The 57671-nt window shown below is 73.8% G+C and carries 47 protein-coding genes (2 of these 47 running past the window's edge); 27 read left to right on the top strand and 20 right to left on the bottom strand.

Going from position 1 to position 57671, the window contains the following annotated elements:
* Window positions 1-560: the 5' end (the start) of a xylose isomerase gene (gene xylA / locus ABFX46_RS21630; RefSeq protein WP_346044605.1), read on the bottom strand. The gene continues 601 nt to the left of window position 1, outside the view; 560 of the gene's 1161 nt are visible here — the first part of the coding sequence; the start codon lies at window positions 558-560; its stop codon lies beyond the left edge, outside the window.
* Window positions 561-571: 11 nt separating this feature from the next.
* The gene (gene xylB, locus ABFX46_RS21625; protein WP_346044603.1) at window positions 572-1954 is read right to left on the bottom strand and encodes a xylulokinase; all 1383 of its coding nucleotides are present in this window, start codon (window positions 1952-1954) and stop codon (window positions 572-574) included.
* 89 nt (window positions 1955-2043) lie between these two features.
* Here xylB and ABFX46_RS21620 point away from each other — a divergent pair, with 89 nt between their 5' ends.
* Window positions 2044-3249 (top strand): ROK family protein, encoded by a 1206-nt coding sequence (locus tag ABFX46_RS21620; protein WP_346044602.1) that lies wholly within the window; start codon window positions 2044-2046, stop codon window positions 3247-3249.
* A gap of 63 nt (window positions 3250-3312) precedes the next feature.
* On the opposite strand, the gene ABFX46_RS21615 is transcribed toward ABFX46_RS21620, so the two are convergent.
* The 3 genes from ABFX46_RS21615 to ABFX46_RS21605 are packed head-to-tail and all read right to left on the bottom strand — an operon-like array spanning window position 3313 to window position 8221.
* On the bottom strand, window positions 3313-4863 hold the full coding sequence (locus ABFX46_RS21615) for a glycoside hydrolase family 43 protein (RefSeq protein ID WP_346044600.1): 1551 nt from the start codon (window positions 4861-4863) through the stop codon (window positions 3313-3315).
* Window positions 4860-7193, bottom strand: coding sequence for a beta-glucosidase family protein (locus ABFX46_RS21610; protein WP_346044599.1), 2334 nt, complete (start codon window positions 7191-7193; stop codon window positions 4860-4862). The genes ABFX46_RS21615 and ABFX46_RS21610 overlap by 4 nt, the downstream gene beginning before the upstream one ends.
* The gene (locus ABFX46_RS21605) at window positions 7190-8221 is read right to left on the bottom strand and encodes a LacI family DNA-binding transcriptional regulator (RefSeq protein WP_067637490.1); all 1032 of its coding nucleotides are present in this window, start codon (window positions 8219-8221) and stop codon (window positions 7190-7192) included. The genes ABFX46_RS21610 and ABFX46_RS21605 overlap by 4 nt, the downstream gene beginning before the upstream one ends.
* A gap of 272 nt (window positions 8222-8493) precedes the next feature.
* Between ABFX46_RS21605 and ABFX46_RS21600 the strand changes: the two genes are divergently transcribed.
* The 4 genes from ABFX46_RS21600 (at window position 8494) to ABFX46_RS21585 (ending at window position 12869) form a co-directional block, all read left to right on the top strand.
* The gene (locus ABFX46_RS21600; RefSeq protein WP_346044597.1) at window positions 8494-9786 is read left to right on the top strand and encodes an extracellular solute-binding protein; all 1293 of its coding nucleotides are present in this window, start codon (window positions 8494-8496) and stop codon (window positions 9784-9786) included.
* Window positions 9783-10775: a carbohydrate ABC transporter permease gene (locus tag ABFX46_RS21595; RefSeq protein ID WP_346044595.1), complete on the top strand. Its 993-nt coding sequence runs from the start codon at window positions 9783-9785 to the stop codon at window positions 10773-10775. Before ABFX46_RS21600 ends, ABFX46_RS21595 begins: the two co-directional genes overlap by 4 nt.
* Window positions 10772-11599 carry a carbohydrate ABC transporter permease gene (locus ABFX46_RS21590; protein WP_346044593.1) on the top strand — a complete coding sequence of 276 codons (828 nt, stop codon included), beginning with the start codon at window positions 10772-10774 and terminating at the stop codon, window positions 11597-11599. Before ABFX46_RS21595 ends, ABFX46_RS21590 begins: the two co-directional genes overlap by 4 nt.
* Window positions 11600-11777: 178 nt before the next feature.
* Window positions 11778-12869: a lytic polysaccharide monooxygenase auxiliary activity family 9 protein gene (locus ABFX46_RS21585; protein ID WP_346044592.1), complete on the top strand. Its 1092-nt coding sequence runs from the start codon at window positions 11778-11780 to the stop codon at window positions 12867-12869.
* 201 nt (window positions 12870-13070) lie between these two features.
* On the opposite strand, the gene ABFX46_RS21580 is transcribed toward ABFX46_RS21585, so the two are convergent.
* Both ABFX46_RS21580 and ABFX46_RS21575 read right to left on the bottom strand, forming a co-directional pair.
* On the bottom strand, window positions 13071-14810 hold the full coding sequence (locus ABFX46_RS21580; RefSeq protein ID WP_346044590.1) for a glycoside hydrolase family 6 protein: 1740 nt from the start codon (window positions 14808-14810) through the stop codon (window positions 13071-13073).
* A gap of 96 nt (window positions 14811-14906) precedes the next feature.
* Window positions 14907-16436: a cellulase family glycosylhydrolase gene (locus ABFX46_RS21575; protein WP_346044588.1), complete on the bottom strand. Its 1530-nt coding sequence runs from the start codon at window positions 16434-16436 to the stop codon at window positions 14907-14909.
* Window positions 16437-16723: 287 nt separating this feature from the next.
* Between ABFX46_RS21575 and ABFX46_RS21570 the strand changes: the two genes are divergently transcribed.
* The 4 genes from ABFX46_RS21570 (at window position 16724) to ABFX46_RS21555 (ending at window position 22983) form a co-directional block, all read left to right on the top strand.
* Window positions 16724-17758, top strand: a complete 1035-nt coding sequence (locus tag ABFX46_RS21570; RefSeq protein ID WP_346044586.1) for a LacI family DNA-binding transcriptional regulator — start codon at window positions 16724-16726, stop codon at window positions 17756-17758.
* Window positions 17759-17882: 124 nt separating this feature from the next.
* Window positions 17883-20807 (top strand): glycoside hydrolase family 48 protein, encoded by a 2925-nt coding sequence (locus ABFX46_RS21565; RefSeq protein ID WP_346044584.1) that lies wholly within the window; start codon window positions 17883-17885, stop codon window positions 20805-20807.
* Window positions 20808-20902: 95 nt separating this feature from the next.
* On the top strand, window positions 20903-22078 hold the full coding sequence (dinB, locus tag ABFX46_RS21560) for a DNA polymerase IV (protein ID WP_346044582.1): 1176 nt from the start codon (window positions 20903-20905) through the stop codon (window positions 22076-22078).
* Between the two features lie 104 nt (window positions 22079-22182).
* A complete protein-coding gene (locus ABFX46_RS21555; RefSeq protein ID WP_346044580.1) occupies window positions 22183-22983 on the top strand; it encodes an SAM-dependent methyltransferase in 801 nt (266 codons plus the stop codon).
* Here the strand turns inward: ABFX46_RS21555 and ABFX46_RS21550 are convergent.
* Window positions 22952-23761, bottom strand: coding sequence for a hypothetical protein (locus ABFX46_RS21550; protein ID WP_346044578.1), 810 nt, complete (start codon window positions 23759-23761; stop codon window positions 22952-22954). The two genes, ABFX46_RS21555 and ABFX46_RS21550, sit on opposite strands and share 32 nt — an antisense overlap.
* 453 nt (window positions 23762-24214) lie before the next feature.
* Between ABFX46_RS21550 and ABFX46_RS21545 the strand changes: the two genes are divergently transcribed.
* The 3 genes from ABFX46_RS21545 (at window position 24215) to ABFX46_RS21535 (ending at window position 28726) form a co-directional block, all read left to right on the top strand.
* Window positions 24215-26005, top strand: a complete 1791-nt coding sequence (locus tag ABFX46_RS21545; protein WP_346044576.1) for a sensor histidine kinase — start codon at window positions 24215-24217, stop codon at window positions 26003-26005.
* Window positions 25996-26670, top strand: coding sequence for a response regulator transcription factor (locus ABFX46_RS21540; RefSeq protein WP_346044574.1), 675 nt, complete (start codon window positions 25996-25998; stop codon window positions 26668-26670). The genes ABFX46_RS21545 and ABFX46_RS21540 overlap by 10 nt, the downstream gene beginning before the upstream one ends.
* A gap of 277 nt (window positions 26671-26947) precedes the next feature.
* A complete protein-coding gene (locus ABFX46_RS21535) occupies window positions 26948-28726 on the top strand; it encodes an ATP-binding protein (RefSeq protein ID WP_346044572.1) in 1779 nt (592 codons plus the stop codon).
* Between the two features lie 16 nt (window positions 28727-28742).
* On the opposite strand, the gene ABFX46_RS21530 is transcribed toward ABFX46_RS21535, so the two are convergent.
* Window positions 28743-29345 (bottom strand): Maf family protein, encoded by a 603-nt coding sequence (locus tag ABFX46_RS21530; protein ID WP_346044570.1) that lies wholly within the window; start codon window positions 29343-29345, stop codon window positions 28743-28745.
* Window positions 29346-29412: 67 nt separating this feature from the next.
* Here ABFX46_RS21530 and ABFX46_RS21525 point away from each other — a divergent pair, with 67 nt between their 5' ends.
* On the top strand, window positions 29413-30240 hold the full coding sequence (locus ABFX46_RS21525; RefSeq protein WP_346044568.1) for an inositol monophosphatase family protein: 828 nt from the start codon (window positions 29413-29415) through the stop codon (window positions 30238-30240).
* On the opposite strand, the gene ABFX46_RS21520 is transcribed toward ABFX46_RS21525, so the two are convergent.
* From ABFX46_RS21520 to ABFX46_RS21505, 4 genes are all read right to left on the bottom strand, one after another.
* A complete protein-coding gene (locus ABFX46_RS21520) occupies window positions 30194-32446 on the bottom strand; it encodes an NACHT domain-containing protein (protein WP_346044566.1) in 2253 nt (750 codons plus the stop codon). The two genes, ABFX46_RS21525 and ABFX46_RS21520, sit on opposite strands and share 47 nt — an antisense overlap.
* A gap of 138 nt (window positions 32447-32584) precedes the next feature.
* Window positions 32585-33214, bottom strand: coding sequence for a TetR/AcrR family transcriptional regulator (locus ABFX46_RS21515; protein ID WP_346044564.1), 630 nt, complete (start codon window positions 33212-33214; stop codon window positions 32585-32587).
* Window positions 33215-33273: 59 nt separating this feature from the next.
* Window positions 33274-33666 carry an STAS domain-containing protein gene (locus ABFX46_RS21510; RefSeq protein ID WP_346044562.1) on the bottom strand — a complete coding sequence of 131 codons (393 nt, stop codon included), beginning with the start codon at window positions 33664-33666 and terminating at the stop codon, window positions 33274-33276.
* A gap of 76 nt (window positions 33667-33742) precedes the next feature.
* A complete protein-coding gene (locus ABFX46_RS21505) occupies window positions 33743-34594 on the bottom strand; it encodes a PaaX family transcriptional regulator C-terminal domain-containing protein (RefSeq protein WP_203597594.1) in 852 nt (283 codons plus the stop codon).
* A gap of 141 nt (window positions 34595-34735) precedes the next feature.
* On the opposite strand from ABFX46_RS21505, the gene ABFX46_RS21500 reads away from it, so the two are divergent.
* The 8 genes from ABFX46_RS21500 to ABFX46_RS21465 all read left to right on the top strand — a co-directional run bounded on the left by ABFX46_RS21500 (window position 34736) and on the right by ABFX46_RS21465 (window position 42794).
* Window positions 34736-35920, top strand: a complete 1185-nt coding sequence (locus ABFX46_RS21500; RefSeq protein ID WP_346044559.1) for an ABC transporter substrate-binding protein — start codon at window positions 34736-34738, stop codon at window positions 35918-35920.
* A complete protein-coding gene (locus tag ABFX46_RS21495; protein ID WP_346044557.1) occupies window positions 35917-36684 on the top strand; it encodes an ABC transporter ATP-binding protein in 768 nt (255 codons plus the stop codon). The genes ABFX46_RS21500 and ABFX46_RS21495 overlap by 4 nt, the downstream gene beginning before the upstream one ends.
* Window positions 36685-36773: 89 nt before the next feature.
* Window positions 36774-37472 (top strand): ABC transporter ATP-binding protein, encoded by a 699-nt coding sequence (locus ABFX46_RS21490; RefSeq protein WP_346044555.1) that lies wholly within the window; start codon window positions 36774-36776, stop codon window positions 37470-37472.
* Window positions 37469-38332, top strand: a complete 864-nt coding sequence (locus ABFX46_RS21485) for a branched-chain amino acid ABC transporter permease (protein WP_346044553.1) — start codon at window positions 37469-37471, stop codon at window positions 38330-38332. The genes ABFX46_RS21490 and ABFX46_RS21485 overlap by 4 nt, the downstream gene beginning before the upstream one ends.
* Entirely contained in the window at window positions 38329-39363 is a 1035-nt protein-coding gene (locus ABFX46_RS21480) for a branched-chain amino acid ABC transporter permease (RefSeq protein ID WP_346044551.1), read from the top strand. The genes ABFX46_RS21485 and ABFX46_RS21480 overlap by 4 nt, the downstream gene beginning before the upstream one ends.
* 5 nt (window positions 39364-39368) lie before the next feature.
* On the top strand, window positions 39369-40871 hold the full coding sequence (locus ABFX46_RS21475) for an acyl-CoA synthetase (protein ID WP_346044549.1): 1503 nt from the start codon (window positions 39369-39371) through the stop codon (window positions 40869-40871).
* Window positions 40868-41680 carry an IclR family transcriptional regulator gene (locus ABFX46_RS21470; RefSeq protein WP_346044547.1) on the top strand — a complete coding sequence of 271 codons (813 nt, stop codon included), beginning with the start codon at window positions 40868-40870 and terminating at the stop codon, window positions 41678-41680. Before ABFX46_RS21475 ends, ABFX46_RS21470 begins: the two co-directional genes overlap by 4 nt.
* Window positions 41681-41774: 94 nt before the next feature.
* Window positions 41775-42794 carry a Rieske 2Fe-2S domain-containing protein gene (locus ABFX46_RS21465; RefSeq protein ID WP_346044545.1) on the top strand — a complete coding sequence of 340 codons (1020 nt, stop codon included), beginning with the start codon at window positions 41775-41777 and terminating at the stop codon, window positions 42792-42794.
* Window positions 42795-42939: 145 nt separating this feature from the next.
* Here the strand turns inward: ABFX46_RS21465 and ABFX46_RS21460 are convergent, their stop codons facing one another.
* From ABFX46_RS21460 to ABFX46_RS21450, 3 genes are read right to left on the bottom strand one after another with little or no spacing between them, the layout of a single operon-like run.
* Entirely contained in the window at window positions 42940-44577 is a 1638-nt protein-coding gene (locus tag ABFX46_RS21460; protein ID WP_346044543.1) for an ABC transporter permease, read from the bottom strand.
* A complete protein-coding gene (locus ABFX46_RS21455; RefSeq protein ID WP_346044541.1) occupies window positions 44574-45476 on the bottom strand; it encodes an ABC transporter ATP-binding protein in 903 nt (300 codons plus the stop codon). Before ABFX46_RS21455 ends, ABFX46_RS21460 begins: the two co-directional genes overlap by 4 nt.
* Window positions 45469-46131 carry a TetR/AcrR family transcriptional regulator gene (locus ABFX46_RS21450; protein WP_346044539.1) on the bottom strand — a complete coding sequence of 221 codons (663 nt, stop codon included), beginning with the start codon at window positions 46129-46131 and terminating at the stop codon, window positions 45469-45471. The genes ABFX46_RS21455 and ABFX46_RS21450 overlap by 8 nt, the downstream gene beginning before the upstream one ends.
* Window positions 46132-46290: 159 nt before the next feature.
* Between ABFX46_RS21450 and ABFX46_RS21445 the strand changes: the two genes are divergently transcribed.
* Genes ABFX46_RS21445 through ABFX46_RS21430 form a run of 4 tightly spaced genes read left to right on the top strand, consistent with a single transcriptional unit; the run spans window position 46291 to window position 52500 of the window.
* Window positions 46291-47295: a FecCD family ABC transporter permease gene (locus ABFX46_RS21445; protein WP_346044538.1), complete on the top strand. Its 1005-nt coding sequence runs from the start codon at window positions 46291-46293 to the stop codon at window positions 47293-47295.
* The gene (locus ABFX46_RS21440) at window positions 47292-48317 is read left to right on the top strand and encodes a FecCD family ABC transporter permease (RefSeq protein WP_346044537.1); all 1026 of its coding nucleotides are present in this window, start codon (window positions 47292-47294) and stop codon (window positions 48315-48317) included. Before ABFX46_RS21445 ends, ABFX46_RS21440 begins: the two co-directional genes overlap by 4 nt.
* Window positions 48314-49120 carry an ABC transporter ATP-binding protein gene (locus ABFX46_RS21435; RefSeq protein ID WP_346044536.1) on the top strand — a complete coding sequence of 269 codons (807 nt, stop codon included), beginning with the start codon at window positions 48314-48316 and terminating at the stop codon, window positions 49118-49120. The genes ABFX46_RS21440 and ABFX46_RS21435 overlap by 4 nt, the downstream gene beginning before the upstream one ends.
* Window positions 49121-49155: 35 nt before the next feature.
* Window positions 49156-52500, top strand: coding sequence for an amino acid adenylation domain-containing protein (locus ABFX46_RS21430; RefSeq protein WP_346044535.1), 3345 nt, complete (start codon window positions 49156-49158; stop codon window positions 52498-52500).
* Here ABFX46_RS21430 and entS read toward each other — a convergent pair whose 3' ends face one another.
* Complete coding sequence (entS, locus tag ABFX46_RS21425; protein WP_346044534.1) at window positions 52501-53745, bottom strand: enterobactin transporter EntS; 1245 nt, start codon at window positions 53743-53745, stop codon at window positions 52501-52503.
* Between the two features lie 77 nt (window positions 53746-53822).
* Here entS and panD point away from each other — a divergent pair, with 77 nt between their 5' ends.
* A complete protein-coding gene (gene panD, locus ABFX46_RS21420; RefSeq protein WP_346044533.1) occupies window positions 53823-54224 on the top strand; it encodes an aspartate 1-decarboxylase in 402 nt (133 codons plus the stop codon).
* A complete protein-coding gene (locus ABFX46_RS21415; protein WP_346044532.1) occupies window positions 54221-55807 on the top strand; it encodes a (2,3-dihydroxybenzoyl)adenylate synthase in 1587 nt (528 codons plus the stop codon). The genes panD and ABFX46_RS21415 overlap by 4 nt, the downstream gene beginning before the upstream one ends.
* A 9-nt stretch (window positions 55808-55816) precedes the next feature.
* On the opposite strand, the gene ABFX46_RS21410 is transcribed toward ABFX46_RS21415, so the two are convergent.
* The 3 genes from ABFX46_RS21410 to mgtE form a co-directional block, all read right to left on the bottom strand.
* Window positions 55817-56377 carry a hypothetical protein gene (locus ABFX46_RS21410; RefSeq protein ID WP_346044531.1) on the bottom strand — a complete coding sequence of 187 codons (561 nt, stop codon included), beginning with the start codon at window positions 56375-56377 and terminating at the stop codon, window positions 55817-55819.
* A gap of 298 nt (window positions 56378-56675) precedes the next feature.
* A complete protein-coding gene (locus ABFX46_RS21405) occupies window positions 56676-57245 on the bottom strand; it encodes a YihY/virulence factor BrkB family protein (protein WP_346044530.1) in 570 nt (189 codons plus the stop codon).
* A gap of 140 nt (window positions 57246-57385) precedes the next feature.
* Window positions 57386-57671 carry the 3' end of a magnesium transporter gene (gene mgtE / locus ABFX46_RS21400; protein ID WP_346044529.1) on the bottom strand. 1070 nt of this gene lie beyond the right edge of the window, so the window shows 286 of its 1356 coding nt (coding positions 1071-1356); the start codon falls outside the window, past its right edge; the stop codon is at window positions 57386-57388.

Raw genomic sequence — 57671 nt, 5'->3', positions numbered from 1 at the left:
TCGTTCGGCTTCGGCTCGATCGCGAAGCGCAGGTCGTAGCCCTGGTCGGCGACGTAGGCGCCGAGGACGTCGAACGCCTCCTTGTAGCGGTCCAGCGCCGCCCGGACGTCCTTCGCGGCGCCCGACTCGGCGCCCTCCCGGCCGCCCCAGCACACGTAGGTCTTCGCGCCGAGTTCGGCGGCGAGGTCGAGGTTGTCCATGACCTTGCGGAGCGCGAACCGGCGGACGCCGCGGTCGTTGGCGGTGAACGCGCCGTCCTTGAAGACCGGGTGGCCGAACAGGTTCGTGGTGGCGGTGGTGACGACGAGGCCGGTCTCGTCGAGGGCCTTGCGGAACGCGTTGATCTTCTCCTGCCGCTCGCCGGGCGAGGCGTCGAAGTCGAACACGTCGTTGTCGTGGAAGTTCACGCCGTAGGCGCCGATCTCGGCGAGCTTGCGGACGGCGCGGTCGGCGGGCATCGGCGGGCGGGTGCCGGGGCCGAACACGTCGACGCCCTGCCAGCCGACGGTCCAGATGCCGAACGAGAACCGGTCCTCGGGCGTCGGTGCGTAGTCGGTCATGGGAATCCTCCTCAGATCTCCGGGGTGGCGTCGCGCAGCGCGGCGTAGCGCGCCCGGACGTCCGCCGCGGTGCGGTCGCTGGTGTGTTCGGTGGCCGGCGGCGCGGGCCACGCGGGCGGTTCCGGCGTTCTGGCGAGCGCCCAGGCCGCCTGGCGGGCCGCGCCGAGCGCGACGTACTCGGCGGGCGCGGGCACGGTCACCGGCGTCCCGAGGATCGCGGGGGCCAGGGCGCGGACGGCCTCGGAGCGGGCGCCGCCGCCGATCAGCAGGGTGCGGCGGGGCCGGACGCCCTGCGCCGCGAGGTGGTCGACCGCGTCGGCGAGCGAGCACAGCAGCGCCTCCACCGCCGCCCGCGCCACGTTCTCGCGCGTCGCGTTCGCGGTGGTCAGGCCCGCGAGGACGCCGGTCGCGTCCGGGCGGTCGGGGGTGCGCTCGCCGTCCAGGTAGGGCAGCAGGGTCAGGCCGCCGGCGCCGGGCTCGGCGGCCAGGGCCAGCGCGGACAGCTCCGCCAGCGTGGCGCCGGTCAGCGCGGCGGCGGCGGACAGGATCCGCGCGGCGTTCAGCGTGGCGACGAGCGGCAGGAACCGGCCGGTCGCGTCGGCGAACCCGGCGACCAGGCCGGAGGCGTCGGCGGCCGGAACGTCCGCGACCGCGAACGCCGTCCCCGACGTGCCGATCGACACCACCACGTCGCCGGGCCGCAGCCCGAGGCCGAGCGCGGCGCCCATGTTGTCGCCCGTCCCGGCGCCGAGCGCCGCGCCCCAGGCGGTCTCGCCGACCTTCTCGCCGGGCGCGGCGACGCGCGGCACGGCGGCGTCGCGGCCGAGCGCGGCGCGCAGTACGTCGGGCAGGTAGGCGCCGGCCGCGGGGGACCAGTAGCCGGTGCCGGACGCGTCGCCCCGGTCGGTGACCGGCTCGGAGGCGCCTAGCCGCAGCGTCAGCCAGTCGTGCGGGAGCATCACCCGCTCGGTGCGGCGCGCGTTGGCGGGCTCGTTCTCGGCCATCCACCGCAGCTTGGTCACGGTGAACGAGGCGACCGGGACGCTGCCGGTCCGCTCCGCCCACGCCTTCGCGCCGCCGAGCTCCTCGACGAGCGCGCGGGCCTGCGGGGCCGACCGCGTGTCGTTCCACAGCAGCGCGGGCCGGACGACCCCGCCCGCGCCGTCGAGCGCGACCATGCCGTGCTGCTGGGCGGCGACGGCGACCGCGTCGGCCCGCTCCAGCAGCTCCCGGACCTGCGAGAGCGCCGTCCACCAGTGGTCGGGGTGGCATTCGGTGCCGTCCGGATGCGGCGCGGACGCCTCCGCGACCACGGTGCCGTCCGCCGCGCGGCACAGGACGACCTTCGTCGACTGCGTCGAGGAGTCGACGCCCGCGACCAGGCTCTCGGCCATCCCGCCCCCTTTCGTAAAGAGCTTGGACTAATTAACGTAGCAGAGGGCCGCCACCCTGCCTATAGTCGCGTTTCATTTAGGGTTGATCCATGACGAAGTCCGCGAACGCCCCCGTCCGGCACACGACGATGCGCGAGCGGAACCTCGCCGTCGTCCTGGAGCACGTGGCCCTCCACCAGCCCGTGACCAGGGCGCGGCTCGCGGAGCTGACCGGCTTCACCAAGACCACCGTGTCCAACCTCGTCGCCCTGCTGGAGGGCGCCGGGCTGGTCCGGGACGGCGCGCCCGTCCACGAGGGGGAGCGCGGGCGCCCCGGCGTCGGCGTGTCCCTGCACGGGGACGGCGCCGCCGGGCTCGGCCTGGAGGTGAACGTGGACTACCTGGCCGCCTGCGTCCTCGACCTCGCCAAGCAGGTCCGCTACCGGCACGTGATCAGCTCCGGCAACCGCGGCCGCGAGCCCGGCGCCGTCCTCGCCGCGCTGTCCGCGCTCGCCGCCGAGGCGGTCGCGGCCGCCGCCGCGCAGGGCCTCACCGTCGCCGGCGCGGCGGTCGCGCTGCCCGGCCTGCTCGACCGCGAGAACGGGGTGGTGCGGCATGCCCCGAACCTCGGCTGGACCGACGTCCCCGTCACCGGCGCGCCCGGCCTCGCGACCGCGCTGCCGGCCGAGTACGACAACGAGGCCAACCTCGCCGCGCTCGGCGAGCTGTGGTTCGGCGGCGGCGCCCGCTTCGGCGACTTCGTGCACGTGTCCGGCGAGATCGGGATCGGCGCCGGCATCGTCGTGGACGGGCGGGTGTTCCGCGGCGCGCACGGCTTCGCCGGCGAGCTCGGGCATCTCGTCGCCGACCCGGCCGGGCCGCCCTGCTCGTGCGGCGGGCGCGGCTGCCTGGAGCAGATCGCCGGGCAGGAGGCGGTCCTGCGCGCGGCCGGGCTGCCCGCGACACGGCCGGCCGGCGGGCCGGAGGGCTCGGTCGGCCGGCTCGTGGAGCGGCTCACCGCCGGCGACGCGGCCGCATTGGACGCGGTGACCCGCGCCGGCCGGGCGCTCGGCGGCGCGCTCGCCTCGGTCGTCAACCTGATCGACCCCGACACCATCGTGCTCGGCGGCGTCTTCTCCCCGCTCGCCGCCTGGATCCGCCCGCCGCTGGAGGCCGTCCTCGCGAACGGCTCCGGCGCGCTGCGGCGCGGCGTTCCGCCGGTCGAGGTCTCCGGCCTCGCCGAGGGCGCCGCCGTCCTCGGCGCCGCCGGCCTGGTGGTCGAGCGGGTGATAGCCGACCCCGCCCTCCTCCTGTGAACGACCGTTCACCTGCGGCGTGTTGTTGTTATGAGGCGCCTCATAACAACAACACGCCGCAGGTCAACGGAGCGGGGTGTACTCGAACCAGGCGAAGTCGGCGTGGTTCGTGCTCGCCCGGCCGCCGGACGTCGCGTAGAGGCCGACATACGTGCCGGTGAAGCCGCCCGCGACCTGGCTGGTGAGGATGTCGCCGTCCACGGGACCGCCGAGCGGCGTCCAGGTGCCGGGCTCCACGCTGAAGGTCGCCTGGTACCAGCGGCCGTGCGCCTCGAAACCGAGCCCGACCCGCCCGGGAACGGCTGGCCCCCGCGCCAGGACCGTTTCGATGCCCTGCTCGCGCTTGATGAGGCGCAGCCCCATGCTCGTCGACACCAGCAGGACGTGGAAGTCGCCGTTCTGGACGAGCGCGAGCCCCGCCGACTCGTCGTCGGCGGGAGAGAAGTCCAGCGCGGTGAAGGCGGCGAAGTCGTGGTGCTGCTGGCGCCGCCCGACGAACGACGGGTTGGCGGGGTCGGCGAGGCTCTCCGGGCGGACGCGCAGCCGCAGGTGGCCAGGGCGCTCGGCCAGGCTCCACCACCGTTCCCGCGGCGTCCGCAGCATGTTCCAGGCCGGGTCCAGCTCGGGCCCGTCGAACTGGTCGCAGACCGGGGCCGCCGGCCACGGGTGCGGCGGGAGCGCGGGCACCGGGTGGCTCGCCTCGAGCCGGCCGCCGGTGACCGGCCACCCGTCCTCCCAGCCGACCGGCGCCAGGAACGTCTCCCGGCCGAGGGCGCACCGGTCGCCGTGGTGCGGGCGCATCGCGAGCAGGACCGTCCACCATTCGCCGCCCGGCGTCTCCACCAGGTCGGCGTGCCCGGCGCCCACGATGGGATGGCCCGCGCCCAGGTTGCGGTTGGTCAGGATCGGGTTGCGGGGGTTCCCCTCGTACGGGCCGGTCACCGCGTCGGCGCGCGCGACCATCACGGCGTGGTCGAGGGCGGTGCCGCCCTCGGCGGTGAGCAGGTAGTACCGCCCGCCGGCCTTGTAGAGGTGGGAGCCCTCCGACCAGATCGCGCCCTTGAGGGCGCCGTCCCAGATCACGTGCTCCTCGCCGGTCAGCGCGAGCGCCGCCGGGTCGAACTCGCGCAGCCAGATCTCGGTGTGCCCCTCGTACCGGCCGGTCGGCCGGGTGCCGGTGCACCAGGCGCGGCCGTCGTCGTCGAAGAACAGGGACGGGTCGATGCCCTCGCCGTCCAGCCGGTGCGCGTCCGACCACGGGCCGGCCGGATCGGACGCGGTCATCACGAAGTGGCCGGACCACTCGGCCCCGTCCACGAGCGTGCAGACGAGGTAGAAGGTGCCGCCGTGGTGGCGCAGCGTCGGGGCGTACAGGCCGCCGGACGCCGGGACGCCGTCCAGCGGGAGCTGCTCCGGCCGGTCGAGCGCGTGCCCGATCCGCCGCCAGTGCACCAGGTCGCGGCTGTGGAACACCGGCAGGCCGGGGAACCACTCGAACGTCGACGTCATCAGGTAGTAGTCGTCGCCGGCGCGGCAGATCGACGGATCGGGGTGGAAGCCCGGCAGGACGGGGTTGCCGAACACGCCGGACGGGGGGTCGCCGGGCAGGGTCAAAGCGGCGTCACCTCCACCGGCACGGTGAGGACGCGGTCGGTGCCGAGCTCCCGGACCGGGCCCTCCAGCGTGAAGGACCCCGCCAGCGGCAGGTCGGCGCTCGACCGCCCGACCGCGACCTCCACCACGCCGGGCTCGACGATGCGGCGCAGGTCCGGCCCGGTGAAGGAGGTCCGGTCGGCGTGCACCTCGAACGCGACGCGGGCCGCCGCGCCCGGCTCCAGCCGGACCCGGGCCCACCCGGCGAGCCAGCGCGCCGGACGCACCACGGACGCGACCGGGTCCGACAGGTACAGCTGCGCGACCTCGGTGCCCGCCCGGTCGCCGGTGTTGCGGACGACCGCGCTGACCGTGACCGTCCCGTCGGTGGCGGCGCGCTCGCCGACCTCCAGGTCCCCGTACTCGAACGTCGTCCAGGTCAGGCCGTGGCCGAACGGGTAGAGGGGGACGGGGTCGACCGTGCTCCAGTCGTGCCCGCCGTCCATCGGCGCCCGCAGGTAGGTGACCGGCGGGCCGGACGCGCGGCGCGGCACACTGATCGGCATCCGCCCGGACGGGTCGACCCGCCCGGCGAGGACGCCCGCGACCGCGCGCCCGCCCTCCTCCCCGGGGAAGAACGCCTGCACCACGGCGGCGGCCCGGTCGGCGATGCCCTCGATCGCGTACGGCCGTCCGGTGAGCATCACGATGACCGTCGGCGTGCCGGTGTCCAGGACGGCGTGGGCCAGCTCCGCCTGCCGTCCGGGCAGCGCGAGCGTCTCGACGTCGCAGCCCTCGCCGGAGGTGCCGCGGCCGAACAGCCCGGCCCGGTCGCCGAGCACGAGCACGCACACCTGCGCGTCCCGGGCCGCGGCGACGGCGGCCTCGATGTCGGCGTCGTCGGCGACGAGCACGTCCTTGGAGCCCGCCACCCGGACGCCGGGCAGCTCGTCGCGCAGCGCGTCCGCGACGGCGGGGATGTCGACGCCGAGCGGCAGCTCGGGATGCTGGCGGCCGACGTGGCTCGGGAACGTGTAGCAGCCCATCATCCCGAACGGGTCCTCCGCGAGCGGCCCCGTCACCACGACCCCGTCTCCGGAGCGCAGCGGCAGCACGCCGTCGTTGGACAGCAGCACGACCGACTCCTCGGCCAGCCGCCGCGCGAGCGCCCGGTGCGCGGGCGGGTCGAAGTCCAGCGCCGCGCCGTCCCCGTCCGCGTCCTCCCGCCGGGGCGGGCCGTCCAGGAGGCCGAGCTCGGCCTTCATCGCCAGCACCCGGCCGGCGGCCCGGTCCAGCAGCTCCTCCGGGACCGCGCCCGAGCGGACCAGCTCCAGCAGCGGCTCGCCGTAGCAGCGGACGGTCGGCAGCTCCACGTCGATCCCGGCGCGCAGCGCGAGGGCGCCGGCCTCGCCCCGCGACCCGGCCACCCGGTGCCGGGTCTCCAGGAACGAGATGCCGAAGTAGTCGGCGACGACGAGCCCGGTGAACCCCAGCTCGTCGCGCAGCAGCCCGGTCAGCAGCCGCTCGTCGGCGGCGGCGGGCATGCCGTCCACGTCGGTGTAGGAGTGCATGACCGAGCGGGCGCCGCCGTCGCGCAGCGCCATGACGAACGGTTCGAGGACGATGTCGGCGAACTCGCGCGGCCCCATCGGGGCCGGCGCCATGTTCCGGCCCGCGCGGGAGGCGGAGTAGCCGGCGAAGTGCTTCAGCGTCGTGACGATGCCGGACCGCTCCATGGCCTTCACGTAGGCCGTGCCGAGGACGCCGACGAGGTACGGGTCCTCGCCGATGCACTCCTCCGTCCGGCCCCAGCGGGCGTCGCGGACGACGTCCAGCACCGGCGCGAGGCCCTGGTGGACGCCGGCCGCCCGCATGCTGGACCCGATCGCGGCGGCCATCTCGCCGACGAGGCCGGCGTCGAACGACGCGCCCCACGCGGGCGGGCTGGGGAACACGGTGGCGCCCCACGTCATGAAGCCGTTGAGGCACTCCTCGTGCGCGATCGCCGGGATGCCGAACCGGTTGCCGGCGGCGACCAGGCGCTGCAGCTCGCGCAGCCGGGCGGCGCCCTCGGCGGCCGGGACGGGCGAGGTCCCGAACACGCGGGTGAGCTGGCCGAGGCCGCGGTCGACGACCTCGTCCAGGGACGGCGCGGTCTCGTTCGAGTCGTCCTCCATCGGGGCCACCGGCTCGCCCGGCTCGGCGGGCATCGCCCAGAAGCCGGCGAGCTGCCCCGCCTTCTCCTCCGGCGTCATCCGGGCCAGCAGGTCGGCGACCCGCTCGGCGACCGGCGACCCGGGGTCCTGCCAGGGCTCGCGGGTCGCGCTCGCGGCCGGGACGGCTTCGGTCATCGTTCCTCCGAGGGGGGCGGCGGGGCGGTGGAGGCGCGGACACGCAGGTCGGTGGCCAGCTCCACGCGCGGGGTCAGCGGGGGGCGGCCGTCCAGCAGCTGCAGCAGGGTGCGGGCCGCGACGCGGCCCATCTCCTCCAGCGGCTGCCGGACGGTCGTCAGCGGTGGCGAGAGCCACTCGCAGGTGGGCAGGTCGTCGAAGCCGACGACGCTGAGGTCCTCGGGGATGCGCAGGCCGGCGAGCCGGGCCGCCTGGTAGGCGCCCATGGCCTGCTCGTCGCTGCCCGCGAAGATCGCGGTCGGCGGCTCGGGGAGCTCCAGCAGCTCGCGGGTGCGGGCGAAGCCGCCGCGGTGGTGGAAGTCGCCGTAGCGGACGAGGTCCTTGTCGACCTCGATCCCGGCGCGCTCCAGCGCCGTCCGGTAGCCGTCCACGCGGGCCTGGGTGCAGAGCATGTCGGCCGGGCCGCCGACCATCGCGATGCGGCGGTGGCCGAGCTCGATCAGGTGCTCGGTGGCGGCGAGGCCGCCGGCCCAGTTGGTGGCGCCGACGCTGGCGATCTCGGTGTCCGGCAGGTTCACCGGGTCGACCAGCACGAGCGCGACGCCCGCCCGCTCCAGCTGCTCGCGCTGGCGGCGGGTCATCCGGGACGTGACCAGGATGACCCCGTCGCTGTGGTGCAGCGCGGGCAGGTTCTGCCAGCTCGGCGGCCGGGCGTCGTCCTCGCGGACCAGCGAGACGACGACGCCGGTGCCGTGCTCGGCGCACTCGCCCTCCACGCCGCGCATGATCTCGACCGCCCAGGGGCTGTCGAGGCCGGCGAGGACGAGGTCGATCAGGCCCGACCTGCGGGCCCGGCGGGAGCCGCCCGGACCCGGGTAGTTGTGGGTGCGCAGCAGCGCCTCCACCCGCTCGCGGGTCGCGGCGGCGACGTCGGTCCGGCCGTTCAGGACCTTGGAGACCGTGGCGGGGGAGACCCCCGCCTTCGAGGCGATCAGCGCCAGAGTGGGCCGGGACGGCGGGTCCGGCATCTCGTCGGTGGTGCGCACGGGCACGCTTCACTCCTCCCCGAGGAAACGATTGCGAACAGTATCGCAATGTTTCGCTCGCTCCTAGCCCCCGTGTCGGACTTCTCAACATTTCATTTAGGTCAACAGGGCCCGAGGTCTTGACCGTGGGGTGGCCCTTTCTTAGAGTTCCACGGCAACGGCAAGCTCGAAGACTTTCGAAAAGATTTCGAAGCGGGGCGCTTCCCGCCCCGTCCCTCCCAGGCCAAGCCCACCCCCCGATCCAGGAGGCCATCATGGGCATTCCGCACCTGTCGCGCCGTTCGTTCCTGACCGCAGTCTCCGCAGGCGCCGTGGTGGTCACCGCCGCACCCCTCCTCGCCGCGTGCGGCGACGGCGACTCCGGGGGCGGCAAGGTCACCATCGAGTGGATGGACATCGCGACCACCGAGCCGTCCAAGACGCTCTACCCGCAGATCGCCAAGGCGTACGAGGCCGCGCACCCCGACGTCAAGATCAAGCTCACCAACCTGGAGAACGAGGCGTTCAAGTCGAAGATGACGGCGCTCACCGCCTCCGGCAAGCTGCCGGACATCTTCGTGACCTGGGGCGGGGGCGTGCTCAAGCAGCAGATCGACGCCGGCCTGGTCAAGGACGTCACCTCCGACGGCTCCGCCATCCTGAACACGATGACGCCGGTGTCGCAGAAGCCGTACCAGTTCGACGGGAAGACCTACGCGATCCCCTACGACATGGGCGGCGTGGGCTTCTGGTACAACAAGGCGCTCTTCAAGAAGGCCGGCGTCAAGGACACCCCGAAGACCTGGACGGAGTACCTGGACGCCGTCCGCAAGCTGAAGACCGCGGGGATCACCCCCATCGCGATCGCGGGCAAGGACAAGTGGCCCGAGATGTACTACTGGGCCTACCTCGCGATGCGCATCGGCGGGCTGTCCGCGCTGCAGCAGGCCCAGCAGAACAACGACTTCAGCGGCACCGCCTTCGTCTCCGCCGGCCAGAAGCTCAAGGAGCTCGTCGACCTGCAGCCCTTCCAGAAGGGCTTCCAGAACGCCGGCTACGACGCGCCCGGCGGGCAGGCCGCGACCATGGGCGGCGGCAAGGCCGCCATGGAGCTGATGGGGCAGTGGGCGCCCGCGGTCGAGAAGGACGCCTCCGGCAAGGACCTCGGCGACGACCTCGGCTGGTTCCCCTTCCCGACCGTGGAGGGCGGCCAGGGCGCGGCGACCGAGGTGTTCGGCGGCGGCAACGGGCACGCGCTCAGCAAGGACGCCCCCAAGGAGGCCATCGACTTCCTGGCCTTCCTCATGAACAACGAGAACGAGCGCAAGCTCGTCTCCTCCGGCGCGTTCATGCCGGTCGTCAAGGGCGCCGAGAGCGAGCTCGACAAGAACCGCAGGCTGGTCGCCGACGCGCTGAACAGCTCCACCGGGTTCCAGCTCTACCTCGACCAGGCGTTCCCGCCGGCCGTCGGGCAGGAGGTCAATGACAGCGTCGCGGCGCTGATCGGCGGCAAGAAGACGCCCCAGCAGGTCACCGAGTCGGTCACCAAGGCGGCCAAGAGCCAATGACACTGTCCGCCACGACCGAGAATCGGCCGCGGCACGCCTCCCGGGCCCCGCGCAAGCGGGGCCCCAAGGCGTCGTTGGGGGCGCGGGTGCGCGGCTGGGCGTCCACCACCTGGTTCCTGCTGCCGGCCCTGCTGCTGTTCTTCTTCTTCGTCCTGATCCCGATCTTCGTCGCGTTCTACACGAGCTTCTTCCAGTGGGGCGGCTTCGGCCCGCCCGACGACTTCGCCGGCCTCGGCAACTACCGCAAGCTCGCCGACGACCCGGTCTTCCGCGGCGACCTGTGGCGCGGCCTGCTGCTGGTCGTGTTCTCGATCGCCGTGCAGCTGCCGATCGCGCTCGGCACCGCCGTGCTGCTGAACCAGAAGATGCGCGGCCGGGCGGTGTACCGGGCGATCTTCTTCGCGCCCTACATCCTGTCCGAGGTCATCGCCGGCGTCCTGTTCGGCATCATCTTCCTGCCGGGCGACGGCCTCGCCGACAAGCTCGTCGGCGACCTGCCCCTGCTCGGCGACCTCGCCGGCAGGTGGTTCGCCGACCCCGACACGGCGCTGCCCACCCTGTTCGCCGTCATGACCTGGAAGTACTTCGGCTTCCACATGATGATCTACCTCGCCGGGCTGCAGGGCATCCCGTCGGAGGTGCTGGAGGCCGCCTCGATCGACGGGGCGGGCCCGTGGCGGCGGTTCCGCAGCGTCACGCTGCCGCTGCTCGCCCCGACCCTGCGGATCAGCGTGTTCCTGTCCGTCATCGGCTCGATCCAGCTCTTCGACCTCGTGTGGGTCACCACGACGGGCGGGCCGACGCACTCCACCGAGACGATGGCCGTCACCATGTTCCAGTTCGGCTTCAAGCGCTACCAGATGGGCTACGCGAGCGCGATCAGCGTGGCCATGTTCGTGATCAGCATGATCTTCTCCCTGATCTACCAGCGCTACGCGCTCCGCCGCGACCTGCAGGGCGCGGTCACCTCCGCGGGAGGACGCCGATGAGAACGACCCTCGCGCGGAGCATGTCCCGGCACGCCCTGGTCTGGCTGCTCGGCTCCTTCATCGTCGTCCCGCTGGTGTACGCGGTGGTCTCCGGGTTCAAGACCACCGGTGACCTGACCGACAACCCCTTCGGGCTGCCGGACCCCTGGAAGGTCTCGAACTACACCGGCATCCTGTCGTCCGGCGAGTTCTGGCGGCAGATCGGCAACAGCGTGCTCATCGCGGTCGCCACCACCCTGATCACCGTCGCGGTGGCGGCGCTGGCGGCGTTCGCGTTCGCCCGGTACGCGTTCCGGGGGCGGGAGTTCTTCTTCACGCTGTTCGCGATGGGGCTGATGTTCCCGCCGGCGGTGGCGGTGCTGCCGCTGTTCGTCCTGCTGCGCTCGTTCGGGCTGCTGGACAACCCGCTCGGCATCGTGCTGCCGCAGGCCGCGTTCGCGCTGCCCGTCACGATCATCATCCTGCGGTCGTTCTTCCGGACGATCCCCGCGGAGCTGGAGGAGGCCGCCATCATGGACGGCTGCAGCCGGTTCGGGTTCTTCTGGCGCATCCTGCTGCCGATGGCGCGGCCCGCCCTCGGCACCGTGTCGGTCCTCGCCATCGTGACGAGCTGGAACAACTTCTTCCTGCCGCTGCTGGTGCTCGCCGACCCGAAGTGGCAGACGATCCCCGTCGGCATCCAGCAGTTCCAGGGGCAGTACTCGACGAACTACGCGCTCGTCATCGCCTACATCGTGCTGGCGATGGTCCCGGCGCTGGCGTTCTACGCCGTCGCCGAGCGCCAGCTGATCGGAGGGCTCACCGCCGGCGCCACGAAGGGCTGAACGAAGGCCCGAGCAGGGCCCGAGCAGGGCCCGAGCGCCCGCCGCGGGACGGCCCGGACGACGACGTCCGGGCCGTATGGTCCTGTCCTCCCCGGCCTTGGATGAAAGGCTGAAAGGACCGTTCCGGGGTCCGGTGATCCGGAGCTAGCTTCCGGTTGGACAGGACTCTCCTCACCCCGTGGACGGGAGGACGATGGGCAAGCGAAGACGAAGGGCGCTCGCGGCGGGGGCGGTACTCGGCCCCGCCATGCTGGCCGGCGCCCTGCTGACGGCGGCGCCGGCGTCCGCGCACGGCGCGATGATGGTGCCGGGCAGCCGCACCTACCTGTGCTGGGAGGACGCGCTGACCGCGAGCGGGCAGCTCGTCCCGCACAACCCGGCCTGCGCGGCGGCCATCGCGAAGAGCGGCACCACGTCGCTCTACAACTGGTTCGCCGTGCTCCGCTCCGACGGCGCCGGCCGCACCCGCGGCTTCATCCCCGACGGGCAGCTGTGCAGCGGCGGCGCGGTCGTGTACGACTTCAGCGGCTACGACCTGGCCCGCGACGACTGGCCGGTCACGCACCTGACGTCCGGCGCGAACATCGAGTTCAGGTACAACAAGTGGGCGGCGCATCCGGGAACGTTTCGCACCTACATCACCAAGGACACCTGGAGCCCCACCCGCCCGCTCAGCTGGGACGACCTGGAGAGCGAACCGTTCTACAGCGTCACCGACCCGCCCAGCGTCGGGTCGCCCGGCAACGAGGACGCCTACTACCACTGGAACGCCACGCTGCCGTCCGGCAAGAGCGGCCGCCACCTCATCTACACCGTGTGGCAGCGCTCGGACAGCAACGAGACGTTCTACGGCTGCTCCGACGTCGTGTTCGACGGCGGCAACGGCGAGGTGACGGGCGTGGGCGAGGGCGACGGGGACCCGACCGACCCGCCCACCGATCCGACCGACCCGCCCGGCACGCCGGGCATGGTCTGCACCGCCGAGTACCACTCCGTCAACAGCTGGGGCGGCGGCTACCAGGGCGAGGTCAAGGTCACCAACACCGGCACGCTGCCGCTCAACGGCTGGATGGCCCACTTCACCTTCGCCAACGGCGAGACGGTCGGCAGCCTGTGGAACGGCACCTACACGCAGTCCGGCCCGGATGTCACGGTGAAGAACGCGGCCTGGAACGGCTCGCTCGCCGTCGGCGCCTCGGCCACGTTCGGGTTCACCGCGAACGCTCCGAGTTCACCGACGACCCTGGAACCGCACTGCATGACCTCCTGACAGCACCGGCTCCCAACAGAACACGGCCCGCGGCGTCCGACAGGGAACGCCGCGGGCCGCCCCCTTCCCCGTTGATCTGCGGCGTGTTGTTGTTATCCGGTGGCTCATAACAACAACACGCCGCAGATCAACGAAGAAGGCGGGGCGTGGAGAGGCCCCGTGACCGGGAGCGGGTCACGGGGCCTGTTTCCTGTTGGGCTTCTACTGGACGGGCGGGTAGGCGTTCTTCAGCAGCTCCTGGAACTGCGCGGAGAACCAGTGCCCGGACAGCGGCGCGTCCGGCAGGGCGCCGCTCATGTGGTTGTTGTTGCGCGGGTTGCCGGTGTACGTGGGGTCGCACATCCGGTCGAAGCCCTTGCCCTCGTCGTTCGGGATCTCGGAGCTGGCCCCGTCCGACTCGCCCGGAGGCTTGATCCAGACGTAGGCGTCGATGCCCGCGGCGGGCGCCGCCTTCGGCCGCTCACCGAGGCCCGCGCCGGCCTGGTTGCACCAGTTGCCGAGGTGGATGCGCCGGTCGATCCGGCTGCCGTCCACGTAGGCGTTGACGTCGGTCTGCGGGCCGGGCCCGGTCGGGCGCGCGGTGCCGCCCCAGCCGTTGCGGCTGGTGTCGATCAGCATGCCGATGCCCGAGTCGAAGCCCTCTCCGATGAGCTCCTGGCGGAACGCCTGGGCGTAGGACTGCTCGTCCACGTACCGGTTCCAGTCCACCCAGGTCGACTGGCGGACGGACGTGCCGTTCACCGAGTCGTTGATGGTGAAGTAGGGCTCCTTCGTCGCCCCGTAGTTGGCGGTGTTGGTGATGAAGCCGGCCACGTTGCTCTTGGAGCCGGACATGTCGGCGGTGTCGGCGAGCAGCTGCGCGGTCGGGCCGAAGTTGTCGTCCCAGCCGATCCAGCCGTGGTGGCCGATGTCGATGTAGTTGTAGACGTTCGACAGGGCGCCGAGCTTCTGCAGGGCGTAGGCGACGCCCTTCTCGTAGTTGCCGTTCGCCTTCATGACGTCGCAGTTCTCGGTGGCGGTCGGCCGGTCGCCGGCGTTGGTGATGAGGTTCGGCAGCGAGTCGATCTCCACGACCGTGACGATCCGCAGGTCGGCGTACTTGGCGTCGCCGAGGATCTGCGCGATCGGGTCGATGAAGTCGGTCTTGTACCGGTCGAGCTCCGTCGGGCCGAGCTCTCCGTTGGACGCCAGCGCGGAGCAGTCGCGGCCAGGCAGGTCGTACACGACGAGCTGGATCACGCCGGCGCCCTGGCTGAGCGCCTCGTCGAGGTGGTCGCGCAGGCCCATCCCGCCGTTCACGCCGTTGATCGCGGCGATCCGGTCCAGCCACACGCCGGTCGGCTGGTTCGCGACCGCGCTGCCGCCGGGCTCGGCGGCGGCGTTCGCGGACCACTCGGGGTTCACGTACACCTTCGCGCCGGCGTAGGGGTTGTCGACGCGGTCGCCGTCCGGCGGCGGGGTCACCGGCGGCGTGGTGGGCGGCTCGCTGCCGTCGCCGCCGCCCGTCGAGCCGTCGCACACCGTCCCGTTCAGCTTGAACTGGGTCGGCTTGGCGTTCGTGCCGGAGTAGGTGCCCTGGAATCCGGGAGTGGCCGAGGCGTTGGTGCCGAGCGACCCGCCCCAGCTCGGGTTCTTCACGGTGACGTGCTTGCCGGACTGGGTGAACGTCCCGTTCCAGCCGTTCGTCACCTGCTGGTTGCCGGCGAAGTCCCACTCCAGCGTCCAGCTGCTGAGGGCGTCACCGAGGTTGGTGACCTTCACGTTGGCGGTGAAGCCCGTGCCCCAGTCATTGGTGGTGTAGTCGACCGTGCAGCCGGCGGCCGCGCTGGCCTGGGCCTGGGCCAGCGCGACCGTGCCTGAGGCGAGCAGGACGGCCGCCGCGGCGGCCGATACGCCGCGGCGCCGGGCGCCGGGCCTCCTGCGCGCAGGGGGGTGCTTCATGCGGGTTCCTCCATCTGGTTGAGCGGATCTCTACCGGGGGCAGGGGGACGTGCCGGAAGGGGCGGTCGGTGGGCGGGGGGACGGGCGCCGGGGCGGTCAGGAGCCGGCCAGCAGGTGGGCGCGGAGCCCGGCGCCGTAGGAGGTCGGGGTGCCGTCGTAGGAGCTGATCAGGGAGGGGCCGGAGGAGCAGTCCCACGTGTTCCACGTCCAGCCGAGGTAGGACGCGGCGTGCGCGTCGAGCCAGGCCATCAGCGTGTCGACGTAGGAGTGGCCGCAGGTGTTCTCGCCGATCTCGCCGGCGACGAGCGGGACCTGCGCGGCGACGGGCGCGAGCTGCTGGTCCCAGCAGGACGCGTCCTTGCAGTAGTTGAAGTTGTAGGAGTGCCAGGCGGCCGCGAGGTTCCCGGTGGGGTCGGACGGCCTCTGCGCGAGCCACTGGGACAGGTCGTTGGAGTAGCTGCTGCCGGCGACCATCACGACGTTCTCGGCGCCCGTGGAGCGGACGGCGTCGAGGAGGTCCTGCATCCCGGCGGCCTCGTAGGTGAGGCCGGTGCAGTCGGCGCCGCCGTCGCGCCAGCACTTCCACGACTGGGCGTAGTCCATGACCTGGAGATTGTTCGGGTACGGCTCGTTGAAGAGGTCGAATACGACGGCCATGTCGTTCTTGTACGCCGAGGCGAGCTGCCGCCAGAACTCGGGCGCGTATTCGGCGTCCGGCATCGGCTTCTGGCATTCGGCGTTCGCCGTCGCGCAATGGTTGTCATTCCCGGTCCACAGCCCGTGGCTCCAATGCAGCTCCAGAATGGGCGTGATGCCGTTCTCTTCGAGAAGGGCGACGTAGTCCTTCACCGCGTTCTGGTACGCGGCGCCGCGATAGGCCGGGTCGACGTTGCCGAGTCCCAGCCAGCAGTCGGAGTTGAGCGGCACCCGGACGGCGTTGGCGTGCCAGCTCCCGATCGCCGCGACCGAGGCGGCGTCCATCGGGCCGTCCCAGAAGCCGTTGCCCTGGACGCAGGCGAACTCGCCGCCGGACCGGTTCACCCCGCGCAGCCGCACGGCGTTCCCGGAGGCGTCCACGAAGGCGTTCCCGGAGACCTTCAGCTCCGGCGCGGCCCCGTCGGACGGGGGAGTGGTCGGCGGCGTCGTGGGCGGCGTTGTCGGCGGTTCGGTCGGCTCGGTGCCGCCGTTGCAGGGCGTCCCGTTCAGGGCGAAGTCGGTGGGGGCGGTGTTGGCGCCGCTGTAGCCGAACTGGGCTCCGGCCTGGACGGCCGCGCCGGTCGCGAGGGAGCCGTTCCAGCTCTCGTTGGCGACGGTGACGGTCCGGCCGGACTGCGTCCACCGGCCGTTCCAGCCGTTGGCCAGGTGCTGGTCGCCGCTGTAGGAGTAGGTCAGCGTCCAACCGGTGACCGCCGGGCCCCGGTTGGTGATCGTGACGGCGGCCGTGAAGCCCGTGCCCCAGTCGTTGGTGCTGTAGTCGACCTGGCAGGCGACGGCGGCGTGGGCCGCCGGCGCGCCGAGCAGGGCCCCGGTTCCGGCGACGGCCGCCGCGACGGCCAGCGAGCCCGCCGCGCACAGCGCGCCGGTCGCAGCGGCCGCCGCGGCGGTGCGCGGGGAAGGCGATCTCATGGGATCTTCGCTTTCACGTCGGTTCTTTCCGCTTGGGAGCGCTCCCACTCCTGGACTGCGGTGAACGTAGAACGGGCCGGACGCGACATGGAAGCCTTGTTCCATTCCTTTCACGAAATTTCACGGCGCCTCGCGCGCACGAGTGAGGCGCCGGAGGATTTCCAGAATCCGTCCGGCCTGTGACACTTGACACAAACGGCCTCCGAACCGATTCTTGGGAGCGCTCCCACTACTCCCGACCCGGTCACCCCGCCGACGACCGGGAACCCCCGAAGGGAGTGCTCAGCGTGACCCTCACCCACCCCGAAGACCCAGCCCTTCCCGACCGGCCCCCGACCCTGGCCCACGTCGCCGAGCTCGCCGGCGTGTCGCCCGCGACCGCGTCCCGCGTGCTCAACGGCTCGGCCCGGGTCAGCCGGTCGGCCCGCCTCCAGGTCGAGGCGGCCGTCGAGCGGCTCGGCTACGTCCGCCGCCGGGCCGGCTCCCCCGACCGGGAGTCGTCCGGCACGGTCGCGGCCGTCGTCTGCGAGGACGCCTGCCGCGTCCTCGGCGACCCCTACTTCGCCCGCCTGCTGTGGGGCGTGCGCCGCGAGCTCGACGGCCGGGCGCCGCTCGTCGTCCTCATGGCCGGCCGGCCGGACGAGTGGCGCGCCACCACCGGCTACCTGCGCGGCGGCCGGGCCGAGGGCGTGCTGCTCGTCGGCGCCCGCCGCGACCAGGTCGCCCCGCTCGTGCAGGCCGCGGCCGGCGCCCCCGTGGTGCTGGCCGGGCGCCCCCTCGACGAGGTGGCGCTGCCCTACGTCGACGTCGACAACCGCGGCGGCGCGCACGCCGCCGTCCGGCACCTGCTCACCACCGGCCGCCGCCGCATCGGCACCATCGCCGGGCCCGCCGACATGGGCGCGGCCGTCGACCGGCTGGCCGGCTACCGGCTCGCCGCCCGGGAGGCCGGGATGGGCGTCAACGGGCTGGTCTGCCAGGGCGACTTCGGCCGGCTGTCCGGCGAGCGGGCGATGCGCCGGCTGCTGGAGCGCCGCCCCGACGTCGACGCCGTGCTCGCCGCGTCCGACCAGATGGCGGTCGGCGCGCTCAGCGCGCTGCGCCGGGCGGGCCGCCGCGTCCCCGACGACGTCGCCGTCGTCGGGTTCGACGACGCCCCGGTCGCCCGGCAGGTGCGGCCCCGGCTGACCACCGTCCGGCAGCCCGCCGAGGACCTCGGCGCCCGGCTCGCCCGCGAGCTGCGCGCCTGCACCGGCGGCCGGCCGAACACCGAGCGCGGCGTGGTGCTGCGCACCAAGTTGATCATCCGGGAGTCCGGCTGACGGCCCCGGTCTGACGCGCGCCCCGTCCCCGGGCGCGCCCCCTGAAGGGACCCCACCGCCGGACTCCGCCGGCGGTGGAGCCCGGCATGCCCGTACGCCGGGCGACCCACGGAAGGAACCGGAAGTGAGAAGAAGGCAACGATGGCGCGCGTTCACCGCCGTGAGCGCGACGCTGACCCTGCTGTGCGGCGGCCTCGGCGTCCTGGCGCCCACGGCAGAGGCGGCGGCCGCGTGCAAGGTCGTCTACAAGAAGAACGACTGGGGCAGCGGCTTCACCACGAGCATCGACATCACCAACCAGGGTGACGCGCTGAACGGCTGGACGCTGAAGTACTCCTACTCGGGGAACCAGAAGCTGACCAGCGGATGGTCGGGCAAGTGGTCGCAGTCGGGGCAGGCCGTCACCGTCCAGAACGAGAGCTGGAACGGGTCGCTCGCCAGCGGCGCGACCGTGAACGTCGGCGCGCAGTTCACCTACAGCGGGACGAACACCGATCCGACGTCGTTCACCCTGAACGGCACGGCCTGCAACGGCAGCACGTCCGCCCCGAAGGTGGCGCTGACCAGCCCGGCGGCCGGGGCGACGTACTCGGTGGGCGCCTCGGTGCCGCTCGCGGCGACCGCGACGGCCGGGACCGGCGCGACGGTGTCCAAGGTCGAGTTCTTCGACCAGGACGGCTCGCTCGGCGCCGCCGACACCAGTGCCCCCTACGGCCTGAACTGGACGCCGTCGGCGGCGGGCGACTACTCGCTCTACGCCAAGGTGACCGACAGCGCGGGCGGGACGGCCGAGTCGGCGCCCGTCGGGATCACGGTCGCGGCCGAGGCGAGCGTCGTGGCCAACCCGGCGACGCTGACCATCGCGCAGGGCTCCACGGCCACGTACGCGGTGAAGCTGTCCGAGGCGCCGTCCTCGAACGTCACCGTCACGACGGCGCGGACCGCGGGCAACAGCGGGCTGTCGGTGACCGGCGGAGGGACGCTGACCTTCACGCCGCAGAACTGGTCCACCGCGCAGAACGTGACGATCACCGCGGACGACTCCGGGACGGGCCGGGCGACCTTCACCTCGTCCGCGGCCGGGTACGCGGCGGCGGAGGTCACCGCGACCGAGGTGGCCACCGGCGGTGACACCTACACCCAGCGGTTCCTCGACCAGTACAACAAGATCAAGGACCCGGCGAACGGGTACTTCAGCCCCGAGGGCATCCCGTACCACTCGGTGGAGACGTTCATGGTCGAGGCTCCCGACCAGGGGCACGAGACGACGTCCGAGGCCTACAGCTACCTCATCTGGCTGGAGGCCATGTACGGCAAGGTCACGCAGAACTGGGACCCCTTCAACGCCGCCTGGGCGCTGATGGAGAAGTACATGATCCCGACGCACGCGGACCAGCCGACGAACTCCTTCTACGACCCGTCCAAGCCCGCCACCTACGCCGCCGAGCACCCGCTGCCGAGCGACTACCCGTCGGCGATCGACGGCAGCGTCCCGGTCGGCCAGGACCCGATCGCGGGCGAGCTGAAGTCCGCCTACGGGACCGACGACATCTACGGTATGCACTGGCTGCAGGACGTCGACAACGTGTACGGCTACGGCAACACGCCGGGCGGCGGCTGCGAGGAGGGCCCCAGCGCCACCGGCCCGTCCTACATCAACACCTACCAGCGCGGCTCGCAGGAGTCGGTGTTCGAGACCGTCCCGCAGCCGACGTGCGACAAGTTCGCCTACGGCGGCACCAACGGCTACCTGGACCTGTTCATCAAGGACTCGTCCTACGCCAAGCAGTGGAAGTTCACCGACGCCCCCGACGCCGACGCGCGCGCCATCCAGGCCGCGTACTGGGCGAACATCTGGGCCGACGGCCAGGGCAAGGCCGGGGACGTCTCGGCGACCGTGGCGAAGGCCGGCAAGATGGGCGACTACCTGCGGTACTCCTTCTTCGACAAGTACTTCAAGAAGATCGGCGACTGCGACTCGCCCACGTCCTGCCCCGCCGGGTCGGGCAAGAGCAGCGAGCACTACCTGCTGTCCTGGTACTACGCGTGGGGCGGCGCCACCGACACCAGCGCCGGCTGGGCGTGGCGGATCGGCGACGGAGCCTCGCACTTCGGCTACCAGAACCCCCTCGCCGCCTACGCGCTGGTGAACGACCCCGCGCTCGCCCCCAAGGGCGCGACGGCCAAGTCCGACTGGAAGACGAGCCTCACCCGGCAGCTGCAGCTCTACAAGTGGCTGCAGTCCGCCGAGGGCGGCATCGCCGGCGGCGTCACCAACAGCTGGGAGGGCAGCTACAGCACCCCGCCCACCGGCCTCACCGAGTTCTACGGCATGGCCTACGACTGGCAGCCCGTCTACCACGACCCGCCGAGCAACCAGTGGTTCGGCTTCCAGGCGTGGTCGATGGAGCGCGTCGCCGAGTACTACCAGGTCACCGGTGACGCGGACGCCAAGGCCATCCTCGACAAGTGGGTCGCCTGGGCGCTGTCGAACACGACGGTCGACCCGTCCACGGGCAGTATCCAGATCCCGTCCACGCTCAAGTGGACCGGGCAGCCGGACGCCGACTGGTCCTCCGCCAGCGGCATGCCGCCCGCCAACTCCGACCTGCACGTCTCCGTGCAGGACTACACCAACGACATCGGCGTGGCCGCCGCGTACGCCAAGACCCTGACGTACTACGCGGCGAAGTCCGGCGACGCCGACGCCAAGCAGGCCGCCAAGGACCTGCTGGACGCCATCTGGAAGCACACCGACGCCAAGGGCGTCTCGGTGCAGGAGACCCGGGCCGACTACAACCGCCTCACCGACCCGGTCTACATCCCGTCCGGCTGGACGGGCACCATGCCGAACGGCGACCCGATCAACTCCAGCTCGACCTTCATGTCCATCCGTTCCTTCTACAAGAGCGACCCCGACTACCAGCGCGTCATGGCCTACGCCAACGGCGACACCTCGACCGCACCGGTGTTCACCTACCACCGGTTCTGGGCGCAGGCCGACGTGGCCCTCGCCATGGCCGACTACGGCCGCCTCTTCAACGAGTGACCGACCCCCAAGGGGCCCGCGGCACCGCCGCGGGCCCCTGCCCGTCGCCGCGGCCCGTTGTTGAGGCGGGCGGGGTGGCATGCGAACATGTGTTCGTGTCCGGTGGTGCCTCGATCCTGCATGCGGACCTGGACGCGTTCTACGCGTCGGTCGAGCAGCGGGACGATCCCGCGCTGCGGGGGCGGCCGGTGATCGTCGGCGGCGGGGTCGTGCTGGCGGCCAGCTACGAGGCCAAGGCGCACGGGGTCCGGACGGCGATGAGCGGCGGTCAGGCGCGGCGGCTGTGCCCGCGGGCGGTCGTCGTCCCGCCTCGGATGAGCGCCTACAGCGCGGCGAGCCGGGCCGTGTTCGCCGTCTTCCGGGCGACCACGCCGCTCGTGGAGGGGCTGTCGATCGACGAGGCGTTCCTCGACCTGGACGGGTCGCGCCGCGACCCCGTGGACGCCGCCGTCCGGCTGCGGCGGGTGATCGCCGAGGAGGTCGGCCTGCCGATCACCGTCGGGGTCGCGCGCACCAAGTTCCTCGCCAAGGTGGCGAGCGGCGTCGCCAAGCCGGACGGGCTGCTGGTGGTGCCGCCCGACCGGGAGGCCGAGTTCCTGCGCCCGCTGCCGGTGCGGCGGCTGTGGGGCGTGGGGCCGGCGACCGCCGCCAAGCTGGCGCGGTTCGGCGCGACGACCGTCGGGGACGTGGCGGACATGCCCGAGGCCGCGCTGGTCGCGCTGCTCGGGCCGGGGGCCGGCCGCCACCTGCACGCGCTGGCGCGCAACCGCGACCCGCGCCCGGTCCGCACCGGCGTGCGGCGCCGGTCCATGGGAGCGCAGCGGGCGCTCGGGCGCCGGCCGCGCCCGGCCGCGGAGCTGGACGCCCTGCTCGTCGGCCTGGCCGACCGGCTCGGCGGCCGGCTGCGCGCGGCGCGGCGGCTCTGCCGGACGGTCACCCTCCGGCTGCGGTTCGGGGACTACACCCGCGCCACCCGCTCGCGCACGCTGGCCCAGGCGACCGCCGAGACACCGGTGGTCCTGGCGGCGGCGCGCGGGCTGTTGGCCGCGGCCGTGCCGCTGATCGAGGAGCGGGGGCTCACGCTGATCGGGGTGTCGCTCGGGGACCTGCACGACGACCGGGCCGTCCAGCTCGCGCTGCCGTTCGACCGGGGGATGGCCGTGGACGGCGCGGTGGACGGCGTCCGGGACAGGTTCGGCCCGTCCGCGATCACCCGGGCCGTGCTGCTCGGGCGCGACCGGGGCACGTCCGTCCCGATGCTCCCGGACTGAGCCGGCGCCCGCGTCCGCCGGCCCCCGGACACGGTCGGTTCCGGTGCGAGCACTCCCCGTTCCATGAGACGATCATTTGACCGGGGATGAGCGGAGTTTTGCGAATGGCCGATGAGAGGTGGACTCCCGCCGACGTGGATCTGGTGCGGCCCAACACGGCCCGGATCTACGACTACCTGCTCGGCGGCAAGGACAACTACGCGGCGGACCGGGAGGTCGCCGAGCGCTTGCTCGCGGTCATCCCGGAGGCGCGGACGGCGGCGCGCGAGAACCACGCCTTCATCGGCCGCGCCGTCCGGTTCCTCGCCCGCCGGGGCGTGCGGCAGTTCATCGACATCGGCACCAAGCTGCCGGCGCGCGGGAACGTCCACGAGGTCGCCGCCGAGGTCGCGCCCGACGCGACCGTCGTGTTCGCCGACGGCGACCCGGTCGTGCTCGTGCACGCCCGCGCGCTCCTCGCCCGGACGCGGCGGGCGGCCTTCGTCCGGTGCGACCCGAAGTGCCCCGAGGCCGTCGCCGACGACCCGGAGGTCCGCGCGCTCATCGACTTCGGGCAGCCGGTGGGGGTCGTCCTCGACCGCGTCCTGCACTTCATCGAGGACGCCGCCGAGGCCGCCGCCGCGCTGCGCCGCCTGCACGACGCGCTCGCCCCCGGCAGCCACCTCGTGTTCACGCACATCACCCAGGAGCCCGAGCCGGAGTCCGGCGGCGAGGTCGGCCGGGTCTTCAAGACGGCCGGCGACCACTTCTGGGGCCGCAGCCGCGCCGAGATCCTCGACATCGTCGCGTCCTTCGACCTGGTGGAGCCGGGCCTCGCCTACACCTCCGAGTGGCGGCCCGACGGGCCCGGGGCCGCGCACCCGGAGCGCACCTTCACCCTGGCGGGCGTGGGCCGCCGCCGCTGACCGCGAGGGCGCGCAGGCGGCGGCGCCACGCGGGCACACCGGCGCCGCGGCCGCCGGGCGCGCGGGCGGCGCCGGCGTCGTGCAGCCAGCCCTGGTGGCTGCGGCCGGTCACCTCCAACCGGACGAGCGGGACGTAGGAGTCGGCGCGGATCCCCTCGTACCCGTGCCGGACGATCGAGTGGTAGATGTCCTCCGACACGACCAGCGCCAGCGGCGCGCGGGTGCGCCGCAGCGCGCTCTTCGCCTCCGCCGAGTCCAGCAGCCGGAAGGCGACGTCGAGCGCCTCGCCGAAATTGCCGTGGCCGTCGCTCTGCACCTCTCCGGCGTGCACGACGACGCGGACGCGAATTCGCCGGTCGCCGCCCGCGGAGATCGCCTCCGCGGCATTGTATTCGCCGAGCGCCGCATTGTATTCGGTGAGCAGCGCGGACAGGATCGGCATGACCGGGTGCAGCAGCAGCGTTTTCGGCACTTCGTCGAATGGGTGCACCAGCACGAGCGCCCCGTCGCCCCGGTCGACGTACTCCTCCCGGTACCGGCGCCCGATTCCGGCCCGGTTGAACGCCTCCTCGAGCAGCCGGTACAGCGTGCGGCGGAGCTCCGCCTTGACCGGGTCGGTGCGGGTGGTGGAGGACTCGATGTCCACCGCCAGGATCGCCCGGTACCGGGGCCGGACCAGGGGCCGGACGACGACCGGCCGCATCGGCCCGGACGCGTCGACGAGCACGGGCCGCCCGGCCCCCGGCCCGCCGCCGCGCACGGCCATCTCATGGTTCATTTCCTGCGCGCCCCCCCATGCCTCTCGGTCTGTCCCCCCATTGTCGGCGGTAAACGATCCTGGCATTGTGCGCCACGACCGGCAACCCAGGCGACCCCGGACAGGCGGCCGGGTTTACCCGGTGAATGTGAATCCCTTTCATCACGTGTTGAAAGGAGCACTGACCAGGGTCGCGTCGGGGGGCCGTCCCGCGTCAAGGGGTGCGCGTCCCGAATGGTCCCGGGAGGGCGGGACCCGGGTCCGGCAAGATCGGGACGGAAAGGCCGGAACGGCGTGCGCATCGATCGGATAACGCCGCTGGGAGGACGCCGGGGGAGTCGGGGACAATTCCGGTGCGCCCCGCCGCCGGACGGCCCGCCCGGCGCCGCGTCCGGGAAAGCACGGACCGGCGCACCGTGGGTTTCCGGTAGGCAGGACGTCCCCCGGGGTCCGAGCATGGAGAGGGTGGTCGTGGTGATTTCCCCACCGCGGCGGCGCAGGTCGCCCCCGTGGTTCGGCGCGGAGACGAGGCGCGCCCTCGCCGCCGGGGCGGCGGTCGCGGGGCTGGCGCTGCTCGCCGGCCGGCCGTACTGGCGGGACCATCCGGCCGCGGCCGCGATCACGCTGGCCGGCTGCGCCGCCATCGCCGCGGCCGGCGTGCTGCTCGCGACCGGGGCGCGGACTCGCCGCACCGGGCTGCTGTTCACGGCCGCGTCGCTGTGCTGGGCGGTCACCTGGACCGCGAGCTGGGACGCGTCGGTCGGGCCGATCGTCTCCCAGTACGCCCAGGCCACCTTCTACCTCGCCCTCGCCGTGGGCGTCCTGATGTACCCGGCCGGGCGGCTGGAGTACCGGGCCGACCGGATCTGGACGGTCGCGGCGTGCGCGGTCCTGTGGGGCTGCCCGACCGCGATCTGGTTCACCTCCGAGCCGGAGTGGGCGGCGTTCCGGGGCGAGTCGGTGTGGTGGCCGGCGCCGTTCAAGGACCTGGAGGCCTTCCGGATCGTCCTGCCCCTCTCGGCCGGGCTGTACGTCGCCCTCGCCCTGTCGCTCGCCCTCGTGCTGACGATGCGGCTGCCGCGGATGGGCCGGATGCGGCGGCTGCTCGCCCTCCCGGTGACCCTCGCCATCGGGTTCGTCGGCATCTCCGCCGCGTTCACCCAGAAGTCGGTCATGGCGGAGGCGGTCCCGCTGGACGACCTCCTGCGGGTCTACGCGATCCAGGGCGCGGTCGTCGTGCTCGTCCCGCTGACCCTGCTGGCGTCGGGCCTGCGCGTCCGCATCGGCGAGCTGACCGTCGCCGGCCGGATGCTCCGCCTCACCGCTCCGGTGTCGGTCGAGCGGGTCCGGGACGCGCTGCGCGACGTCCTGCACGACCCGAGCCTGGAGCTGTGGTTCTGGGCGCCGATGGAGCAGACCTACGTCGACACCGCCGGGCACCCCGTCGACCTCGACCCGGACGGCGACCCGTCCGAGGGGCCGGAGGGGCCGGAGGGGCGGTGGCGGCGCCGGGTGCGCAGCGCCGCCGGCGACCCGCTCGCCGTCGTCGAACTCGGCGGCGCGCTGCGCGACCACGAATCGCTGGTCGAGGCCGCGCTCGCGGCGGGCGGCCGGGCGCTGGAGACCGCCCGGCTCCAGGCCAGCGTGCACGCGGGACTGGAGCAGGTCCGCGCCGCCTACCGCCGCCTCCTGCGCGCCGAGACCGCCGAGCGCGAACGCCTCGCCCGCGACCTGCACGACGGCGCGCAGCAGCGGCTGCTCGCGCTCGGCGCGATGCTCGGGACGCTGGAGGCGGTGACCGACGACCCGGCGGTGAAGGAGCACGCCAGGACCTGCCGCGCCGAGCTGATGGAGGCCCTCGCCGAGCTGCGCGCGCTCGCCCGCGAGGTGCAGCCGGCGCTGCTCGTCCAGGACGGCCTCGGACCGGCGCTGGAGGTCCTCGCCGAGCGGGTCGGCGTCCGCGTCGTGCTCGACGTCACGCCGCGCCGGTTCTCCCGCGAGATCGAGTCCACGCTTTACTCGGTGCTGTGCGAGAGTCTGTCGTACGCTGTCGACCGCGCGCACGCGACCCGGGTGCACGTCCGCGTCGGCCATGAGGACGGCCGGCTGGCCGCGGAGCTGACCTGTGACGGCACCGGTCCCCGCGATCCCGCCGCCGACCTCGCCGGGCTGTCCGGACGGGTCAGGGCGCTGCGCGGCGAGGTGGACGTCGCCGGCGGGCCCGGCGAGGGGACGACGGTGAGGATGGGCCTTCCATGCGAGTAGCCGTGGCGGAGGACAGCGGGATCTTCCGGCAGGCGCTGGTCACCCTGCTCACCACGGTCGGCATCGAGGTCGTGGCGTCCGCGGGCTCCGGGGAGGAGCTGGTCGCGCGCGTCGCCGGCGACCCGCCCGACGTGGCGATCGTCGACCTGCACATGCCGCCGACCTACAGCAACGAGGGGGTCGTCGCGGCCCGCCGGCTGCTGGAGCTCCATCCGGGGCTCGGCGTCCTCGTCCTGTCGGCCTTCAACGAGACCCCGCAGGCGATGGAGCTGTTCCGCGACCAGCCGCGCGGCGTCGGGTACCTGCTGAAGGACCACGTCACGGACGTGGACAACCTGCGCTCGGCGCTGGAGCGGGTGATGCGCGGCGAGGTCGTCATCGACCCGGACGTGGTGAGCAGGCTCGTCGAGGCCCGGCACCGCGAGCAGGAGCTGTCCCGGCTGTCCGGCCGCGAGCGGGAGGTCCTGGCGCTGATGGCCGAGGGCCACTCGAACGCCGGGATCGGCAAGCGGCTGCACCTGTCCGCCCGGACGGTCGAGGACCACGTGCGGGCCATCTTCACCAAGCTGAAGATCGCCTCGGCGGGCGGCCCGCCGGGGCCGCAGGACACCAACAAGCGGGTGCTGGCCGTCCTCACCTGGCTGCGGGCGGCCGAGTCCCGCTGACACCGCCGGCGGCGGGGGCGGGGCGCCCGCATCAATCGGGTAACGGGCCCTCCCGCTTTCCGGCCCGGGTGCGGAAAACTGACCGCGGGAGTCGGGTGAAGTGGCTCCGGTGGTGGCCCCCGCACGCCACCGGCACGCGCCGCGAGCCCGTGCCGGGGCCCCGTGCCAGGGCGCCTCGTCCGGCACGCTCCCATGCTCCCGGTACCGCGTGCCCCGCACATCCGGGAAAACCCCACTCCCGGGCGGTGGTTTCCCGGGACGACACGGAAGGAGCGCGGTGAGGGCCGTCCCCCGCTGGCCGCTCTGGCTCGGCGCGCGGGTCCGCCGCGCCCTCGGCGCGGGCACGGCGGTCGCCGCGGCCGCGCTGGCGTGCGGCTGGCCGTACTGGCGCGGGCACCCGGCCGAGGCCGCGGTCACCCTGGCGTGCTGCGGCGGGTTCGCGGCCGCGGGCGGCCTGCTCGCCGCCGGCCGGCTCGGGCGGCGCACGGGCGCGGCGTTCCTCTTCGCCGCCGCGGCCTGGGCGGTCACCTGGACGGGGGCCTGGAACGCCGGCGCGGCGCCGCTCGTGTCGGTGTTCGCCCAGTCGGTGTTCTTCGTCGCGATCGGCGTCGGCGTCGTCATGTACCCGGGCGGTCGCCTGGCGGGCGCCGCCGCCCGGCTGTGGACGGCCGCCGCCGTCGTGATCATGGTGGGCGGGCAGGCGCTGCTGTGCGCGGTGTCGCGGCCCGGCTGGAACGGGTTCCACGCCTCGGCGGCCTGGCCGTCCGTCCGGCCCGACCAGGAGGTCTTCCGCTGCGCGCAGCGCGGCGTGACGGCCGCGATGGTCGCCCTCGCGGGCGCGCTGGTGGTCCTGCTGCTGGCGCGGCTGCCCCGGACGGGGCGGCTGGACCGCGCCTTCACCGTCCCCGTCGCGGCCGCCGTGACGATCGGCGTCAGCGCCGCGCTGGCCGTCCAGGGCAGGCTCCTCGGCACGGCGGTCACCCTCGACGACGTCCTGCGGGTGTACTTCATCCAGGGTTTCTGCGCCACGACGCTGCCGGTCGTCTTCCTCCTCACCGCGCTGCGCGCCCGCCTGTCCGAGCTGACCGTGGTCGAGCGGATGAACCGCCTCACCGCCCCCGTGTCCGTGGAGAAGGTCCGCGACGCCCTGCGCAGCGTCCTCGGCGACGCCGCCCTCGACCTGTGGCTGTGGGCGGACGGCGGCTACGTCGGCGCGGACGGCCGCACGGCGGCCTCGCCGGAGGCGCCGCCGGGCCGCTGGCGGCGCGAGGTCCGCACGTCCGGCGGCGAGCCCCTCGCCACCGTCGACGTCGCCGCCGCGCTGCGCGACCACGAGCCGCTCGTCGAGGCGGCGCTGACCGCGGGGGGCCGGGCGCTGGAGACCGTCCGCCTGCAGGCCGCCGCGCAGGCCGCCCTCGAACGGGCCCGCGACGCCCGGGAGCGCCTCGTGCGCGTCCAGGCCGCCGAGCGCGAGCGGCTCGCCGCGGACCTGCAGCGCAGCGCCCGGGCCCGCCTCCGCGCGCTGGAGCGGACGCTCGCCCGGCTGGAGGACGCCGCCGCCGACCCCGCGGCCCGCGAGCAGGCCCGGATCTGCCGCCGCGAGCTGGCCGAGGCCGTCGCCGAGCTGGACGACCTGGCCCGCGGCGTGCACCCGGCGATCCTCGCGGACGCCGGCCTGGCGCCCGCCCTGGAGCTGGTCGCGGCCCGCGCCGCCGTGCCCGTCAGGCTCGACGTCCCCGCCGGCCGCTTCCCGCGGGAGATCGAGTCGACCCTCTACTTCGCGCTCTGCGAGGCCCTCGCCAACGCCGTCAAGCACGCGGGGGCGGGCGTGGTCGAGCTGGCCGTCCGCCCCGGCCCGGACGAGATCGTGGCGGAGGCCCGCGACGACGGTGCGGGCGGCGCGGTCCCGTCCCCGCGCGGCGGCCTCGCCGGCCTGACCGACCGCGTGCGGGCCCTCCGCGGCCGCGTGGCCATCGAGAGCCCGCCAGGCGAGGGCACCACCCTCACCATCACCCTCCCGGCCCGCACGGAAGCCGGAGGCGGTTCCGCCGGCTGAGCCCGCAGGGCGCGCGTCAGCCGGCCGCGGACGCGGGCCAGACCTCCGTGAGCGGCACGCCGACCGACCCGAGCAGCCGGTGCAGGACGGGCAGGGACAGTCCCATCACGTTCCCGGCGTCCCCGTCGATCCCCTCGACGAACCAGGCCCCGAGGCCTTCGAGCGTGAACGCGCCCGCGACCTGCAAGGGCTCGCCCGTCCCGATGTAGGCGGCGATCTCGTCGTCGGTGGGGGAGCCGAAGCGCACGTCCGTGCTCGCCGTCGCGGTGACGGCCGCGCCCGTGGCCGCGTCGACCACGCAGTGGCCGGTGTGCAGCGTGCCCGTCCTGCCGCGCCTGGCCCGCCACCAGGCGGCGGCCTCCTCGGCCGAGCGCGGCTTGCCGAACGGCCGTCCGCCGAGCTCCAGCAGCGAGTCGCAGCCGACGACCAGGGCTCGGTCCACGGTGGCCGCGACCGCGGTCGCCTTGGCACGGGCCAGTTCCACGACGAGCGAGGCGACCGAGTCGGCCGTGACGGCGTCCTCGTCCACGCCGCTGACCACGACCTCCGGGTCCAGACCGGCCCGGCGCAGGATCTGCAGCCGGGCGGGGGAGGCGGACGCCAGCACGATGTTCGGCACCGGCACAGCCTAAAGTGTGGCGCCCGTGATCAGCGCGCGCCCGGGGTCCGGGGCTTACTCTGGGCAGATGCGCGATGATCCCGGCGTCCACGCGGACCTCCACGCCGACCTCTACGCGGACGTGGCCCGGCGGGCGGTGGCGGCGGCGCTCGAGGTGGCCCGCGCGAACTTCGGCCGGACGCTGGACATCGAGGTCAAGGGGCCGCGCGGCGACGTCGTCACGGAGGTCGACCGGGAGGCCGAGCGCATCATCGTCGCCACCCTGCACGAGCGGTTCCCCGGCCACACGATCGAGGCCGAGGAGTCCGGCACGCTCTTCGCCGGATCCGACCACGTGTGGCTCGTCGACCCGCTGGACGGCACCAACAACTACGCCTACGGCCTGCCCGTCTACGGCGCGGCCGTGACCCTGTGCCACCGGGGCGAGCCGGTCGTCGCCGCCATCGGGGAGGCGCACACCGGCGACATCGCCTGCGCCGTGCGGGGACGGGGCGTGACCGTGAACGGCCGGCCCTTCCAGCGGGCGGCGCCGCCGCGCGCGGCCCTGCCCGCGACCGCCCTCTGGGTCGGGTACCAGACCCAGGGCGACGGCCATCTCGGCGTGCTCACCTCGCTCCTGCACGAACGGAGCCGGCGCCTGTTCTCGACGTGGGCGCCGACCGCCGACGTCTTCCTCTACCTGCGCGGCGGCCTCGACGCGATCACCGTCTACCAGTGCACGGGGACCGAGCTGCTGGGGTCGCTGCTGATCCTCCGGGAGGCGGGCGCCGAGGTCACCGGAGCCGACGGGCGGCCGGTGCGGAACCTCGCCGACCTGCCCGGGCTCAGCTTCGCCGGATCCCCGGCGGTCACTCTTCCGCTGGTGGACGCCCTGTCTCCGGCAGGAGCTCCCTGAGCTCGGACCGGAGCAGCGCGCGCTGCCGGTCGAATTCGGGGCCGAGGCCCGGATCGGGCTCGCCGATCAGCTCCGCCAGGTCCCGCAGCGCGGACCGCTCCCGCTCCAGCAGGTACCGGCGCCGGTCGGGGTGGCGCAGCAGCGCGCGCAGCGTGTAGAGGTCCATGACCCGGATGCGGCGGTAGGCCGGGGTCTTCAGGTGGCGGACGGTGGCCCGGAAGAAACGCCCGCACTCCGGGTGGTTGTCGTCCACCCACAGCCCGTCCCCGAACGCCTGGTCGCCGTAGTAGATGCGGTTGTAGCCCATGTGGAAGGACACGGCCTCGTGGTCGGCCTCCATCCGCTTGACGAACTCGTCGAGGAGGTCGTGCCGGTCGTGGTGGAGGGCGTCGGCCACGGCGACCGCGCGCTGGAGGAACGGGTGCTCGGGGAACAGCTCCCCGGACCGCAGGCGGTCCATGGTCCGCGCGTCCGCGACGATCGGCAGCAGGTTGGCGGCCTGCTGCGCGGCCATCAGGTAGCCGGTGCCCGCGTCGATGTCCACCTCGCCGAGCACGGCGAGGAACGTCGCCTCGGTCGCGGCGCGCCGGTCCGGGTCGGCGGCGGTGGTGAGCAGCAGCTCCCGGACGAAGTCGATGACCTCGTCCGGGAGGGGGTGCAGCAGCAGCTCGGTGCGGTCCGCCCGGTGCTCCGCGCGCCGCTCGTCCAGGCAGGTCACGACGTGGCGCGCCACGCAGAACTCGAAGAACGACTTGTGCACGAACCGGTAGCGCCGCCGGTCGTTGGAGATGATCAGGAAGGACCGGTGGACGAGCTCGCGGCAGACCTCGTCGACGGTGCCGTCCACGAGGATGCTGGACTCCAGCCAGCGCCCGGCGATGCGGCGCAGCTCGTCGGCCTCGACGAGCAGGTCCTTCAGCTCGAAGTGGCCCCAGCCGCGGCCCGACGCCAGCGACTTGGAGAAGATCTCCCAGGCCACGCACTCGATCAGCGCGCCCTTCTGCCACCAGGTCAGCTTCGAGGGCTCCTTCGCCTGCTCGCGCTGCAGCCACTTGTCGACGTACCGGCTGTAGATCGCCGAGGTCTCGCCGCCGTGGCCGACGGACAGGAACCCGTCGGCGTCGTGGTCCCGCAGGACCAGGTCGAGGAGCACCTCGGCGGTCATCCGCAGGATCAGCGGCCTCGCGACGGCCTCGCGCAGGGACGGGTTCCCGCCGATGATCCTGATCAGCTCGCCGGCCAGGTCCGGCCGCCCCCGCGCCGCGGCGTACCAGCGGAGGAAGGCCGTGCCCTGCTCCTCGAACCGCAGCGGCAGGAGGCGGCCCTCGCTGCTGAACCCGGTCATCAGCTCGGTCGCGTCGACGTAGATGCTGTAGAACGCCGTCCGCGACGTCAGCAGGGACGGCACCCGGAACAGGCCGAACAGGCTGTCCGGGACGATGCTGGTCAGCAGGTGCGGCGAGCGCATCACCGGGGCCTCGTCGAGGCCGTCGCAGACCAGGATGATCCGGTCGTCGTCCAGCAGCCGGGCGAGCTTGGGGACCTCCGGGAGGGTGACCTCGGCCGCCAGCTGCTCCCGCAGCCACAGCGCCTGCTCCTCCGCCCGCGTCAGGCCCGCGTCCGGCGGGCGGGTCTGCGGCCTCATGGCGTTGAGGTGCAGGAAGACCGGGCAGGGGGCCGTGCGGGGTGCGGCGGCGAACGCGTCGGCGAGGCGGGCGAAGACCAGGCCGGCGATGAGGGACTTGCCCGATCCCGGCTCGCCCATCAGCATGACCTTCCCCCCGCCGCGCAGGACGTCGGTGACGACGTCCACGATCGGCCCGCCGCCGCGCAGGGCCCCGGAGCCGGAGAAGAACGGGTCGACGAAGCCGAAGCCGGCCCGCAGCCGCTCCTCGTGCGTGCGGAGGGACGCGGGCCCGTCGACCGGCAGGCGCGCGGCCAGCGCCTCGACCTCCGCCCGGTGGTAGGCGCGGAGCCGGCGGCGCTCCAGCAGCCCGAGCCGGCGGCGGAACGCCAGGAACCGGGCGCCGAGGGCGGCGAGCAGGACGCCGGCGGCGACCGCCGACAGCCAGTGGGAGGCGAGGAAGAGCAGGAGGAAGGCGGGGACGGCGGCGAGGGTGCCGATCCAGTCCAGCAGTTCCCGGACCGCCCTGATGTGCCGTAACGCGGGCGCCTGTCCGGAGGAGGACCTGACCGGTCGGTTCATCTGGAGCTGACCCCCTGCTGCGCGGGTGGGGCGATCGCCCGATCGGCCGTCCGTATTGGTCTTGTGGTTTCTAGTGGATCACATCGCTTCGTCCCCGTACATCTGCGTGAGTGTTGATTTGTACGCGCAGCGGGGTGATCAGGGGGCGGGGCGGACGATGATGGGGAGCAGGTAGCGGCGGGCGAAGGCCCGGGCGCCCTCCTCGTCCAGCGGGATGTGGCCCTCGGGGGTCAGGACGAGGGAGTGGGTGAGGCGGACGAGGATCTCGGCGACGACCTCGGGGTCGACGTCGGCGGGGGCGGCGCCGAGGCGCTGCGCGGTGCGCAGCCGGCCGGCGATGTAGCCGCGGGCGGCGGCCAGCAGCGGCCCCGCCTTGACCGTGGAGTGCGGCAGGATCAGCTCCGGCTCGACGACCATGAGGCGGTTGACCAGGCGCTGCTCGCGGCCGATCCGCAGCGCGACCGCGAACCCCTCGACGAGCCGCTCCTCCAGGGTGGGGAGCGCGGCGACGGCGTCGTCCAGCTCGGCGAAGAAGCGCCGCGCCTCGCGCAGCAGGACGCCCGTGACCAGGTCGCCCTTGGTGGGGAAGCGGCGGTAGATCGTGGCGCGGCCGAGCCCGGACTCACGGGCGACGTCGTCCATCGTCGTGCGCCGCGGCCCGTAGGCCTCGAAGGACCGCAGGGCCGCGTCCAGGATGCGGTCGGTCTGCGGCTCGCTGTCCGGCCCGGCGGTGAGCAGGGTGCGCAGGAGGTCGTCGTCGCTCGTCATCTCGGGGCCGACTCTAGCCGCCGCGCGCGCGGCGCATGGCGCGGGCGGCGACGGGCGCGCTAGCGCGGGGACAGCGCGTCGAGGGCCTGCTCGGCGGTCGGATGCGACACCAGGTGCCGGTCCAGGCCGCTGCGCTCGATGATCGTCCGGAACCGCCGGTCCAGCCCGGCCAGCACGAACTCGCCGTCGGCCCGGTGCGCGGCCTTCCAGATGATGATGAGCGCGTTGAGGCCGGAGGAGTCGCAGAACCCGACCCGGGCGGCGTCCAGCGCGACCAGCGGCGGGCCGCCCATGCCGCGCATGTCGTCGAGGACGCGCTCGCGCAGGATGTCCGCGGTCAGGATGGTGAGGTCCCCCTCCGCCTCCACGAGCAGGCAGGGGCCGCGCACCTCGGTGCGCACCTCCAGCGTGTCGGCGGCGGGCTCCGCCGGGTCGCCGGCTCCGAGAGACATGCTGATCACCTTCCGTTCGTCGCCGGGCACCCGGCGTACCCGCGAAAGGGGCCGGTCATGCAGCCGCGCCCGCCGGTCAGCCCGTCCGGACGTACTCGATCGCCTCGTCGGCGAGGCGCCGCGCGGTGGCCTCGTAGCGGTCCCGCAGGTCCAGCAGGACCTGCTGGCCGCGGACGGCGGGCCATCCGGCGGGCAGGTGCTCGACGGGCAGCCGGGGGTCGGCGCGGACGAGCTGGAGCCACTCGGTGGTCATCCACAGGTACCGGGCGAGGTCGTCGGGGGCGTGCGGGAGCGGGGCGGGGCGGTCCCAGCGGTCCAGGAACGCGCGGTAGCCGTTCGCCAGCCCGTCCAGGTCGAACGCCTCGCGGAGCATGTGCGGGACGTCCGTCGGCTCCTCGGCCGGGCCGGCGAACACCTTCAGGTGCCCGTTCAGGTTGAGGCCCGCGACGATCGGGCGGACGTCCACCCGGGACGGCGCGATCCACGTGCCGTTGCCGAGCGACCCGAACCCGGCCCAGGTCAGCCGGGCGCGCAGGTCGTGCCGGACGCGCTGCCACGACTCGGGCATGGAGAAGGCGAGGACGGTCCAGCTGCCGTCCCAGTCGGTGTTGAGCACGCCGCGCCGCCAGACGCGGTCCTCGCCGTCGTGCAGGATGCCCTCCGACCTCGGGGTGAGCCCGAAGTGCATGCGGCGGCCCTCGCGGTGCCGCGCGAGCAGGCCGCGGCCGACCATGCGGGTCAGCGTCGACCGGACGGCGTGCTCGCCCACGCCGAGCCGCGCGAACGTGTCGATGAAGCTGCCCGAGAAGACCGCGATGTCGCGTCCGAGCACGTAGTTGCCGAGGTAGGTCAGCATCAGCGACTGCGGACGGAGCCTCGGGGACGGCTCGTCGGACGGCACTGACCCGGCCGCGCTGTGTGCACTCACCCGTTCGGCTCCCGTCATCCCGCCAGCGTAACGACGGGACCGGGGCCGCCCGGACCGCCGTCGCGCTGATGTTGGGCAAATCATTGACTGCCGTGAAGAATACGCCTAACTTCGGGGCACGCCCACCCCGGGAGGTCCCCAGTGCGCAAACTCGTCCCGCTTCTGGCCGCCACCGCTCTCGCCGCCGCCGCGTGCGGCTCGTCCGGCGGGTCCGGCGGCGGCTCCACCCTCAAGATCGGCTTCATCGAGTCGCTGACCGGCAACTACGCGCCGCTCGGCGGCGAGGCGAAGAAGACCGTGGAGCTCGCCGTCGACCAGATCAACACCGCCGGCGGCATCGACGGCCGCAAGATCAAGCTCATCACCCTCGACGACCGGACCGCCCCCGACCAGGGCGTGCTGCACTTCAACAAGCTGAAGTCCGAGAAGGTCACCGCGATCATCGGCTCGACGTTCTCCAACGTCGGCCTCGCGGTGGAGCCGCTCGCCGAGCGGGAGCGGATCCCCTACGTCTCGCTGAGCCCGGCGGACGAGCAGGTGAACCCGATCCGCAAGTACACGTTCGTGGTCCCGGCGATCTCCTCCACCTACGCCGAGGCGATGCTGTCGTACTTCAAGGCGCACCAGATCACCAAGGTCGCGGTCGCCTACGACACCAAGAGCGCCTACGCCAAGGCCGGCTTCGCCGGGATGCAGAAGTACGCCGGCCAGAACGGCGTGCAGATCGTCAAGGAGGAGACGTTCGAGACGACCGCCTCCGACTTCAGCCCGCTGTTCACCCACGTCCGCGACTCGGGCGCGCAGGCCCTCGTCGCCTGGGCGAGCGGCCCGCCCGGCGTCACGCTGGCCAAGCAGTACCCGTCGTCCGGGCTGAAGCTGCCGCTGTTCATGACCGGATCGCAGGCCAGCAAGCTGTGGCTCGAACCCGTCGGGCAGGCGGCCGAGGGCGTGTACGTCCAGTCCGCGATCGGCGTCGTCGCCGACCACCTGCCGGACGGGAAGCTGAAGCAGTCCGTGGAGGAGATGTCCGGGCCGTTCGAGCAGAAGTACGGCTACGAGCCGCCGCAGTTCGCGATGGACGGCTACGCGGGCGTCAAGCTGCTCGCCGCCGCGATCGACAAGGCCGGCACCGACCGGGAGAAGATCCGGGACGCGCTGGAGAGCCTCACCCTCGTCACCCCCTGCGGGCAGTACACCTACTCCAAGACCGACCACTCCGGCCTGAAGCCCACCGACATCTCCATGAACCAGGTCAAGGACGGCAAGCTCGTCCCCACCGAGTGGTCGGTGAAGCAGCTCGCCGAGACCGCGAAGGCGGCCGGATGACGCCCCTGCTGGAGATCGGCGCCGTCGGGCGCGCGTTCGGCGGCGTCTACGCCGTCCGCGACGTCGCGATGACGGTCGCCGAGGGCGAGACCCGCGCCGTGATCGGCCCGAACGGCGCGGGCAAGTCCACCCTGTTCAACCTGATCAGCGGCCACCTCGCCGCCGACCACGGCACGCTCGCCTACGGCGGGCGGCCGATCGACCGGCTGCCGCCGCACGCGCGCGCCCGGCTCGGCATCGCGATCGTCTTCCAGGGCGCCCGGCTCTTCCACGGGATGACCGCGCTGGAGAACGTCATGGTCGGCGCGCACGCCCGCACCCGGCACGGGTTCCTGTCCGCGACGCTGCGGCTGCCCGCGCACCGCCGCGAGGAGGCCGGGATCCGCGCGGACGCGCTGGCCGCGCTCGACCGGGTCGGGCTGCGCGACTGGGCGCACCGCTCGGCGGACGTCCTGCCGCTCGGCCAGCAGCGGTCGCTGCAGGTGGCGCGGGCCCTGTGCGCGCGGCCCCGGCTCCTGCTGCTGGACGAGCCGGCGTCCGGGCTGCGCGCCGCCGAGCGGGAGGCCCTCGCCCAGCTGATCGAGAGCCTGCGCGCGGAGGGGCTGACGATGATGCTCGTCGAGCACGACGTCGCGTTCGTCGCCCGCCTCGCCGACCGGGTCGCCGTCCTGGACCTCGGCCGCCTCATCGCCGAGGGCACCCCCGAGGAGATCCGCGCCGACCCCGCCGTCATCGCCGCGTACCTCGGGCAGGAGGCCGCATGACCGATCGCAGCGAGCGCAGCGAGCGGAGTGAGGGCATGCGGCGGCCCTTGCCGGGGGGTGCGGGGGGTCGCCCCTCACAGGGAGCCCGCATGAGTGCCGCGGTCATCGAGGTGGAGGACCTCGTCGTCCGGTACGGGACGGCGACCGCGCTCGACCGGGTCGGGCTGACCGTGCGGGCCGGGGAGCTCGTCGCGCTCATCGGCCCGAACGGGGCGGGCAAGACCTCGCTGGTCAACGCGGTCCTCGGCGTGCTGCGCCCGGCGGCGGGACGGGTGGAGCTGCGCGGGCGGGCCGGGCTCGTCCCCGAGGGGCGGCAGATGTTCGACGACCTGACCGTCGAGGACAACCTCGCCCTCGGCGCCTGGCGCCGCCGCCGCGCCAAGGGCGCGCGCGACACCGCGCGCGTCTACGAGGTGCTGCCGCAGCTCGCGGAGCTGCGCGGGCGGCGGGCCGGGTCGCTGTCGGGCGGGCAGCAGCAGATGGTCGCGTTCGGGCGGGCGCTGATGGCCGACCCCGACGTCGTCGTCGTGGACGAGCTCTCGCTCGGCCTGGCCCCGCTCGTCACCGCCGACCTCGCCGAGCACCTGCGGGCGCTGAACGCCGAGCGCGGCCTCGCCGTCCTGCTGATCGAGCAGAACGCGCGGCTGGCGCTCGACCTGTGCGGGCGCGGCTACGTGCTGGAGGCGGGCCGCATCCGGGCCGAGGGCACCGCCGCCGACCTCGCGGCGGGCCCGGACGTCGCCGACGCCTACCTCGGCGGGCGCGCCGGCAGGGAGGGGGAGAGGTGAGCGCGTTCCTGCAGTACCTCGTCTCCGGGATCGCGGTCGGCTGCGGCTTCGCGCTGCTGGCCAGCGGCCTCGTCGCGATCCACCGGGTGACCCGGGTGGTGAACTTCGCGCAGGGCATGTTCGCCGTCGTCGGCGGGATGGCGGCCGGCTCCCTGCTGGGGGCCGGGCTGCCGCACGGCGCCGCCGAGGCGGCGGCCGTCGCCGCGGCGGGCGCGGTCGGCCTCGCGGTCGGGATCGCCGCCACCGGGAAGCGCGGCACGTCGCCGCAGTCGGCGCTGATCGTGACGCTCGGGGTCGGGTTCCTCGCGTACGCGGTGGAGATCATGATCTGGGGCGACAGCCCGCGCTCGCACGCCGGGCTGGGCGGCGCCGTCACGCTGTTCGGCGCGCACGTCCAGAAGCAGTCGTTCCTCGTCATCGGCGTCGCGGCGGCCGTGTTCGCGCTGCTCGCGCTGTTCTTCGGGCGCACCTACGCGGGCAAGGCGCTCAGCGCGTGCGCGTCCAACCCGTACGCGGCGCGCACGATGGGCATCGACCCGCTGAAGATGGGCCTGGTCGCGTTCGCGCTCGGCGGGATGCTCGGGGGCCTCGCCGGGGTGCTGCTCACCCCGCTGCAGCCGATCTCCTACAACAGCGACGTCCTGCTGATCACCAACGGGTTCGCGGCGGCGGTGCTCGGCGGCCTGAACCGCCCGGTCGTCGCCCTCGCCGGCGCGCTGACGCTGGGCATCGCCGAGGCGATGGTCGCGGGCTACGGCGAGGCGTCCTACCAGACCGTCGTCGCGCTGGCGCTGATGCTGGCGATCATGATGGTGCGGGCCTCGCGGAGGACCGCGCTGCAGGAGGAGGCCGCCCGATGAGCGTGTCCGTCCGCAAGCCCCCGCCGGTGGCCGCCCCCGCGGCGCGGCGGCGGCCCTCCGCCGGGACGCTCGCCGCGGCCGCCGCCGCCGTGCTCGCGCTGCTCGTCCCGGTGCTGCTGCCCGACACGCAGGTGTCGGTGTACGTGCTGCTCCTGCTGTCGGCGACCGTGGTCGTCGGGCTGTCGATGCTGATGGGGTTCGCCGGGCAGGTGTCGCTCGGCCAGGCGGCCTTCACCATGATCGGCGGCTACACGGCGGCGCTGACCGCGACGCACGGCCTGCCGACCTGGCTCGGCCTGCTGCTCGCCCCGGCCGTCGCGGCGGCGTGCGCCGCGCTCGTCGGCGTGCCCCTGCTGCGGCTGCGCGGCCACCAGCTCGCGTTCGCGACCCTCGCGATCCAGCTCATCCTGCTCAGCCTCGTCGGACGGCAGGACTGGACGGGCGGCGACATCGGCCTGCAGGGCGTCCCGCGCCTGCGGGTCGCCGGATACGAGTTCGCGGGCGAGGTCTCCTACGCCTACCTGGCCCTCGGCGCCCTCGGCCTGGTCGTGCTGATCACCCGGCACATCGTCACGTCCCGTCCCGGGCGCGGGCTGCGGGCGCTCGCGACCAGCGAGGTCGCCGCCGCGTCGTCGGGGGTGCCGGTCGCCGTCTACAAGCAGGCCGTGTTCAGCCTGTCCGCCGGGTTCGCGGGCCTCGCGGGCGGCATCTACGCCTTCTACATCGGCTACGTCGCACCCGGCTCGTTCCCCGTACTGCTGTCGTTCGAGTACGTCGTGATGGTCGTCGTCGGCGGCGCCGGGACGATCTGGGGCGCGCTCGCCGGAGCCACCGCGATCACGCTGCTCCTGCAACTGCTGAACGACATCGGCACCCGCGAGGGGATGCCGGCGTCGGCGCCCACTGTGCTGTCCTACGCGGTCTACGGGCTGCTGCTGATCGTGGTCGTGCTGTTCCTGCCGAAGGGCCTCGTGCCGTCCGCCGCCGCGTGGTGGGATCGGCGCAGGGCCCCGGAACCGACGGAGGAGTGACGCGCATGCGCAACGAAGGACTCGGGTCGTGGCCCGCGCGCCGCGCCCGCAAGACACCGGGGGCGGCCGCCCTCGTCCACGAGGGGGCGGCGCTCACCTACGCCGGGCTGCTCGGCCGCGCCGCGCGCCTCGCCCGCGCGCTGCGCGGCCTCGGGATCAGGCACGGCGACCGGGTCGCCTACCTCGGCCCCAACCACCCGTCGTTCCTGGAGACGCTGTTCGCGACGGGGATGCTCGGCGGCATCTTCGTCCCGCTCAACACGCGGCTCGCCGGGCCGGAGATCGCCTACCAGCTCGCGGACTCGGGCACGTCCGTGCTGGTCCACGGGCCGTCGCACGCCGAACTGGTGGACGGCGTCCGCGGCGCCGCACCCGTCCGGGAGCACATCGGGCTCGACGCCTACGAGGAGCTCCTGGCCGGCGAGGACGACGACCCGCTCGACCTGCCCGTCGCGCTCGACGACCCCTGCATGATCATGTACACGTCGGGGACGACCGGGCGGCCCAAGGGCGCGACGCTCACCCACGGCAACATCACCTGGAACGCGGTCAACGTCCTCATCGACCACGACCTGGTCGCGGGCGAGGTGGCGCTCGTGTCGGCGCCGCTGTTCCACACCGCCGGGCTCAACATGCTCACGCTCCCGGTGCTGCTCAAGGGCGGGACGTGCGTGCTCACCGCCGTGTTCGACCCGGCCGCGACGCTCTCTATGATCGAGGAGCAGCGGATCACGTTCATGTTCGGGGTGCCGACGATGTTCGAGCGGGTGGCCCGGGAGCCGGGCTGGGCCGAGGCCGACCTGTCCTCGCTGCGCATCCTCACCTGCGGCGGCGCGCCGGTGCCGCCGTCCCTCATCGAGACCTACCAGCGGCGCGGGCTGACGTTCCTGCAGGGGTACGGCATGACCGAGGCCGCTCCCGGCACGCTGTTCCTCGACGCCGCCCACGCCGTGTCGAAGGCGGGCTCGGCCGGGGTGCCGCACTTCTTCAGCGACGTGCGCGTCGTCGGCCCCGACATGGCGGACGTCCCGGCAGGGGAGACCGGCGAGATCGTCGTGCGGGGCCCGCACGTCATGCGCGGCTACTGGGGGCGTCCCGACGACACCGCGGCCGTGTTCAGCGACGGCTGGTTCCGCAGCGGCGACGCCGCCCGCCTCGACGGCGACGGCTACGCGTTCATCGTCGACCGCATCAAGGACGTGATCATCTCCGGCGGCGAGAACGTGTACCCGGCCGAGGTCGAGCACGCGATCCTCGCCGCCGCCCCCGACGTCGTCGAATGCGCGGTCTTCGGCGTCCCGGACGCCGCCTGGGGCGAGGTCGGCCGCGCCGTCCTCGTCGCGCGGCCCGGCGCGGACGTCGACCCGGAGAAGGTGCTCGCCGCCCTGTCCGGCCGGCTGGCCCGCTACAAGATCCCCAAGTCGGCGAGCCTGGCCGCGGAGATCCCCCGCAACGCCGCGGGGAAGATCCTCAAGGCGCGGCTCCGGGAGGAGTACGGCGACCCATGACGGCCGACAGGGCCGCCGGCAGGGGCACCGGGACGCGGCCCACGGTCACCAGCCGCGTCCTGGACATCCTGGAGGCGTTCTCCGCCGAGCGCGCCGCGCTCACCATCACGCAGATCAGCCGCCGCGCGGGCCTGCCGCTGTCCACCGCGCACCGCCTCGTCGGCGAGCTGGCCGCCTGGGGCGCGCTGGAGCGCGACGCCGACGGCCTGTACCGGATCGGGCTGCGGCTGTTCGAGGTCGCCGCGCTCGCGCCGCGCGGGCCCGCCCTGCGCGCCGCCGCGATGCCGTTCCTGGAGGACCTGTACGAGGCGACGCACGAGAACGTCCACCTCGCCGTCCTGGACGGCCTCGACGTCGTCTACATCGAGCGGATCTCCGCCCGCGACGCCGTGCACGTCCTGTCCCGCGTCGGCGGCCGGTGGCCCGCGCACGCGACGGGCGTCGGCCTCGCGATGCTCGCGCACGCCGACACCGCGCTGCAGGAGCGCGCCATCGCCGGGCCGCTGCGCCGCTTCACCGACCGGACCATCGCCACCGGGCCGGACCTGCGGCGCGTCCTCGCCGAGGTCCGGCGCACCGGCGTCGCGATCAGCGACGGCCAGGTCGAGACGTTCGCGCTGTCGGTCGGCGCCCCCGTCTACGGCCCGGACGACCGGGTCGTCGCCGCCGTCGCGATCGTCGTCCCGTCCGACGGCTGGGACGCGCGGGCGCTGATCCCGGTGGTCCGCGCCAGCGCCCGCGGCATCTCCCGGGCCCTCGGCGCGCCCCGCGCGCTGCGCCCCCCGGAGACGGCGCTGCACAACCGCTGACCCGGGTTCTTCCGTCCAGCGGAATGCGTGTGGCCCCCGTCACCGTCCCCCCGCGAAGGTCGTCGTGACCCCATCGATCACGGAGGAACACCCCATGGTCTTCGCGCGCAACCAGTGGTACGTGGCCGCCTACAGCCAGGAGATCGGCGACGGCCTGTTCGCCCGGACGATCTGCGGCGAGCCCCTCGTCATGTATCGCACCCGGGCCGGCGAGGCGGTCGCCCTGGCCGACCGCTGCGTGCACCGCCGCTTCCCGCTCTCGGAGAGCAACCGGGACGGCGACAGGATCGTCTGCGGCTACCACGGCTTCACCTACGCGCCCGACGGCGTGTGCGTCGCCGTCCCCGGGCAGACCCGCATCCCGCGCACCGCCCGCGTCCCCGCCTACCAGGTCGTCGAGCAGGACTCGTTCGTCTGGGTCTGGATCGGCGACGGCGAGGGCGACCCCACCGCGATCCCGCGCGCGACCTGGTTCGACTCGCCCGAGTACACGACCGTCCGCGGCATGGAGCCGCTCGCGGCCCGCTACGACCTGCTGGTCGACAACCTCCTCGACCTGTCCCACGAGACGTACCTGCACGCCGGCTACATCGGCACGCCGGAGGTGGCGCAGACCCCGATCAACACGGAGGTCGACGAGGAGGCCGGCATCGTCTACGTGAGCCGCCGCATGAAGGACGTGGAGTGCCCGTCCTTCTACTCGGAGTCGACCGGCATCGAGGGCCGCATCGACCGCTGGCAGGACATCGAGTACTACCCGCCGTGCCTCTACCTCCTGCACAGCCGCATCGCCCCCACCGGCGTGGAGCCCGGCCCGGACGGCGACGACTCCAAGGCGTTCCACGTCGAGATCGGCTACGCCATCACCCCCGAGACGGAGACGAGCACCCACGACTTCTGGCTCGTCGCCCGCGACTTCGCCCTCGGCGACGAGAAGGTCTCCACCTTCCTCGCCGAGAGCAACCGCACGGTCGTCCTCCAGGACGTCGAGGCGCTGAACATCCTGGAGAAGGTCATCGCGTCCGAGCCGGAGGGCTACCAGGAGCTGTCCATCAACATCGACACCGGCGGCCTCGCCGCCCGCCGCATCCTGCAGCGGCAGACGGCCCGATGAGCTCGGGCCGCCTGCGGGTCGAATGGTCCCCGGGCTCGGACACCCTCACGGGCATCTGCCACTGCGGCGCCCACCACACCGCCGAGGACCCGATAGAGATCTGGACCTGGCTCCTGGCCCACCCTGACCACCCGGCCTCGTAGCGTCAGCCGATGTCGCGGCGGCGGAAGGCCGTCAGGCCTGCCGCCGCCAGGGCGGCCGCCGCGGTGGTCAGGGCCGCCAAGGGGAGGGCGGAGAATGCGGCGCCGGGGAGTCTCGGGGTGTGGGTGAAGGGCGAGATGTCCAGGACGGCCTGCGGGACGTCGAGGAGGGGGCCCACCTGGCCCAGCAGCAGGCAGACCGTGAGGACGGCCCAGCCGGCGGACGTGGCGCGGGGGAGGACGGCGAAGAGCAGGAACGTCGCGGCGGCGATGACCCAGACGGCGGGCAGCTGCGCGAGGGCGGCGCCGAGCTGGCGGGGGAGCTGGCCGGCGAGGTCGTGCGTGCGGGCGCCGTGGACGGTGCCGACGGCGATGCCGGCGACCGCGAGCAGGACGGCCGTGCCGGCGGCCGTGACCGCGAGCCCGGAGACGGCCCAGCGGATGCGGCCGACGGCGGTGGCGAGGACGGGTTCGAGCCGCCCGCCGCTCTCCTCGGCGCGGAGCCGCTGGACGCTCTGCACGGCGTAGGCCGCGGCGAACAGGCCCATGATGCCCATGGCCGTGGCGAGGAGCGCGTCGGTCAGGTTCCGCTGGCCGCCCAGCCGGCGGATGTCGTCCGCGATCGCCGCGTTGTCGCCCGCCAGGTCGCCGGCCCCGGCCGCGATGCCGCCGACCACGAGCCCGTACACCAGGAGCCCGGCGGACCAGCCGAGCAGCGTGCCGCGCTGCAGCCGCCAGGACAGGGCGAGCGGACTGCGCAGTGAGGGCGCGGCGGTCTCCGGGCCGAGGGAGGAGGCGAGGAGCCCGGCGCCGAGGTCGCGGCGTCCGGTCAGCGCGTAGGCGGCGGCGATGAGCAGCACGGACGCGGCGAGCGGCAGGAGGAGGACGGCCCACTGCTCGCCCGCGCACGGCCGCACGTGCTGCGCCCAGCCGATCGGCGACAACCACGAGAGCCAGTGCGCCGCGCCGGCGTCCGCCGCGGCCCGGAGCAGGTACGCCGCTCCGAGGACGGTGAACGCGAGGCCGTTCGCCGTCCGGGACGTCTCGGCGAGCTGCGCCGCGACCGCCGCGACACCGGCGAACACCAGCCCGCTGCCGAACCAGGACAGGCCGAGCGCGGCGGCCCCGGCGGCGGGCAGACCGAAGAGGACCAGCACACCGGTGACCGCGGCCGCCAGGGTCGCGGCCGCCGTCACGGCCGTGAGGAGCGCGGCGGTCAGGGGCGCGCGGCGGCCGACGGCGGCGGCGCCGACCAGCTCCAGCCGGCCGGTCTCCTCCTCGGCGCGCGTGTGCCGGACGACGAGCAGCACGCACATGACGGCGGTGAACGCGGCGCCCGTCGCGCCGACGCGCCACACGGTGAGCCCGTCGGCCGTGCCGCCGTTCAGGACGGGCCCGTACAGCGCCCGCGTGGACGGGTTGCCATTGATGCCGCGCGTGAAGCTCGCGAGGGCCTGCGGCGTGTCGTACTCGCGCCCGAAGCTGCAGGCGTTGCTGGAGACGTAGGCGGTCAGCCCGTAAATCCAGGCGGGCATCATGATCCGGTCGCGGCGCAGCCACAGCCTCAGCAGCGGGCCCGCGCCGGACAGGCCGCCGTCGCGGCGGGCGGCGCGCGCCGGCGGGCGCAGGGTCGTCGCGGTCATGAGGCCGCCTCCCCGGCGAGGTCGTCCTCGTAGTGGCGCAGGAAGAGCTCTTCGAGGGTGGGCGGGCGGCTGGTCAGGGCGCGTACGCCGATCCGCGTCAGCTGCTGGAGCGCGGCGTCCAGCTGCGGGGTGTCGACCTCGAACGCGATGGAGTTGCCCTCGATGCGGACGTCGTGCGCGCCCGGCAGCGGGATCCCGTCCGGCGGCCCGGCGAGCTCGGCACGGACGGACGTGCGCGTCAGGTGCCGCAGGTCGGCGAGCGTGCCGGTCTCGACCGTCCGGCCCCTGCGGATGATCGTGACGCGGTCGCAGAGGGCCTCGACCTCGCTGAGGACGTGGCTCGACAGGAGCACCGTCCGGCCGCCCCGCCTCTCCTCCCGCACGCACTCCTGGAAGACCTCCTCCATGAGGGGGTCGAGCCCGGACGTGGGCTCGTCCAGGATCAGCAGCTCCGCGTCGGACGCGAACGCCGCCACGAGGGCGACCTTCTGGCGGTTGCCCTTGGAGTAGGCGCGGCCCTTCTTCTTCGGGTCGAGCTCGAACCGGCCGAGCAGCTCGGCGCGGCGCCGCTCGTCGAGGCCGCCGCGCAGCCGCCCGAGCAGGTCGATGACCTCGCCGCCGGACAGGTTCGGCCACAGCGTCACGTCCCCCGGGACGTAGGCGATGCGGCGGTGCAGGGCGGTGGCGTCGCGCCAGGGGTCGCCGCCGAGCAGCCGGGCGGTGCCCGCGTCCGCGCGCACCAGCCCCAGCAGCACGCGGATCGCGGTGGACTTCCCGGCGCCGTTCGGGCCGAGGAAGCCGTGCACCTCGCCGCGCCGGACGGACAGGGCGAGCCCGTCCAGGGCGCGCGTCCGGCCGAACGTCTTGACCAGGCCCTCGGCCTCGACGGCGTCATCCATCGTTCCGCTCCTCGGTGAGTGCGGCCTCGTAGGCGTCCATGGCCGCGTGGCCCTGCTCGGCGAGTTCCGGGCTGAGCATCCGCCCGGCGAAGACCTCCAGGACGGCGCGCCGCAGCCGCAGGGAGCCCTCGGTGGTGAAGGTGTCGGCGCCGAGCACCCGCGACAGGTGCTCGTGCAGCACCTCGACGCCGACGGTCATCGCGACGATCGCGGCGGAGAACGCGTGCGCGTCGCGGGTGTCGGGGGTGGTGAACCCGGGCGGCGGGTCGGTGAGGTACCGCTCGGTCGTGTCGACCAGGTCGTCGAACAGCCGGGCCGCGGCGGCGGACCCGTCGACGAGCGCGCGGGCGAGGTAGCGGCGCACCGGCAGGCCGAGCCGCTCCGCCCACGCCTGGAAGCCGGGGTCGCCGGCGCCGCCGCTCGCGTCGCTGAGCCGGCGGACGGTGTCGAGCGTGTAGGCGTCGCACGCCTCGCGCAGCTCGTCCTTCGACCCGAAGTGGTGCTGGACGAGCCCCACCGAGACGCCGGCGGCCTCGGCGATCCCGCGGAACGTCGCGCCCTTCATGCCGCGCTCGGCGAACTGCAGCAGCGCCGCGTCCCGGATGCGGGCGCGGGCCGTCAGATCCTCGGTCGCGGGGTCCCTCTCCGCCGCCATGCATGACTCCAATACAAGCGTTCAATCTCCAATATGCATGTATACCATACGCATGTATTGTCGAAAAGCGTGCGCGGGGGTGACCTTGAAGGGGAAGTTAGCTTAGGCTAGCCTCACCTTGTGTTGTCGCCCGCGCGAACCGCCCCGCCGCGCCCCCCGGTGAAAGGGGGACGGGCCTCGCGCAGGCTCTGGCTCCCCGTCCTCGCGGCCGTGCTGCTGGCGACGGTCGCCGCGAGCCTCGCGATCGGGGCCGGGGACGTGCCGTTGAGGCGGGTCCTGCCCGGCGTGCTCTCCCCGGACGGCGGGTCGCGGGCGGAGCTGATCGTCCACGAGCTGCGGCTGCCGCGCACCCTGCTCGGCGTCGCCGTCGGCATGGCGCTCGGCCTGGCCGGGGCGGTGATGCAGGCCCTCACCCGCAACCCGCTCGCCGAGCCGGGGCTGCTCGGCGTGAACGGCGGCGCGGCCCTCGCGGTCGTCCTCGTCATCGGCGCGACCCGCGTGGACGACGTGCTCGTCTACGTCTGGGCGGCGTTCGCGGGCGCGGCGGGCGCCGCCGCCCTCGTCTACATGATCGGCGCGCGCGGCCGGGGCGGCGCGTCGCCGGCGCGCCTCGTCCTCGCCGGCGCCGCCGTCAACGCCGTGTTCAGCGCGATGACGGCCGGCGTCATGCTGCTCGCCCCCGGCACCTTCAGCGGCTTCCGGTTCTGGCAGGTCGGCTCGCTCGGCGGCCGGGAGATGGCGGTGTTCTACCGCGTCCTCCCGTTCATCCTGGCGGGAGCGGTCCTGGCGCTGGCGCTCGCCCGCCCCCTCAACGCGCTCGCCATGGGCGACGACGCGGGCCGCGCCCTCGGTTCCCGCCCCGGCCGGACGCGGGCGCTCGGCGCGCTCGCCGTGGTGCTGCTGTGCGGGTCGGCGACGGCGGCGGCCGGGCCGATCTGGTTCCTGGGGCTCGCCGTCCCGTTCATCGTCCGGACGGCCGCCGGGCCCGACCAGCGGCTCGTCCTGCCGTACTCGCTGCTGCTCGCGCCCGTGCTGCTGCTCGGCGCGGACATCATCGGCCGCGTCGTCACGCCCGGCGAGCTGGAGACCGGGATCGTCACCGCGTTCCTCGGAGCGCCGCTGTTCGCCGTGATGGTCCGGCGGGGAAGGACGCGCGACCTATGAGGGTGCTGCGGGCGGGCGGCGTCTCGCTGCGGTGGGAGCCGCGGGAGGCGCTGGTGTGCGGGGCGCTCGCGGCGGTCGCCGCCTCCGCGGCGGTGCTGGTCGTCGGCTCGGGGGAGTTCCCGATCTCCCCGCCGGACGTGGTGCGCGCCGTCCTCGGGCAGGGCGACCGCGCCACCGAGTTCATCGTCCAGACGCTGCGGCTGCCGCGCGCGGTGACCGGGCTGCTCGCCGGCCTCGCGCTCGGGCTCAGCGGCGCGATCTTCCAGAGCATCTCCCGCAACCCGCTCGGCAGCCCCGACCTGATCGGCTTCACCACCGGCTCGGCGACCGGCGCGCTGCTGCAGATCCTCGTGTTCGGGGGCGGCGCGCTCGCCATCACGGTCTCCTCGGTCGCGGGCGCGGTGCTCACCGCCCTCGCCGTCTACCTGGTCGCCTACCGGCCGGGCGGCGGCGTGCACGGCGTCCGGCTGGTGCTGATCGGCGTCGCGGCGGCGGCGATGCTGGAGGCGCTCAACTCCTACCTCATCACCCGCGCCGAGCTGCGGGAGGCCTACGAGGCCGCGTTCTGGCTGACCGGCAGCCTGAACGGGCGCGACTGGGACCAGGCCGTCCCGCTCGCGGCCGCGCTGGCCGTGCTGGTGCCGGCGGCGCTGCTGCTCGCCCGCCCGCTCGGCATGGGCGAGCTCGGCGACGACGCCGCGCAGGCGCTCGGCGTCCCCGTCCAGCGGACGCGGGCGCTGCTCACGGTCGCCGGGGTGGGGCTCGTCGCGGCGGCGACCGCGGCGGCCGGGCCCGTCCCGTTCGTCGCGCTGGCCGCGCCGCAGCTCGCCCGCCGGCTGACCCGCCGCCCCGGCGCGCAGCTGCTGCCCGCCGCGCTGACCGGCGCCGCGCTGCTCGCCTGCGGCGACCTCATCTCGCTCCATCTGCCGGTCGCGGTGCCGGTGGGCGTCGTCACCGGCGTCCTCGGCGGCGTGTACCTGGCCTGGCTGCTGTCCACCACCGGACGGAAGGGGACGACGTGACGACCCGGTTGCGCGCGGAGGACCTGACCCTCGCCTATGAGAAGCGCGTCGTCGCCGAGGGGCTCGGCGTGGAGATCCCGGACGGGTCGTTCACCGTCATCGTCGGGCCGAACGCGTGCGGCAAGTCGACGCTGCTGCGCGCCCTCGCCCGGCTGCTGCGCCCCCGCGAGGGGACCGTCTACCTGGACGGCGAGCCGATCGCGGCGCTGCCGCCGAAGCGGCTCGCGCGGCGGCTCGGGCTGCTGCCGCAGTCGCCGCTCACCCCGGAGGGCATCACGGTCGGCGACCTCGTCGCGCGCGGCCGCTACCCGCACCAGAGCCTGCTGCGGCAGTGGTCGCGCGAGGACGAGGCCGTGGTGCGCGAGTCGATGGCCGCCGTCGGCGTCACCGACCTCGCCGACCGGGTGGTGGACGAGCTGTCCGGCGGGCAGCGCCAGCGGGTGTGGCTCGCGCTCGTCCTGGCCCAGCAGACCGGCATCATGCTGCTGGACGAGCCGACGACCTACCTGGACATCGCCCACCAGATCGAGGTCCTGGACCTGTGCGCGCGGCTCCACGAGGAGGGGCGGACGCTCGTCGCGGTCCTGCACGACCTCAACCACGCCTGCCGCTACGCCACCCATCTCATCGCGATGCGGGACGGGGAGGTGCTGGCCGAGGGGCCGCCCGCCGAGATCGTGACGGCCGGTCTGGTGGAGCGGGTGTTCGGGCTGCCGTGCCGCGTCATCCCCGACCCGGAGACCGAGACGCCGCTGATCGTCCCGGCCGGGCGGCGGCGGGCGTTGACCGCGAAAACCTCCTGAATTAGGTTAGCCTTACCTAATTTGAGAGGGGTTCCGTGCTGACCTGGGATGAGCTGCACGCCGCGCTGGCCGAGGTGCTGGGCGAGCGCGCGGAGGCGGACGACAACCTCATCGAGCTCGGGATGGACTCGATCCGGCTGATGCGGCTGACCGGCCGGCTGCGCCGCCGCGGCATCGAGATCCGCTTCGCCGAGCTGGCCGAGCGTCCCACGCTCGCCGAGTGGTGGGAGCTGCTCGCCGAGAAGGGCCAGGTGGAGGTGAGCGCCGGGCCGCCCGCGCTGGAGCCGGCCGACATCGAGCCCGGCGGCCCGTTCCCGCTGGCGCTGATGCAGCACGCGTACTGGATCGGCCGCGACTCCGGCCAGGCGCTCGGCTCGGTCGCCGCGCACCTGTACGTCGAACTGGACGGCCGCGCCATCGACCCCGCCCGGTTCGAGGACGCCGTGCGGGCGCTGGTGCGGCGGCACCCGATGCTGCGGGCCGCCGTGTCGGACGACGGGACGCAGCGGATCCTGCCCGACCGCCCCGGCCCCGTCGTGACCGTCCACGACCTGCGCGCGGGCGATGCCGAAGACGAGCTGGCGCGGATCCGGGCGGAGATGTCCGAGCAGCGCCTCCCGATCGAGGACGGCCGCGTCTTCGACGCCCGCCTCAGCCTGCTGCCCGGCGGCACCGCCCGCCTCCACCTGGACGTCGACATGGTCGCGGCCGACGCGATGAGCTACCGCGTCATGCTCGCCGACCTCGCCGCGCTGTACGAGGGCGAGGCGCTCGCGCCGATCCGCTACGGATACGCGCGCTACCTCGCCGACGATCCGCGGGCCTCCGCACGGGAGCAGGACCGGCGGTGGTGGGCCGAACGGCTCGCCGACTTGCCCGGACCGCCCGAACTGCCCGTCGTGCCCGAGCCCGGCGACCGGGTCGAGCGCAAGCACCACTGGCTGCCGCCCGAGGAGAAGGGCCGGTTCACCGCGCGGGCGCACGCCGAGGGCGTCACCCCCGCCATGGCACTGGCGGCGGTGTTCGCCGAGGTCGTCGGCGCGTGGTCGGCGACGCGGCGGTTCCTGCTGAACCTGCCGCTGTTCCACCGGGAGCCCGTCCACCCGGACGTGGACTCGGTCGTCGGCGACTTCACCGGCTCCATCATGCTGGAGGCCGACCTCGCGGAGGACCTGCCGTTCGTCGAGCGGGCGCGGAGGCTCCAGGCGAACCTGCACACGGCGGGCGCGCACAGCGACTACTCGGGCCTGGAGGTGCTGCGCGACCTGTCGCGGCTGCGCGGCGAGCAGGTCCTCGCCCCGATCGTGTACACGAGCGCCCTGAACCTGGGGGAGCTGTTCGGCGAGCGCGTGCGCGAGCACTTCGGGGAGCCGGAGTGGATCATCTCGCAGGGGCCGCAGGTGCTGCTGGACGCGCAGGTCACCGAGGTGTCCGGCGGCCTGCTGCTGAACTGGGACGTGCGCGTCCCGGCCTTCCCGGACGGCGTCGCCGAGGCGATGTTCGGCGCGTACACGTCCGCGATCGCGCGGCTCGGCGCGCCCGGCGCCGACTGGTCCGCGCCGCTGGGCGTTGCGGCCCCCGCGTCCCAGCTCCGCGTGCGGCACGCGTTGAACGCGACGCCCGCACCGCCACCGGCGACGCTGACCGAGGGCTTCTTCGAGCACGCCCGGCGCCGTCCGGACGCCCCGGCCCTGCACTGGGGCGACGACGGCACGCTGACCTACGGCGAGCTGGCCTCCCGCGCTCTGCGCGTCGCGTCCGGGCTGGCCGCCTCGGGCGTGCGGCCCGGCGACCGCGTCTCGATCGAGCTGCCGAAGGGCCCCGCGCAGGCCGCCGCCGCCCTCGGCGTGCTCGCGGCCGGCGCCGCGTACGTCCCGATCGGCCCCGAGCAGCCGGACGCCCGCCGCGCCAGGATCCGCGCGAGCGCCGGCGTCGCCGCGTCGCTCACCGCGGACCGGATCGCCGAGGCGGAGCCGCTGGCGCGGCCCGTCGCCGTCCGCCCGGACCAGGCCGCATACGTGCTGTTCACCTCCGGGTCGACCGGGGAGCCGAAGGGCGTCGAGGTGCCGCACGGCGCGGCGATGGCCACGATCGGCGACCTGGTCGAGCGGTTCGCGATCGGGGAGGACGACATCACGCTCGGGGTGTCGGCCCTCGACTTCGACCTGTCGGTGTTCGACCTGTTCGCGCCCTGGTCGGCGGGCGGCGCGGTCGTCCTGCCGGACGAGGACGAGCGGCGCGACGCCGCCCGCTGGGCCGAGCTGGTGCGCCGCTGGTCGGTGAGCGTGCTCAACTGCGTCCCGTCCGTGCTGGAGATGCTGCTGCGCGCGGGCCGCCCGGAGAGCCTGCGGCTCGTGCTGCTCGGCGGCGACTGGGTGGGCACGCACCTGCCCGCACTGCTGGAAGAGCGCGCGCCGGGATGCCGGTTCGCCGCGCTCGGCGGGACGACGGAGACGGCGATCCACTCGACGGTGCAGGAGGTCGCGGGGGAGGTGCCGTCCGACTGGCGCGCCGTCCCGTACGGGGTGCCGCTGCGCGGGGTCGCGTGCCGGGTCGTGGACGAGTTGGGCCGCGACCGCCCCGACTGGGTGGCGGGCGAGCTGTGGATCGGCGGCGCCGGCGTCGCGGACGGCTACGTCGGCGACCCGGAGCGCACCGCCGACCGGTTCGTCGTCCACGCGGGCGTGCGCTGGTACCGGACGGGCGACCTCGCCCGCTACCGGCCGGACGGCACGCTCGAATTCCTCGGCCGCCGCGACCACCAGGTCAAGGTGCGCGGGTTCCGGATCGAACTGGGCGAGGTCGAGGCCGCGCTGCGGGACCATTCCTCCGTCGATCGGGCCGTCGCGCTGCTGGCCGGCGGCAGGTTGGCCGCCGCGGTCGTGGCGTCGGGCGACCCCGGCGAGGTGCTGGCCCACGCGCGCGGCCTCCTGCCGCCGCACATGGTCCCCGAACTGCTCGTCCCCGTGGACGAGCTGCCGCTCACCGCCAACGGCAAGGTCGACCGCAAGGCCCTCACCGCCTTGGCCGCCGCCGGGAAGGGCGAAGCGGCCTACGCCGAACCGGCAACGTCGCTGGAGAAGGTCCTGGCCCGGATCGTCGCCGAGGTACTGGGGAGGGAGCGCGTCGGCGCGGACGCCGACTTCTTCGCCCTCGGCGGCGACTCCGTCCTCGCGACCACGGTCGTCGCGCGGCTGCGGGAGGCGCTCGACACGGCCGCCCTGCCGGTCCGGGTGCTGTTCGCCGAGCGGACCGTCGCGCGCGCCTGCCGCCGCTTCGCCGAACTGGACGGTACGCCGGGGCGCCTGGAAGCGGTCGCCGCCATCTGGCTGGAGGTCGAGGCGATGACCGAGGAGGAGCTCACGGCCCGCCTCGGATGATCAGCCCGGCTCGGGCTCCGGACGCATCCGCGCCGTCCGGAGCCCGCCGAGGGTCAGCGCCAGGACCAGGGCGAGGACGGCGCTGACCGTCCCGAACAGGACGATGGCGGCGCCCGGCGCGAGATAGCGCCCCAGGGCCCCGGCCCCCAGCGAGCCGATGGCGCCGCCGCCGGTCTCCTGCGCCGCCCACAGCGCGTTGACGCGTCCCAGGTGCGAATCGGGCGTGTGGATCTGGATCAGCCCGTACCGGAGGATCTCCTCGATCGACTGGACGAACCCGAAGACGAACAGGATCGCGACCGCGAGCGCCGGATGGCGGGCCAGCCCCAGGCAGGCGAGCGACGCGAACCCGGTGACGGACGCGGCGAGCAGCGCCAGGCCGGGCGCGCGGAACGTGCCCGCCCATCCGCTCGTGGCGGACGCCAGTACCGCCCCGCACGCCGGCGCCGCGAACAGCAGCCCGACCGTGGTGGCGCCGCCGTCCAGGCTCTCGGCCGCGAACGCGGGCATCAGCACGGGAATGCCGCCCGCGACCATGAACAGCAGGCCGAGCAGCATCAGCGAGCCCACGACCCGGTGGGACGCGACGAACCGGAGCCCGTCCGCGATGGCCGTCAGCGGGTTCGCCGGCGCCTCCTCGGCCACGGGTTTGAGCGTCGGCAGGCCGGCCAGCAGCCCGATCGTGCCCAGCGTGCCCGCGGCCGCCGCCGCGTAGTTCCAGCCGACGCCGAACGCCGACACGACGACGCCGCCCAGCGCGGGCGACGCCATCGACCCGAGCCGGACGGTCAGCGCGTTCAGGGCGCCCGCCGCGACGAGCTTGTCGGGCTTCACCAGCGCGGGCGTCGCGGCGAGCAGCGCGGTGATGCTGATGCCGGTCATCAGGCCGTCCCACGCCGCCAGGACGTACAGGGCGGCGAGCGACGGCGACGGCAGGAACGCGTTCAGCGCCAGCAGCACGAACCCGATGCCGGCGGCCGTCCGGGCGCGCAGCATGAGCCGCCGCCGGTCGCCCTTGTCGGCGAGCACGCCGCCCCACAGGAACCCCACCAGCAGCGCGAGGCCCTCCCCGGCGGAGACCCCTCCGACGTGCACGGTGGACCCCGTCAGGCCGTAGACCTGCACCGGGAGGGCGACCGCCAGCATCCCGATCCCGAAGACCGAGACCGTGCGGGCGATGAACACGTTGCGGAACGGCCTGCTGTCGCGCAGCGGACTGATGTCCATGGCCAGTCGCCGGAGCATCCTCGGGGTTCTCCTCAGCCGGTGGAATAGCTAAGGTAAGCCTAGCCTTAGTTGATCGTGGAGAAGAGGACGAACCGGTGCAGCGGATGCTGATGAACGGAAAGATCCACCGCGCGACCGTCACCCAGGCGGACCTGCACTACGTGGGCTCCCTGACCATCGACGCGGACCTCATGGCCGCCGCCGACATCGTCGAGGGCGAGCAGGTCCACGTCGTCGACATCACCAACGGCTCCCGCCTCGTCACCTACGCCATCACCGGTGAGCCCGGCAGCGGCGTCATCGGCGTCAACGGCGCCGCCGCCAGGCTGGTGCAGCCCGGCGACATGGTCATCATCATCACCTACGCGTCCGTGGAGGACGCCTCGCGGCACGAGCCCCACGTCGTCCACGTGGACGCCGCCAACCGCATCGTCGCGCTCGGCTCCGACCCGTCTGAGCCCGTCCCCGGCGCCCCCGCCCAGATGGCCGGCCGATGAGCACGGACGGCGTCACCCCCTGGCCGGACGACCTCGCCGCCCGCTACGAGGCGGAGGGCTACTGGACCGACCGCCTCCTGGGCGACGTCCTGCGCGGCGCCCCGTCCAAGACCGCCCTCGTCGCGGGCGACGACCGCCTCACCTACGCCGAACTGGACGCCCGCGCCTCCCGCATGGCCGCGGGCTTCCTCTCCCTGGGCATCCGGCGCGGCGACCGCGTGGTCGTCCAGCTGCCCAACACCGCGTCGTTCGTCGTGGCCTTCCTCGCCCTGGTGCGCATCGGCGCCGCGCCCGTCCTGGCCCTTCCGGCACACCGCGAAAGCGAGATCCGCTACCTCTGCGAGCTGTCGGAGGCCCGCGCCTACATCTGCGCCGACCGCGACGGCGATTTCGACTACCGCGCGATGGCCCGGGGGCTCCCTGTCGACCACGTGATCGTGGACGGTGAGCCCGAGGAGTTCACGGCCCTTTCCGCGATCGCCGCCGACCCGGTGGCGTTCGAGGGACCCGCGCCGTCCGATGTCGGGGTCTTCCTCCTGTCCGGCGGCACGACGGGCCTGCCGAAACTGATCCCGCGGACGCACCGCGACTACGTCTACAACCTGGAGGCCAGCGCCGAGGTCTGTGGCTTCGCCTCGTCCACCGTCTACCTGGTCGTCCTGCCCGCCGCCCACAACTTCGCGCTCGCCTGCCCCGGCATCCTCGGCGTCTTCGCCACCGGCGGCACGGTCGTCCTGTCGCCCTCCGCCTCCCCGGACGAGGCGTTCCCCCTGATCGAACGCGAGCGCGCCACGGTCTGCGCGGTCGTACCCCCGATCGCCCTCCTCTGGCTGGACGCGGTGACCTGGCAGGACGAGGACATCTCGTCCCTCGAACTCCTCCAGGTCGGCGGCGCCAAGTTCGCCGCCGAGCGCGCCGCCGAGGTGCCGGGCACCCTCGGCTGCCGGGTCCAGCAGGTCTTCGGCATGGCCGAGGGCCTCCTCAACTACACCCGCCTGGACGACACCGCCGACCTCATCGAGCAGACCCAGGGCCGCCCGCTCTCACCGGCCGACGAGGTCCGGATCGTTGACGAGGACGGAAAGCCGGTGGTCCCCGGAGAGGTCGGCGAACTCCTGACCCGAGGCCCCTACACCCTGCGCGGCTACTACCGCGCCCCCGAGCACAACGCCCGCTCCTTCACTCCGGACGGCTTCTACCGGACCGGCGACCTCGTCCGGCAGTTGCCGTCCGGCCACCTGATCGTCGAGGGCCGCGAAAAGGACCAGATCAACCGGGGCGGGGACAAGATCTCCGCCGAGGAACTGGAGAACCACCTGCTGGCCCACCCCGCCGTCCACGACGCCGCCGTGGTGGGCGTCCCGGACCCGATGATGGGCGAGCGCACGTGCGCCTTCCTCGTCATCAGGGACGGCGAGAAGGCCCCCTCCCTCTCCGAGGTCAGGGAGTTCCTCCGCACCCGCGGCCTGGCCGCCTACAAGTTCCCCGACCGCCTGGAGGAGAGCGACACCTTCCCCCGCACCCCGGTGGGGAAGATCAGCAAGAAGGCCCTCGCCGCCCGAGTGGCGCCCCCGGCCCCGTGACCGGCCGCGTCAGCCGCCGGCCGCGAGAGAGAGGCGGCCGGCGGTGAGACGCGTTATCTCCGCCGCCAGCTCATCGGCCGTTCCCCGCCAGAACGCGCTCACGTTGATGAAGAGCGGCGCCTCATACGTTTCGAGGTTCGACCGCATTCCGTCCTGCCGCTCGCGCGGCGCCCGTGCGATGAAGGCCGCCGCGTCAGTCGGCCTGACGCAGAGCAACAGTTCCCCGCTTTCCGTCCGCCGGGTGAAGACCGATTCCACCTCCGGCCAGGCGACCGACTGACCACCCCTCACATGGACTCCATCCACGTCCATCCACGCCAGGGTGCCGGAGCCACCCTGCCGGAACTGGACGAACCAGCTGAGGCAGGCGAGCAGACCTCCGAGAAGCGACACGATCCAGAGCGGAATCAGCACGATGAACAGCGCGCGGCCGAAGCCCGAGTCAAGGTCGGGGGAGGCCGCGAGGACCACGGCGAGCAGCACCACGGAAACCATGAAAAGCCCGGCGGCGATCAAGCGCCACGCTTTGCGCGGTGCGGCGAACACGACCGGCTGACCGTTCGAATGCACTGATCTCCCCTTTAACGTCCGCACATCCCTACCAGTACCAGAACCGCCGCGCTCACAGCCAGAGAACGGTGTTGAGCGTCGGGACGTGAATGAAGGTGAAGGCACTCTTCGCCTCGGCCGCGGCGCCCGCGAGACGCTGCCCGGTACCGGCCAGGACGCGCACGACCCGCTCATCGCCGTCATGCGCAGTCCGCTCTGCGGATGTCCCTACGGGCACATACACGGGGGCCGTCACACCGGCATATACAAGCACAGAGGCAGCCGCCAGGTGACAGCGGTCAGATTCCCTTGACGTCGTTCAGGTCATTGCCGCGCAGCTCGTCCTCGTCGAACTTGCGGGTGTCGCGGGGCTCGACATAGGGCTCCTGCGACGCCGGCACGCCGGCGGCGATGAAGCGAAGCCCGCGGAGGCCGCCAGCCACAGCACCAGCGCCAGGACCCCGCCCGGAGTGACCCAGTGGAACCCCTGTTTCGCGTTCGGCGACGCCCAGTAGAGCAAGGCGAACAGGAAACTGACCACCACCAGCATCAGCGGCCATTTGGCGAGGTCGTAGGCGGTGACGGCGGCCGACCCGATACCGATGAGGTCGCCGGCCCTCTGCGCGAGAGGCCCGGTAACGACCACGGCGATCGCCGACGCCGCCAGCAGCACCAGCGTGACGAGGGTGACCGCGATGCGGATCGGCAGCGTCTTCCAGATGGGACGTCCCTCGGGCACGTCGTAGACGGCATTGGACGCCCGCATGAACGCGCCCACGTCCTTCGACGCCGACCAGATCGCCGCCGCCAGGCCGACGACGGCGACCAGGCCGGCGCCGGTCTGCCCGCGCTGGAGTTCGGTGAGGGCGTCCACCAGCACCTGCCGCACCGACCCGGGCGCCATCCTCGGGGGGACGGGCCGGCGGCTGGGCCACCGGTCTGATCGCGCCGAGTCCTGCCCTCCCACGACCGCTTTCATGCACCCGCCACCCGCCGAACCGCACTACTCGCCCACCGGCCACCGCCGTGTCAGATGCCGAGGACGGCCTTCGCGGTCAGGAAGTAGATGATCAGGCCGGTGGCGTCCACGAACGTGGTGACCATCGGGGCGGAGACGACCGCCGGGTCGATCCGCAGCCGTTTGGCCAGCAGCGGCATGGTGCCGCCGATGGTGGCCGCCCACCCGCAGATGAGCACCAGCGTGATGCCGACGACCACCGCTATGTCCGCGCCGACGAACAGCGTCCCCACCACGAGCCCGAGCATCGCCAGCAGCGCGCCCAGGACGAGGCCGACCCGGAACTCGCGCCAGATC

The organism is Actinomadura chokoriensis, assembly GCF_039529475.1.
GTDB classification, from domain to species: domain Bacteria; phylum Actinomycetota; class Actinomycetes; order Streptosporangiales; family Streptosporangiaceae; genus Spirillospora; species Spirillospora bangladeshensis.
Note: the sequence above shows the minus strand (reverse complement) of the source record. Positions and strands in the feature narration are given on the sequence as shown.

Coding starts and splice junctions, on each gene's coding strand:
- xylB (WP_346044603.1), bottom strand. CDS start 1,954: ATGGCCGAGAGCCTGGTCGCGGGCGTCGACTCCTCGACGCAGTCGACG.
- ABFX46_RS21620 (WP_346044602.1), top strand. CDS start 2,044: ATGACGAAGTCCGCGAACGCCCCCGTCCGGCACACGACGATGCGCGAG.
- ABFX46_RS21610 (WP_346044599.1), bottom strand. CDS start 7,193: ATGACCGAAGCCGTCCCGGCCGCGAGCGCGACCCGCGAGCCCTGGCAG.
- ABFX46_RS21605 (WP_067637490.1), bottom strand. CDS start 8,221: ATGCCGGACCCGCCGTCCCGGCCCACTCTGGCGCTGATCGCCTCGAAG.
- ABFX46_RS21600 (WP_346044597.1), top strand. CDS start 8,494: ATGGGCATTCCGCACCTGTCGCGCCGTTCGTTCCTGACCGCAGTCTCC.
- ABFX46_RS21595 (WP_346044595.1), top strand. CDS start 9,783: ATGACACTGTCCGCCACGACCGAGAATCGGCCGCGGCACGCCTCCCGG.
- ABFX46_RS21590 (WP_346044593.1), top strand. CDS start 10,772: ATGAGAACGACCCTCGCGCGGAGCATGTCCCGGCACGCCCTGGTCTGG.
- ABFX46_RS21580 (WP_346044590.1), bottom strand. CDS start 14,810: ATGAAGCACCCCCCTGCGCGCAGGAGGCCCGGCGCCCGGCGCCGCGGC.
- ABFX46_RS21575 (WP_346044588.1), bottom strand. CDS start 16,436: ATGAGATCGCCTTCCCCGCGCACCGCCGCGGCGGCCGCTGCGACCGGC.
- ABFX46_RS21555 (WP_346044580.1), top strand. CDS start 22,183: ATGGCCGATGAGAGGTGGACTCCCGCCGACGTGGATCTGGTGCGGCCC.
- ABFX46_RS21550 (WP_346044578.1), bottom strand. CDS start 23,761: ATGAACCATGAGATGGCCGTGCGCGGCGGCGGGCCGGGGGCCGGGCGG.
- ABFX46_RS21540 (WP_346044574.1), top strand. CDS start 25,996: ATGCGAGTAGCCGTGGCGGAGGACAGCGGGATCTTCCGGCAGGCGCTG.
- ABFX46_RS21525 (WP_346044568.1), top strand. CDS start 29,413: ATGCGCGATGATCCCGGCGTCCACGCGGACCTCCACGCCGACCTCTAC.
- ABFX46_RS21520 (WP_346044566.1), bottom strand. CDS start 32,446: ATGAACCGACCGGTCAGGTCCTCCTCCGGACAGGCGCCCGCGTTACGG.
- ABFX46_RS21515 (WP_346044564.1), bottom strand. CDS start 33,214: ATGACGAGCGACGACGACCTCCTGCGCACCCTGCTCACCGCCGGGCCG.
- ABFX46_RS21510 (WP_346044562.1), bottom strand. CDS start 33,666: ATGTCTCTCGGAGCCGGCGACCCGGCGGAGCCCGCCGCCGACACGCTG.
- ABFX46_RS21495 (WP_346044557.1), top strand. CDS start 35,917: ATGACGCCCCTGCTGGAGATCGGCGCCGTCGGGCGCGCGTTCGGCGGC.
- ABFX46_RS21490 (WP_346044555.1), top strand. CDS start 36,774: ATGAGTGCCGCGGTCATCGAGGTGGAGGACCTCGTCGTCCGGTACGGG.
- ABFX46_RS21480 (WP_346044551.1), top strand. CDS start 38,329: ATGAGCGTGTCCGTCCGCAAGCCCCCGCCGGTGGCCGCCCCCGCGGCG.
- ABFX46_RS21475 (WP_346044549.1), top strand. CDS start 39,369: ATGCGCAACGAAGGACTCGGGTCGTGGCCCGCGCGCCGCGCCCGCAAG.
- ABFX46_RS21470 (WP_346044547.1), top strand. CDS start 40,868: ATGACGGCCGACAGGGCCGCCGGCAGGGGCACCGGGACGCGGCCCACG.
- ABFX46_RS21465 (WP_346044545.1), top strand. CDS start 41,775: ATGGTCTTCGCGCGCAACCAGTGGTACGTGGCCGCCTACAGCCAGGAG.
- ABFX46_RS21460 (WP_346044543.1), bottom strand. CDS start 44,577: ATGACCGCGACGACCCTGCGCCCGCCGGCGCGCGCCGCCCGCCGCGAC.
- ABFX46_RS21455 (WP_346044541.1), bottom strand. CDS start 45,476: ATGGATGACGCCGTCGAGGCCGAGGGCCTGGTCAAGACGTTCGGCCGG.
- ABFX46_RS21450 (WP_346044539.1), bottom strand. CDS start 46,131: ATGGCGGCGGAGAGGGACCCCGCGACCGAGGATCTGACGGCCCGCGCC.
- ABFX46_RS21440 (WP_346044537.1), top strand. CDS start 47,292: ATGAGGGTGCTGCGGGCGGGCGGCGTCTCGCTGCGGTGGGAGCCGCGG.
- entS (WP_346044534.1), bottom strand. CDS start 53,745: ATGCTCCGGCGACTGGCCATGGACATCAGTCCGCTGCGCGACAGCAGG.
- ABFX46_RS21415 (WP_346044532.1), top strand. CDS start 54,221: ATGAGCACGGACGGCGTCACCCCCTGGCCGGACGACCTCGCCGCCCGC.